The organism is Agathobacter sp. LCP21S3_B2 (assembly GCF_052118705.1).
Classification (GTDB): domain Bacteria; phylum Bacillota; class Clostridia; order Lachnospirales; family Lachnospiraceae; genus Roseburia.
Genome location: NZ_JBQKGQ010000001.1, coordinates 57672 through 115342, shown reverse-complemented (window position 1 = coordinate 115342; position 57671 = coordinate 57672). Strand labels below are relative to the sequence as shown.

The window sequence follows — 57671 nt, the reverse complement described above, 5'->3', positions numbered from 1 at the left end:
TCAAGCTGATTGTCTGCAAGCAGCTCTCTTAGTTTTTCCTCAAGACGCGCACGGTATTCGACAATAATCTGTGGCGAACGCTCCTCAATGAAATCAACATATGATACCATATTATCGAGCTTTTCGCAAAGGTCTTTTTTAAGATTTTCTCCCTCGCGCACGCGGCTTTCAACAAATGGCTCAAATGCACCGCGAAGAGCCTTCTCAAGACAGCTCCACAGCTCATCCTCATCTACAGGCTGCTCCTCCATCGCAAATACCTCTGGATATCTCGACAGCGTGCTCACTCTTATATCATTCTCCAGTCCGAATTCCTCCGCCATCTGATTCAGGTACTTAAGATATTCTCCCGCGAGAGCCTTATTATACTGCAATGAGAGATTATTTTCTGTAAAATCCTCATATGTGATATAAATATCAACCTTGCCACGCTCTATGTACTCCTTAAGCAGAGTCCTTATTGCACTCTCGAAGAAATTGAGCTTTTTAGGCATCTTGATATTGACATCCAGATATCTGTGATTTACAGATTTTACCTCAACTGTAATCTTACGGCTTGCATCTGCGTACTCGTATCTGCCAAAGCCGGTCATACTTTTAATCATAATTTTTCCTTTCGCATATGCATAGATGAGTTTATTATATAACTCCTTGAGATTTTCGTCAAATATATTATAATATAAATATTCATGATTATAAATATTCAGCAATTTAGAATATTTACAGGAAATAAGGAGGAACATCATGGCTTTAGACGGAATAGTCATTTCAAATATAGTTGCAGAGCTAAACAGCACGATACTAAACTCAAAAATCAGTAAAATCGCAGAACCTGAGGCAGATGAGCTGCTTCTTACCCTAAAGGGACCAAACGGCTCGTTCAGGCTTTCGATGTCTGCAAGTGCATCACTTCCATTCATCTACCTGACACCCAAAAATAAGGTAAGCCCTCTCACTGCCCCTACATTTTGCATGGTTTTAAGAAAGCATATAGCAAACGGACGCATCACAAAGATTTACCAGCCGGGCATGGAGCGTATCATAAACTTTGAAATCGAGCACTTAAACGAGATGGGCGATCTATGCCACAAGGTGCTTATTATCGAGCTGATGGGCAAATATTCAAACATCATCTTTACCGACTCCGATGGTACGATAATAGACAGTGCCAAGCGTATTCCCGCATCCGTAAGCTCTGTGCGTGAAGTGCTTCCGGGCAGAGCCTACACCATCCCCGCGACACAGGAGGATAAATATAATCCTCTGACTGTAGATTCGAAACAGTTTGTGGATATTATATCAGCAAAGCCGCTTACTGTTTCAAAGGCTATCTACTCATCCTTTTCCGGCATCAGCCCCCTTGTGGCAAATGAGCTGGCTCACCGGGCAGGCCTTGACGCGGACTCCCCTGTAGCTGCCTACTCACACGATGAGCTTTTGCACCTGGGAAGCAACTTCACATGGATGATGGAGGACATAAAAAATAATCGTTTTACGCCGAATATCGTGCGTGACGGCAATGAACCAAAGGAATTTTCTTCAATAGAGCTGACTCAGTATAGCGATTTAACGGTCACAAAATATGAATCTATATCAGAGGTTTTAGAGCTTTACTACTCTGAGAGAAACACCTATACACGTATACGCCAGAAGTCAGCCGACCTGAGAAAACACGTAAATACCCTCCTGGAACGAAACCAGAAGAAATATTCCCTGCAGATGAAGCAGCTTAAGGACTCCGAAAAACGCGAAAAGTACAAGGTGTACGGCGAGCTTATCAACGCATTCGGCTACGGACTTACACCGGACGACAAGTTTCTTGAAGCTGCAAACTATTATGATGACAACAAAATCATCAAAATCCCTATCGACAACACAAAAACTCCTGCCGAGAACGCGCAGAAATACTTTGACAAATACGGAAAGATGAAACGTACTGCCGAAGCATTGAACGAGCTGATTCTTGAAACAAAAGGTCAGATAGACCATCTCGAATCAATTCAGAATTCACTGGATATCGCTTTAAGCGCTGACGACCTCGTCCAGATAAAGGATGAGCTGATAGAATACGGTTTTATCAAAAAAGGAAAGGGTTCAAAGAAACAGAAGGTAAAGAGCAAACCCTTCCACTATATCTCATCAGACGGCTTTGATATGTACGTTGGCAAAAACAACTACCAGAACGATGAGCTCACCTTCAAGCTGGCAACCGGAAACGACTGGTGGTTCCATGCCAAGGGCATGCCCGGCTCACATGTCATCGTAAAAGCCGAAAACAAAGAGCTGCCGGACAGCACCTTTGAGGAGGCCGGTAAGCTCGCAGGCTACTACTCAAAGGGCAAAAATGCCGACAAGGTAGAGATAGACTATCTGCAAAAGAAAAATGTCAAAAAGCCAAACGGTGCCGCAGCCGGCTTTGTCGTGTATTACACAAACTACTCTCTCACGATTCACCCGGATATATCCGATATCAGGCAGATTGAGTAAGCAGATTATACTTATTTCATAACCATTCCAAAACGCTTAAAGTAAAAAGCTGATATACACATGCATAGTCATGCATGCTATATCAGCTTTTATTTTAGCCATTTAAGCTCATCACAGATTCATCCTCTTTAACTGTTCTTTTGCAAATTCGTCCATTTTCTTTTTCAGTATTCTGTTTTCCGCTGTACAAAGCGCCGGGTCTGCTTCAAGCACCTCATCCACCATCTCAGATGCTTCCTTTAGCACATCGCTGTCCTGATACACATCCGCAAGTGCAAACGCAAGGTCTCCACTCTGCCTGATTCCAAAGAAATCCCCGGGACCTCTGAGCTTTAAATCCTCACTTGCTATATAAAAGCCATCATTTGATTTATTTAGTATCTCCAGACGTTTTTTTGATTTCTTTGAATTTGACGAATTGATGAAAATGCAATACGACTGTGCATCCCCCCTGCCTACACGGCCTCTTAGCTGATGAAGCTGTGCAAGTCCAAACCTGTCTGCATTTTCTATCATCATGACAGTTGCATTGGGCACATTTACACCAACCTCCACGACTGTTGTGGACACAAGCACCTGCGACTCATTATTTGCAAAGCGCTGCATCACCTCATCCTTTGCCTTGCTCTTCATCCTGCCGTTAAGCACATCTACCGTGATATCCTTTGGTAATGCCGCTTTAAGCACATTTGCATAGTCTGTGACATTTTCCCCTTCCAAGTTTTCGGTTTCCTCCACAAGAGGGCATATAACATACGCCTGATGACCGGCTCTCACCTGCTCAGCAATAAAGCTGTAGGCCTTTGGCCTGAATGCAGTGCCAACCACACAGTTCTTGACTGGAAGCCTCTTTGCCGGCACCTCATTTATGACAGAGATATCCATATCACCGTATATGATTATTGCTAACGTACGCGGTATCGGAGTGGCACTCATCACAAGTATATGTGGCTTTCTACCCTTATCTGATAAGCTCTCTCTCTGCTTCACGCCAAATCTGTGCTGCTCATCTGTGATAACAAGCGACAGATTGGAAAAATCCGCTTTCTCCTGTATGAGCGCATGAGTGCCTATAATAAGCGCATTTTTCTCGTTTTCAAGGCGCACATAGGCTTCTCTTTTCTGCTTTGCCGTCATGGAGCCGGTAAGAAGCACAACAGGACTGTCAAGTCCAAACTGACCAACCAGTGAGCAAAACGTCTCATAATGCTGGTTTGCAAGCACCTCCGTCGGAGCCATTATGGCAGACTGATAGCCACATTTTGACGCCCACGCCATAAGAAGAAAAGCAACAATCGTCTTTCCTGAGCCCACATCACCCTGAATAAGCCTTTGCATCACATAAGGACTTTTAATATCCTGCTTTATCTCATCTATTGTCTTCTTCTGCGCGCCTGTCAGCTCATACGGAAGCTTATCAATCAGTCCGTCTATAAAAGCATCATCCGTAAACTCAAACTCATTTTTGTCCTTCTGCTGCTTTTTATTCTGATACCGCATGCCCATGATAAATAGAAAAAACTCATCAAAAACAAGCCGTCTTCTTGCCTCCACAAGAGCGTCAAAGTCATCAGGGAAATGTATCTGCTTCATGGCATAATTATACTCGCAAAAGCCGTACCTGTGCCTTATATCCTTAGGCAGGTAATCTGACAGCAATGTATCATGTGACAGAGTCTCCTTTATCGTCTTCACTATCAGATTGTTTGTCACACCGCTTGTCACGGAATACACAGGCTGCAGTGTATCGCGTATAGCCTCATACTTTTGCACCTCATACACCACAGGCTGCTCCATGACATATCTGCCACCCTTTGGCTTAATATGTCCGTAAAATATAAGATGTCTCCCCTGCACAAGCTGTGCCTTAAGGTATGGCATACGATACCATACCAGCTGTATCATATGCCCGGGCGAGCCGATATCCTGCAATGTAATCTGCATTCTCGCTGTATTTTTCACTACAGATGCCTTTTTAATCACAGCATGAATGGCATAGGTGCTGCTTACGTTTACATTATTCAGTTCATCAATATCCGTTATTTCCGGAAACTTTACATAATCCCGGGGAAAATGAAGGAGTATATCACCAACGGTGTATACTCCCATTTTAGCAAATGCTTTTTGTGTTTTTTCCCCGATTCCCTTAACCGAGGTAATCGGTGAAGCTATATCCATATTTGCTCCTAAATATAATAAATATCTTTTATATTCTTTAAAAGGCTTTACTCTACAGAAATAACATAATAGTAGATTGGCTGTCCGCCCTCGTTGACCTCAACCTCTACATCAGGATATTTCTCTTCGATTGTTGCCGCAAGCTCATTAGCTGAGTCCTCATCAGAATCACTTCCGAAATAGATGCTGACAATCGCTGAATCCTCATCTACCATGGCATCTACCATCTCAAGTGTGGTAGCCATTAAGTCTGTTCCAACAGAAAGGATGCTCTTGTCTCCGATTCCCATAAAGTCGTTCTGCTTGATGGTTTTTCCGTCAATCTCAGTATCGCGGACTGCATATGTCACCTGTCCTGTCTTGACATTTTCTATCTCAGCCATCATCTGCTCTTTATTCTCCTCGACACTGTGGTCAGGTATATAATTTACAAGCGCTGTGATACCCTGTGGGATAGTCTTTGTAGGGATAACAATAATCTGTTTATCCTCAACAAGGTCTACTGCCTGGTTTGCAGCCATGATGATATTCTTGTTGTTTGGCAGGATAAATACTGTCTTTGCATTTACATGCTCGATAGCGTTGAGCATATCCTCTGTGCTAGGGTTCATGGTCTGACCACCCTCTATGAGATAGTCCACTCCAAGGCCTCTAAACACCTCATTCATGCCTTCTCCGATTGAAACAGATACAAAGCCCATTTCCTTTGCAGGCATGTTATTTGTCTTTTCATCAGCCTGAGCAGCTTCATAAGCCTCTTCCTCAGCCTTCTGCTGTGCTGCAAGCTTCTGTGAATCCTTGATGAGCTTTTCCTGATGTTCCTCACGCATATTGTCGATCTTTATCTTGCTGAGCGAGCCGAAGGTAAGCGCCTTCTGCAGTGCAAGTCCAGGGTCGTTTGTATGTACGTGAGTCTTTACGATCTCATCGTCAGCTACAACGACTATAGAGTCACCGATTGACTCGAGGAATGCCTTGTATGCGTGCTCCTCATTGTCTGACATTGGCGCATTGAGTACAATAATAAACTCTGTGCAATAACCAAACTTAATCTCTGCCTCTGTCTCAGCCGAAATCTTTGCAGGAGCTGCTCCTGTTGGTGCGCCCTCTATTGTATAATCAATCTCCTTGCCGATAAGGGCATCATATGCTCCCTTTAATACCTGAACAAGTCCCTGTCCGCCCGAATCCACAACACCTGCCTGCTTTAATACAGGAAGCATCTCCGGTGTCTGGTCAAGCACATACTCAGCCTGCTTTATAACCTCTTCAACAAATGTGACAACATCCTCTGTTTCGTCTGACAGCTCCAGAGCCTTTTCTGCTGCGCCCTTTGCCACTGTAAGGATAGTTCCCTCCTTTGGCTTCATAACTGCCTTGTAAGCTGTCTCAACCGCCTTCTGGCATGCCTCACAAAGAATAGTGACATCTATCTCATCGTATTCCTTTATAACCTTGCAGAAGCCTCTGAAAAGCTGTGATAAGATAACACCCGAGTTTCCTCTGGCGCCTCTTAAAGAGCCTGATGAAATAGCCTTTGCAAGCTCGGCCATGGTAGGCTCTGTGAGCGAGCTGACCTCCTTGGCCGCAGACATGATTGTCATTGTCATATTTGTTCCGGTATCACCATCCGGTACCGGGAATACATTCAGCTCATTTATCCAGTCTTTCTTTGAATCAAGATTCTTGGCTCCCGCAAGAAACATCCTTGCAAGGAGCTTTGAATTAATGCTTGTGATCTCCACTTTTTGTAGTCCTCCTTAATCAATTACCCTTACGCCCTCAACGTAAATATTGATCTTTGCAATTTTCATTCCTGTAAATGACTCAACCTTGTACTTAACCGTCTCGATAAGATTGTCCGAAACAGTGCCGATTGAAATACCATACGCTACTATTACATGAAAATCAATGGTAATTTCGTTGTTCTCATCTACCTTTACATTTATTCCATGGTTCAGGTAATCTCTCTTTAAAAGCTTTACAAGACCATCCTTCATGTTGACCGCTGCCATGCCCACTATTCCAAAGCACTCTACAGCTACAGAGCCTGCATAGGTTGCAATAACATCTGTATCAATTAAAATCTGTCCATATTGGGTATCCATCTGTCCCTTCATAATATATACCTCCATCATATTGTGACGTAGCTAATGTTATTATACCTTTTTTTTCACAAAAAGCAAATATTTTTATATTTTATCCTTGCATTCTTTATTTTAATCTGATAGAATACATTTGTTGTGAGCTTAAGAGTATGGTAAGCTTAGTGAAATGCAAGGAGGTGCAATATCATGGCAAAATGTGCAATTTGTGAAAAAGGTGTTCATTATGGAAATAATGTCAGCCATTCTCATAGAAGATCAAATCATGTTTGGAAGTCAAACATTAAGAAGGTTTCTTGCAAGGTCAATGGAGTTCCACAGAAGTTATATGTATGTACTTCATGTTTAAGATCTGGCAAAGTTGAGAGAGCTTAGTCTTTATTTTTGAATCTTTTGAATTTTAAAGGACATCCGTTTGGATGTCCTTTTTATTTGCTCACATATATGAAATTAATCCTGCTTGTCGTCCTCTGCCTCGTCTACCTTTACATCGTCGAGATTAAGGTCATCATTTTTCCCCTTTGAGAAGCGGCTTACAATGTCCGGCACCATATCAAGTATCTTTATCATGCCGTCCTGATTCTTTACATTGACAAGCTTCGTCTGTCCATTCTGGATAACGAGCACTGCACTTGGCTGAATCTTTCCGCCCATACCGCCGGCTCCGTTATTTTTCTTTTCTGCCGAAAATGCTCCTGCTGCCACTCCAAACGACACATCCACAAGCGGAAGTATGATTGTATCCCCTATATGAATCGCATCACCGACTACAGTCTTTGTAGTGATAAAGCTGTCCATCCCCTTAAAAAGTGACTCCACTGTGTTATTGAAACTATTATCTGCCATAATATCTTCCTCCTATCTGCTTATCCTATTATATAATCTGCGGCAGTTTTTATCAAATAAAATTCTAAGTGTTGCCGCTAAAATACTTATTACTATCACATGCCCCTTTATATCAAAACTGCCCTTTGCATATGGATTTTCACTCTCGAAATCAGGTGTAATCCGCCATCTGTTTGTATAGCCGACAGGAAAACATGCTAAAATACCTAATGAAATGCCTGTTGTATCCGGCGAGCCGGTTGAATAAACCATTGTAAGCTTAAGCCTCCTTGGGCATATTCTTTTAAGAATGATAAAAAGCTCTTTTTTCAGATGTAAAAAAGCAGCTTTATTTCTCTCATCACTGTATTCTCTTTTTAGCTTATCGATACCGGTTTTTATTTTTTCTGACTTATCTTTAAATTGCTTTTTATGTGACTTTTTGGGTGGCTTTTTGTTTCGCTTTTTATACGTTTTTTGATGAGTGAGCTTAGTTTGTTGTTTTATATGCTGATTCTCATCATTTACTGTCCTTTGCCCGTTATGAGTCTGTGCTGTGCTTTCATTCTCTGTCTGTTCATCTGCGACATGTTCTGACTCTTCTGCCGGTATTTTAGACTCATCTGCGGTGTTTTCACTGACTTTATCTTCTGTTTCAGTTTTAGCTGCCTCATCCATATCGTCATCATCCAAAGCCTCATAATTATCAAACAGCTTCTTCTTCACAAAAGCAAGCCTTATATATCCGTCAGTCTCCTGTGCATACTCTATATGCAATGCAAACAAATGAAAAAGCCATGACACATGTGCTTTTGCTCTTATGTCTGTATTGTCAAAGCTTCCGACAGCTCTGTACTTGACCGGCACAAACAGTACGCAAAGCAGCGCTGTAAGTATAAGAGCAAGCACTACAAGGAGTATGATGCCTATGACCTTTAAAATCGTAAATATCATCTATCTATTTCCTCCGTTTGCTCTTTAAATAGCTCTTCACATCTGTTTTACCTGTATTTTCGTATGTCTCCTTAACAATATCACAGGCCAGCAAAAGTGCCTCATCATAATTGTCCGCTACTGCGATTATGTGCAGATTCTTCTTAGGATATCCCTTTTGCAGCAATTCTCTTGTCGGAATGATATCCAAAAGATTTTCCTCATTTGACGGAAACGTGATGATGTATGTGTGAAGCATGTCGGCATTATGCTCTATCTTCCACTTGATTTTCTTTATCTTTCCGGTAACAGACTCTCCTACAAATAAATCCTCATACCATTTCATTCCAAAACCTCAAAAAGCAGTTTTTAAAACTGCTTTTTAATAATACTAATAATACTTGTGTGTCCCCCATAAGTTGCTTTTCTTTAAATCCAGGTACTCATTGTAAGCCTTCTCAAGTATCTGCTTCTCATTTGCAAACTTGAGCAGATGATATGCCTCGTGATACTTGTAAAACCCTGAATCCATGAAATACTCTTCTCTTTGCGGTTTACTATAATAACTTTCGCCCATCATAAGATACCAGTGTACATCCTTTTCCACTGTATCATGTGGCACGGTAAAAGAATAGTGGCTCTTACCCACGTATTGGATTATCGTTGCACTGGCACCAGTCTCCTCTTTCACTTCACGGATTGCAGTGTCCTTGTACTCTTCATCAGACTCCACAGTTCCCTTGGGCAGTACCCACCCTTCGTACCTGTTCCTGTAGTTCTTGTATAAGAGTAATATTTTGCCACGAAAGATTACCACACCGCCACAGCTCGTTGCTTCTATCATTACCATTCCTCCAAGTGTGGTTTAAACGCTATCTGTCAGTTCAAGCGAAATCTGAACGATAACGTCTGTCATTACACTTAAGTATAACCTACTTCTAAAAAAAGTGCAACAAGCCTATTCATTGAAATATTTATCAAATACTTTTTTTGCCACCGGCACCGCATATGTGCTTCCGGCACCCGAATCCTCCACAATTACTGCTATTGCCAGATCATTGTAGCCATCCTTTTTTCCATAGCCCACAAACCATGCATTGGTCTGGTCTGTAGAATCTGATACCTGGGCAGTTCCGGTCTTTCCAAAGGCCTCATAGCTCTGATTGCTTAGCTTTGCGCCTGTTCCATCAGATACCACTGCTGCCATAAGATTCTGAAGAAAAGTTGCCTGATCCTTTGACATAATCTGCTTGTATGAAGCCGGTTTATTCTGCTCCACAAGCGCCCCGCTAGCATTTTCCGTATGGTCTACCAGATATGGCCTCATCAGATTTCCATCATTGCAGATTGCACCGGCAATCATGCACATGTGAAGCGGTGAAACAAGCGTGTTTCCCTGACCTATCGTGGTCTGCATGGTCAGAGCTGACGAAGCATTGTTATCCAGTGCAAACCTGCTCTTTTTAGAATCAAAGGCTATAGGCAGATTCTTGTTGAAAAGCATATCGTCACACAAGGTATTAAGCTTATTGTTGTCCACCAAAAGACCTATATTGGAAAAGGACGAGTTGCATGACTTTGCAAACGACTTTGTTAAGTCCTCCTGTCCGTGTGATTTATTGCCGGCGCAGTGGATTGTAAAGCCATCCTTTGTAATACTGCCGTCACAATCAAAGCTATAGTCGTTGTATGTAGACGGATTTTCGTTATAATACTCAAGTGCTGTAAAAATCTTAAACACTGAGCCTGGAGCATACTGTCCCTGTGTTGCCCTGTTGTAAAGAGAAGTGCTGCCCTCACCGTTTACGCTCTCCCAGTCACTTACGATGGTATTTGGGTCATAATCAGGCTTTGACACCATAACTGCAATCTTTCCTGTTTTCGGCTCAATTGCAATGACAGCACCTTCATAGTCGTCAAGTGCATTATATGCAGCCGCCTGTGCTTCGTAATCCAGTGTGGTTATTACATTATCACCGGTATTTTTCTTACCGCTTATATCATTTACTATCTGGTCAAGGAAAAACTCATGTGAGCGAAGCAATGAGAAATTCTCCTGCTTTTCAAGTCCTGCCTTACCATTTACGGCAAAGCCCGCCACATGCGCAAACACCCTGCCGTCAGGGTATTCCCTTGTCTCAGACGCATCCGAGCTGACCTTTGTCCGTGCTATGACATGTCCATCCTTAGTCTGTATCTCGCCCCTCACTACGTTCTTAGAGAAAAGATCCTGCAGCGAATTGTATGGACTGTTGATGAATTCGTCGCTTTTTACAAACTGGAAATATAAGAAATAACCTATCAATCCAACAAAAACTATAAGGAAAAAATATGTAACAACCGCATACTCTCTATTTCTGTGTCTTCGTGCTGTTTTTGCCGCCTGCTGCCGGTTTTCTCCTTCTCTGTTGACTGCCCTGCGCCCCTGGCTCTTTAGCTGTCTGCTTTTGTCTGTTTTTTGTCTCATGGTCCTTTCGTCTCTTGTCATCTATATTTCTCCTTTTTTCAGGGGCTGCCTGCATAATATACATGCCCTGTATCATTCCAAAAATAATCATCGTAGATAGAAGCGAGCTGCCACCGTAGCTCACAAGCGGCAGCGTCACACCGGTCATCGGTATAAACTTGGTTGAGCCGCCGACAGTTAAAAGCACCTGAAGCGCATACACACTGCCAAGCCCAAGCGCTACATACTTGTAAAACGCATCCTTCATCTGCATGGAAAGATTAAATATCATAAGAAAGCAGCTGACACAAACCATGATGAGGCAGATGGCAAATATACCGCCCATCTCCTCTGAGATAGCCGCTATGATAAAGTCCTTTGACACAATAGGTATCTTATTCGGCAGTCCCTGTCCCAGTCCAAAGCCAAACAGTCCGCCTGTACCTATGGCAAAGAGCGACTGACACACCTGATAGCCGGCCTTGTCTATGACAGAAAGAGGGTCAAGCCATGCAACAATTCTGTTTTTCACATGTGAAAACAGATGATAGCCTGCGTACATTCCAAGCCCAACAAATGCAAGACCTCCAGCAAAAATATAAAACCTTTTTGTCGCAACATAAATCATGACCAGATATGTAAAGAAATACAAAAGTGCTCCACCGAGGTCGTTTGATGCAACAAGTATCAGTACAAACACTGCCGATATGCCACTTGTTATGGCAAGCTGCTTTAAATCAGTTGATTTATACAGCATGGATGCTATAAAAAACACAAAAAGTATCTTTACAAACTCCGATGGCTGAATTGAAACAGGACCAAATGTCAAAGAAAGCTTTGCTCCTCTGCTCGCCACTCCTACCACAAGCACTGACAAAAGACCAACTATTCCTACTCCTGCATATGTCCATGTCAGTTTTCGAAACATCGTGCCCTTTTGCATGATAAGCGGTATAAAAAACGCAAATATCGTTCCGGCAAGTACAAAAACAAACTGCCTTAATGCCTTGTCGAACGAAATTCTTGTTAAAATAATCATGCTTATGCAAAGCATCATCACCATGTTGTTTAGCACAAGCTCTGAGGCATTCTTATAAAACTTATGATAAATCAGGTAAATTGATTCAAAAAGCACAAGCTGTGCTATATAAAAGCCTATTATCTTTGTATCCATTGTCGTGACAAAGAGCACCAAAAAACCATCTAAATGAATCAGAAACATATAAAATCTTTGCAGATTATATATATGCTTCTGCTTTTTCGGCTTGTCGGGATACTTGAATAAATGAAAGCATAAAAAAGTATATATGAGAAAAAGTATTATCATAATATACTTGGAAAGCTGTACTATCAGATGTACCATATTATTCTACTCCTCTTTTGTAATGTCCGTTTGTATATTCGGCTACCTTATCATCCATAACCGCCTTAATCTGCTTTGGAGTCTCGATTGTAAAGCTGTATCTAAAACTTCTGATACCTGCCTCCTTAAGCTTAATTATGTTCTTTGTGAGCATGGTAGGCAGTGAATTATATATTGTATTATAGCACTCCTTACAGTTGTTACAAACTGCAAAGGATTTATTGTATCTGTCCTTTAAATATATAAGCTTTTGCTTTTTATCACAGCCCTTTGTGTTTTTGTGCACACAGTTGGCGGTGGTCATAAGCGGATAATATCCATAGACTATCATCTGCGAGCCTATATTGTTTCTATGCATAATCTCCTTTGAATTGAGCTCAAGCGGCACTGTGTCACCACTTACTCCGTGCTCAAAAAAAGCACTCTTTGAAACATCATTAAAGGTATACATATTGTGGTCTAAAATAACTTTTTTCTCTGTAAACAGATTTTCTGTCAGATAAAGCTCCTCGTAATTTTTCACAACAAAGCCCTCGAAGCTTACCTTATCAAGCTCTTTTGCAATAGATACAAAATAATCCGATGAATCCGCCCTGAATATCGTAGGCAGCATGAGATACACTTTTTTATTTCGCTTTGTAAGGCTTTTCACATCATCTGCAAACTGCTGTATCAGAGTCTTCCTGTCATACATGTCAAAATCCAGATAAAATACATCAAAGCATTCATAGCCAATAAGTGTATCAAGCTGCGCGCGTGTCATACACGAGCATATGGTGGTGTAATCCTTTGCATTTACAGCTCCATCTTCATGTGCTGCATCACTTTTTACGACATGCTCAGGAAGTGCTGTAAGTCCTGACATATCAGTGTATCGTGCATCATTCCTGTAATACTTTTTCAACAGCTTATCACAAAGCCCTGAAATTGCATCACGGCGCAGCTTGTTTAGTGCTCCGTTTGGCACAAAGACGTTTTCTCCGATTTGAGCTTTAATATGTGAAAACGCAAAGCCTGTATCACCGGTTTTGTTTATCCTGTCGATAGCGGCTTTTTTATCAAGCGGTGCCTTAAGTGCGGCGCTGACAGGTTCTATTGAGGCTTTGTATGTCACATCACCTCTTTTTACAGTGAGGCTTCCTGGCTCTCCCTCTCTTAAAACAAGCTCTCCCTCTATCGAAAGCTTTCTTTTTTCAGGCGAAGGCTCTGCAGCATTTGAAACAAAATTAGACTTCACATAAGTCACCATATCAGAGCCATTGTGGTCGAAATAATACCTGTCTGTAAAGCCACAGCGGTTTCCAAGTGCCTTTATCCTGTCATAATCTGCATCGGTAACAGGCTTCATACTGTCGATATAGCTTCTGTAGTATTTTACCACTCCGCATGCATACTCAAGCTGCTTCATACGGCCCTCAATCTTGAGCGAATAAACACCTGCATCATGCAGCTTGTCAAGAGCCTTTATACCACACATATCCTTAAGGCTTAAAATGTATTCATCCTTTTTGCCCTCCACGGTATACGGAAGTCTGCACGGCTGTGCACAGCGGCCTCTGTTTCCGCTTCTGCCACCTAAAATACTGCTGAAAAGGCACTGCCCTGAATACGAATAGCACAATGCACCGTGCACAAAGGCTTCAAGCTCCATGCCGGTTTCCTCATGTATGCGCTTCATCTCGGCAAGAGAAACCTCCCTTGCCATGACCACACGCGTCACTCCAAACTGTGAAAGAAAACGCACTCCGTCTGCTCCAGTCACCGTCATCTGTGTACTCGTATGTATCTCCATTGACGGAAAATACTCATGGATAGCCTTCACCACTCCAATATCCTGCACTATCACTGCATCAAGCCCTCTTTTGTAGTACACAAGCAGGTAGTCGTAGAGCTTTGAAAACTCACTGTTTTTAATCAGCGTATTGACCGTCAGATACACCTTTACTCCTCGTAAATGCGCAAAATCAATTGCCTCTAAAAGCTCCTCTTCTGTGAAATTATTGGCATATGCCCTGGCTCCAAACATGCTTCCGCCCACATACACAGCATCGGCGCCGCTTTCTATCACGCCCTTAAATATCTCAAGGTTACCTGCCGGTGCAAGAAGTTCAAAATCTTTATTTCTCATATATTTCCTCATATAGATGCTCATTTGATATCATATAAACCTGCAATAAAATAGGGAACAGTGTACGATAACTGTTCCCCTTTTATTGCTATTTATCGCTACTGTCATTTGCCCCTTTAGAAGCATGTGCAGATTTTTTAACAGGCTTTTTTCCATCAAGAAGTGACTCCTCAAGCGTTGCCTCAAGTCTCGCCTTGTTGAGTAAAAGCTCTTTGTTTTGTGCCTCAAGCTCCTTCATGCTCGCCTCGGCATTCTCGGTCTTTACCTGATTGGAAATTAAATCATGCTTTAAATCGTATATTTCCTTATCCTTATTCTCTATATCACCCTCGAGCTTTTCGACAAGTGCCTTTGCCTTGAAATAATCATCCGCAATATTGAGCTCGATAAGTGTGCTCTTCATATTGCCCGGAAGATACTTATACTCATCCATATCATCAAACTCTGCAATCTTGTTGTTGATGTATGCCGCAACCTTCTGTAAGTATTCCTCATTCTCATATCCTGACAGTGTGTAAACCTTTCCGTCTATTACCACCTCGGCATTTGTTTTTGCAGACATTTAATCATCCTCCGTTTTCACATTTATTCAAACCAGCTATATTAATATCAATTTCAATATCAAATACTTAATTATTATATGCCTTATAGATATAAATTGCAACTTTAAGCCCTTTTTCTCTCAAAATGCTCAAAGGCAAGGTCTGTCGCCACACGTCCCTTTGGTGTGCGGTTTATAAAGCCGTTCTTCACAAGATACGGCTCGTAAACATCCTCAATGGTTCCGGCATCCTCACCTATTGCCGCTGCAAGCGTATCAAGACCTACCGGTCCTCCCGCAAACTTGTCAATGATGGTGAGAAGTATATTTCTGTCGTTTAAATCAAGTCCGTACTTGTCCACTTCCAAAAGATCCAGTGCAAAGCTTGCCACATCATAGGTGATTTTGCCGTCATACTTAACCTGCGCAAAATCCCTGACACGCTTTAGCAATCTGTTTGCAAGTCTTGGGGTACCCCTTGAACGACGCGCCATCTCATAGGCTCCCTTGTCATCTATCTCTACTCCAAGCACCTTTGCGGAATTGACGATAATATGCTTTAGCTCATCGACAGTGTAAAACTCCATGTGATTTACCACACCAAACCTGTCGCGTAAAGGTGCCGAGAGCATACCCGCCCTCGTTGTTGCACCTACAAGTGTGAATTTTGGCAGGTTAAATCTGATTGACTTTGCAGACTCGCCCTTACCAATCATGATATCAATGGCGTAATCCTCCATAGCAGGATAGAGTACCTCCTCCACCTGACGGTTTAGTCTGTGAATCTCATCGACAAACAGTATATCTCCCTCAGAAAGTCCGTTGAGTATGGCAGCCATCTCTCCCGGCTTACCTATTGCAGGACCGGAGGTCACCTTTATCTTTGTACCCATCTCATTTGCAATGATTCCTGCAAGTGTTGTCTTTCCAAGCCCCGGAGGTCCGTAAAACAGCACATGATCGAGCGCCTCGCCCCTTGATTTTGCAGCTTCAATATATATTTTTAAATTGTCCTTTATCTTCTGCTGACCGATATAGTCATCAAAATACATAGGACGCAGGGATTTTTCTATTTTTATGTCCTCTTCCTGCAATTGTGTGGAAATTACTCTTTTCACGTTTTGTTCCCCGTTTCTGTTTTAAGCTTACAGCTTTTCCAATCAGCCCATATTTTTGAGCGCAAGCTTCAGCACATCCTCTACATCCATATCCTCTGTGATATCAACCTTGGACACTGCCTTAAGACTCTCAGTAGACGAATATCCAAGCGCATTGAGCGCCATGACAGCATCATTTTTCACAGTGCTGTTCATTGATACAGCAGCACCGGAAGTCTGATTCTCAAGCTTCTTTTCAAATGCATCCTCAAGCGACAGCTTGTCCTTTAAATCAAGTATCACTCTCTGAGCCGTCTTTGCACCTATTCCCGGTGCCTTTGATATAGCCTTTGAGTCGCCCGATAGAATCGCAAAACGCAAATCATCGGCAGGCAGAGTTGACAAAATGGCAAGACCGCCCTTTGGTCCGATTCCGCTGACTGTAATCAGCAGCTTAAAGATTTCAAGATCATCCTTGCTCAAAAAGCCATAAAGTATCATGGCATCCTCCCTGACACACAGGTAGGTGTAAATTTTTACATTCTCTCCCTCGTCAGGCAGCATATCAAAATACTGCGTCGGTATGTAAATGAGATAGCCTACACCTGCTGCCTCCACTACAATGCTGTCTATATTTTTTTCTGCAAGCTCTCCTTTTATATATGCATACATTGAATCCATTTGTTACTGTTTCGACTGCAGCCTGACACACAGGCATAAAACAGCAGCATCTCCTTTATTATTAAATATACGTAGATTACAGCCCATTAAAACTATACATGAAAGCTGTCAGAAATCCTCAAAAGCACCTGTGAAGCTGCTATTCCAATCACAAGTCCCGTGATGCATCCTGCCACAAGAAGCACCGGAATATAGTACACCACGCTGTAGGTTGACAAAACTATAGCCGCAACTATTATCTGTCCTATATTGTGACACACTCCACCGACCAGGCTTATTGAAACCGAACTGAATTTATCTGATTTCTTAAGCAGGTACATAACGATAAAGCTTAGTATACAGCCTGCCAGTGAATATATGATGCTGAACGCATTTCCAAACATAAAGCCCGAAAGCACCGCGCGAAATACACATAGCAGAAACGTCTCCATGGGTGCTGCTATATAAAGCATGATTACAGTCACTATATTTGTAAGCCCTAGCTTTACTCCCGGTATGCCTACTGCAAACGGTATAAGTGACTCAACATAGCTTAGCACCAGTGCCAATGCCATAAGCATACCAAGATATGCAATCTTTCTGGTTTTCATTTATCTCATTCTTTCTATAAAAATGTTCGGGTATCACTTGGATATCGAATCTATATCGGATTTCGTGTCGCTTTTTACCGTCACAACAACCTTATTCGGCAGACAGATAATCGACTCTCCCTCCTTTGATATCGCCTTCTGCTTCACACACAGATGATCCGGACAGTCGGCAGAGGTCATATCCGCCACACCGCCCTTTATGACAAGAGTGTTAGTAACATCGCCATCGCCGTTTTTTATCTCAATTGTATCATCCTTTGAAAGCGGATATGTACCATAGGCCCTTCCATCGATAGTCACCTCGACACATGCATCGCTATCCGTATCCTGCCCCTTTAAATATACAAGCTTCCATATAAGAAGCAGAGCGACAGAGATAATTACAACAACCGATATCAGGATTATATCATTTCTGCCAAAACGCTTACGCATCCTCTTTTATATCTCCCATATAGTAGAAGCCTCTGCACTCATTGAGCCTCACATTGTAGATATTTCCAATCATATCCTCGGTACCCGGAAAATGTACGATTGAATTATTGTCCATACGTCCGGTCACATAGCCGTCCTTCTGGTCATCCATTTCCTCTGCAAGCACCGGCACCACTTTGCCCTCATAGCATTTTGCCTTTTCTGATGAGATAGTCTGAACCTCCTTTAAGAGCCTGTCAAATCTGTCCTTGACCACATCATCAGGCACCTGATTCTCCATGGTAGCTGCGCGTGTGCCTGTTCTCTTTGAGTAAATAAATGTAAAAGCACTGTCATATCTGACCTGCTTAACAACATCCATTGTCTCAAGGAAATCCTCCTCAGTCTCTCCCGGGAAGCCCACAATGATATCAGTTGTGATTGCAATATCAGGAATCTGCTCACGAAGTCTCTTTACCTCGTCGAGATATTTTTCCTTGTCATAGTGCCTGTTCATCTCCTTAAGCACCCTTGAGCTACCTGACTGAAGCGGCAGATGCATATGCTTGCACACCTTGTCGCACTCCTTTATCGCCATAATCAGGTCATCGGATAAATCCTTTGGATGAGATGTCATAAAACGAATCCTCTTAAGTCCCTCAATCTTATTGACCTCGCGAAGAAGCTCTGCAAAGGTTATAGGATTGTCAAGAGTTTTACCGTATGAGTTGACATTCTGTCCGAGAAGCATTATCTCGCACACTCCGTCTGCAACAAGCTTTTCTATCTCTCTTATGATATCCTTAGGCTCCCTGCTTCTCTCACGTCCTCTTACATATGGCACGATACAGTAGCTGCAGAAATTGTTGCAGCCAAACATGATATTGACACCTGATTTGAAAGAGAACTTTCTCTTCACCGGCAGATCTTCGACAATCTGATTGGTATCCTTCCATATGTCAATAACCTGTGAGACAGACTCGATATTGTTGCACAAAATCTCTGCAAACTTGAATATATTGTGGGTTCCAAATACGATATCTACAAACTTATAGTGCTTTTTGATATTTTCAACAACCTCCGGCTCCTGCATCATGCAGCCGCAGAGAGCAATCTTCATCAGAGGATTCTTTTTCTTGTAATTCTGCAGATATCCAAGTCTGCCGTACACCTTGTTGTTGGCATTCTCACGTACGGTACAGGTGTTGTATACAATGAAATCAGAGTGCTCATCAGTTCCTTCCACATAGCCAATCTGCTCTAGTATTCCGACAAGCTTTTCTGAGTCGCGCGCGTTCATCTGACACCCGAAGGTCTTGACAAAATAAGTCATAGGACGGCCGATTTCTTTAGATTTCTTTTCAACAAAATCCTTTGCCTTTGCCATGTAGTAATACTGCCTCTCAGGCTCATGTGCCGGTGGTGTCTTTGTTATATCTATATCGTAGCTCATGTTATATTATGTTTCCTCTCAAATTAAATCTGTTATACTTTAGCTGACTATTCCCTGATCTGACCACTGCCGTAAATAATATACTTATAGCTTGTCAGTGCTTCAAGCCCCATAGGTCCCCTTGCGTGAAGCTTCTGTGTACTGATTCCTATCTCAGCTCCAAAGCCGAATTCATTTCCATCAGAAAATCTGGTTGAGGCATTTACATAAACGCATGCGGCATCTATCTCATTTAAGAACTTCTGTGCGTTGTCATAATCATTTGTGACGATTGCCTCTGAATGTGATGTGTTGTATCTGTTGATATGCTCTATTGCCTCATCAATACTGTCAACAATCTTTACCGACATGATGTAATCAAGATACTCCATACCCCAATCATCGGAAGCTGCCTCAGTCACATCGTCTCTTCCGGCAAGAATTGCCTGTGCTCTTTCATCACAACGCAACTGTACATGATGCTCTCTTAGCTTATCGTACAGCTTTGGCAGAAACTCCTCTGCTATGGCACTGTGTACTACAATTGACTCACATGCATTGCAGACACTGATTCTTTGTGTCTTTGCATTGTTAATAATATTAACAGCCATATCAAAGTCTGCATCCTTGTCCACATATACATGGCAGTTGCCTGTACCGGTCTGGATGACAGGGATTGTGGCATTTTTGACCACATTTTGGATAAGTCCTGCACCGCCTCTTGGTATGAGCACATCCACATACTGATCCATCTTCATAAATGCATTTGTTGTCTCTCTGTCTGTTGACTCAATAAGTGCAAGTGCAGCATCAGAAACCAAATTGTCCGTTAAAGCCTTTTTTAGTGCCTTAACTATTGCGATATTGGTATTTATCGCATCACTTCCACCCTTCAATATGACACAGTTGCCTGTCTTAAAGCACAGACCAAAGGCATCTGATGTGACATTTGGGCGAGCCTCAAAAATGATTCCCACAACACCGATTGCAACTCTTCTTTTTCCGATAATAAGGCCATTGGGACGCTTTGCCATAGACATTACTTCCCCTATAGGGTCTGCAAGCTTTGCTATCTGTCTGAGTCCGTCAGCCATGCCAAGGAGCCTGTCATGGTCAAGCGAGAGCCTGTCAATCATGCTCTTTGCCTTCATATTTTCCTCTGCTGTGGCCACATCCCTTTTGTTTGCCTCAAGAATTTCTTTTTCTGCCTTAAGCAGATTGTCCGCTGCATCGTTTAATACCTTATTCTTGATATCCGTATCCAGTGTTCCTATCTTTACTCTGGCCTCGTATGCATCCGCACAAATTTTTTCTAAATCAGTCATCAATAAACACCTCTCTCTTATCTGTTATCACCCCATCTAAGGGTACGTCATATTCATCTTCAAACGTCATGCTGCTAAGTAACTGGAAATCGTAGCCCACTCCAACTGCCATGACAGTATCTCTTTTTGTGAAAGACGATAAATATCTGTCATAAAAGCCCTTTCCGTAACCGATTCTGTAACCGGTATCCGAAAATGCAATCCCCGGCACTATCATAAGCGCCCTGCCATCCGCCTGCGTATACTCCTTCGTCATATCAGGCTCTTTAATATTAAATGAACCACAATTAAGCTCATCAAGGCTTCTTACCCTGTAAAATGACATTTTATCGCCCGAAACCCTCGGATAATATATCCTTTTTGCTTTGTTTATTAAATAGGTAAAATACTCATCAGTATTCACTTCATTTCTGATAGCTGAATACAAAAGTATGTTGTCATATTCCCTGTCGAGCTCTAAAGCTATGAGCCTTTTATAAATTTCATGGCTCATACTGTGGCACTCATCAGCACCCAGAAGGCTCCTTTGCTTTTTTAGCATGCTACGAATTTCTTTTTTTGTTTCCATATTTCTCGCCGAGGTTCTCAACCGAACCGTCATCGTTTACCATATCGATATTGTTGAGCTGGTTTCTTAAATTCTTCTTCACGTTTGCTATATACTCCTTGCGCAAAAGATCCTGCTCCTTTTTCTCTGCCTCAGAAAGTCCCTCTGCCTGTGACTTTCTGTAGAGCTCATTGATTCGCTGTATTTTTTCCTGTGTCATAGCACTCTCCTGATTTCAAATTTATAGCTGATTACTGGCCGCCTGTAGATGTAGGTGCCATCTCTCTTTGTATATAATCCGCAAGCACAAACTCTGCATCCTTTGCCCTGTGGAAAAGTGTTCCTGTATATCTGTCATTCATAATGTCATATAAAATCCCCATATTTCCGCCGTTTGCGATAATCATATCGGCACCGGAATATGTGGCAATCTTTGCCGCTGTAAGCTTTGTCGCCATGCCGCCAGTTCCGACATCGCTGCCGGTTGATGACTTTGCCATGCCAAGTATTTTCCTGTCAAGCGTATCAACCTCTCTGATAAGCTTTGCATCCGGATTGTCATGAGGATCGTCGGAATACAGTCCGTCTATATCAGAAAGCAGTATGAGCAGATCAGCCTTCGTGATTGATGTAACAATAGCAGACAGCGTATCATTGTCACCAAACTGCATCTCGTATGTACTTACCGTATCATTTTCATTGACAATAGGCACCACGTTGAGAGCAAAAAGCTCCTCAAATGTATTCATAACATTGCGTCTGGAAACAGGATTGACTATGGTATTTTTTGTCATGAGCACCTGTCCGGAATTCTGATTATACTCAGAAAAAAGCTTCTGATATGTCATCATAAGCCTGCCCTGTCCCACTGCGGCGCATGCCTGCTTTATTGAAATGTCGCTCGGGCGCTCCTTTATGCCTATCACATCACGCCCAACCGCGATAGCGCCGGAGCTTACGAGGCACACATCCATACCGCTGTTTCTGTAATCACATATCGAGCGCACCAGACGCTCCATCTTTGAAAAATTGAGGCTTCCCGTCTCTGCATGTGTCAGCGTCGATGAACCTATCTTTATTACCACTCTTTTATAATTGTCTAAAAAACTCATTTCTATCATCTTTCCTATTGTAAGTCTAAATGCATACATAATTACATTACGCATATATTTACTACTTTACCATATATTCATGCAAAATACAAAATCATTTTTACTACTGTCTCATTTTTTTATTCTGTGTTATTATATTTCTGTTGCTTTCGGCTTAAAATTACATAAAGTCCGGACGCAAAGTTATATTTATGCTTTTACTATTTAAGCTTAACTATAAATAATTTACAACCAGGAAATTAATAAAGGATGCACTATGAAAAATAAACTAAAACACCTTGTCCCTGTCCTTTTGGCGCTTGCCACAATAACAGGAAGTCTGTCTGCATGTGAATTAAAGCCTGAGGCTCAGCAAAAGGTTTCCAAACAGGGCTTCTACTTTGACACGATAATACAGATTACGCTTTATGGCACTACCGACGAGAAATACATAGACGACTGCTTTGATATGGCAAAGAAATATGAGGATATGCTGTCAAACACAGTTAGTTACTCAGAGGTGAGCAAAATAAATGACGCTGCCGACAAAGAATATGTCACAGTAAGCAATGATACGCTTGAGCTCATCAAAAAAGGCATCGAATACGGTGACACAAGTGACGGCAGGTTTGATATCACTATAGGAAAGCTGTCTGATTTGTGGAATTTTTCCGAAATAGCTGAAAATACCGACTCTAAAGATAATGAGGTGGATGCATCAGTCGTTCCGTCTGATGCGCAGATACAAAGCGAGCTGTCACATGTAAATTATCGCAATATACAGATTAACGGAAACGCTGTGATGCTAACCGATTCAAAAGCAAAGCTTGACCTTGGCGGAATCGCAAAGGGCTTTATCGCCGATAAGATGAAGGCTTATTTACAGTCCAAAAAAATCACCTCAGGCATCATAAACCTGGGTGGCAACGTCCTCACAATCGGGGAAAAATCAGACGGAAGTGATTATACTGTTGGCATCCAGAAGCCTTTTGACGAGAGCGGTGAGCCCATATGCACTGTCAAAATCAAGGACAAATCCGTCGTCACCTCCGGCATCTACGAGCGGTACTACAGAGTAGACGGTAAGCTATACCACCATATACTTGACACAACAACCGGCTATCCCGTCAAAAACAATCTGTACTCTGTCACCATCATAAGCGACTCCTCCTGCGACGGAGATGCCTTAAGCACCACATGCTTTGCTCTTGGCATTGATAAAGCAAAGGAGCTTATCAATTCCCTTTCCGGTGTTGAGGCAATATTTGTGACAGATGATTATAGTATTATCACGACATCAGATGAGTATAACGTAAGCAAAGAATAGCTGCAAGCTTATAAAAAAGCTGCCACATATCATAATGATATGTGACAGCTTTTATTCATTACAAAATAATCTTCTTTGGACACTTCTCTGCGCAGATTCCGCAGCCTGTACATTTTTCCTGATCAATATAAGCTACATTGTCTACTACATGGACAGCATCTGACGGACAGTTTTTCTCACACAGGTGACAGCCGATACATCCAACCGAGCATGCCTTCATGACATCCTTGCCCTTGTCCTTTGAGCTGCACTTTACAACGTGCTTTGTGTCATATGGAATAAGCTCGATGAGGTGCTTTGGACAAGCCTCTACGCACTTGCCGCAGGCCTTGCATGTAAGCGGATTAACGCATGCAACCCCGTCAACCACATGGATTGAATCAAAAGGACATGCCTTCACACAGCTTCCATAGCCGAGACAGCCATAATTACATGACTTAGGTCCGCCGCCCGGAACAAATGACATGGCAACACAATCCTCTACTCCTGTGTAGTCATAGTCTGTATTTGCTTTATCACAGGTGCCGGCGCACTTAACAAATGCAACCTTCTTTACTCCGGCCTCAACCTTTACACCCATAATCTCGCTGACCTTTGCCGCAACAGGGTCTCCACCAACAGGACACTGTCCTACCGGTGCCTCTCCCTTTGCGATGGCGGCAGCAAGTCCGGAGCATCCGGCATATCCACAGCCACCACAGTTGTTGCCAGGAAGCACCTCAAGTATTGCTTCCTCTCTCGGGTCAACCTCTACTTTGAATTTTTCTCCTGAAATACCGAGGAAAAATCCAAGAATTATACCGACAGCTCCAACAACTAAAGCTGCAATAATAATCGCAGTAACATTCATATCACTTTTCCTCCAATCCTATACAGAAACCATTCCTGAGAATCCCATAAAGGCGATAGCCATAAGACATGCTGTAAGAAGCACGATGGCTGTTCCCTGGAAAGGCTTTGGAATATCATTATACTCAATCTTCTCACGTACACCAGCCATAAGCACAATAGCGATAAAGAAACCAAAGGCTGTGGCAAAGCCGTAAACAACACTCTCTAAGATATTGTAGCCCTTTGTTACACTGTTAAGTGCTACACCGAGTACGGCACAGTTTGTTGTGATAAGAGGCAGATACACACCGAGTGCCTTGTAAAGAGGAGGCATCTGTTTCTTTAAGAACATCTCTACAAACTGAACAAGTGCTGCAATTACAAGAATGAACACGATAGTCTGTAAATATGACAAATTAAGCGGATACAGTATAAAATTGTAAATAAGCTGTGTAACAAATGTGGCGATTGTGATAACGAAAATTACCGCACCACCCATTCCTGCAGCAGTTTTTGTGTTCTTTGATACGCCGAGGAAAGGACAGATACCAAGGAACTGGCTAAGTACTACATTGTTAACTATTGCGTATGCTACTGCAATGAGCAGTAAATGACCTAATGTACCCATTATTTATCCCCTCCTTCTGTAGTGTTAGATGCAACAGCGGCCTGTGCTGCTTTTGCTGATGGACATGATGCTCCACAATGTGCACAATCTCCTGAAAGGCAGCCTGCCGGCTCAGCAAGAGGTGTACCCTTTGCTTCCATCTTTTTACGGATGATATTCATGCCTGCAACGAGGAAGCCAAGTACGAGGAAGGCTCCCGGTGCCATGATAAAGATTGTGATTGGTGTAAACCAGTCACCGAAAATCTTGATATTGAAGAATGTTCCTGCACCTAAGATTTCACGGATAAGTCCGATTATTGTAAGACCCATGGTAAATCCAAGTCCCATTCCCATTCCATCAAAGATAGACTCTACAGGCGGATTCTTTGAAGCATAGCTCTCGGCACGTCCAAGGATGATACAGTTAACCACGATAAGTGGGATGTATACACCAAGTGCTGCTGAAAGGCCAGGCAGATAAGCCTGCATTAAAAACTGTACTACTGTAACAAGAGATGCAACTATGACGATATACGCCGGCATACGCACTCCGTTAGGAATCACTTTTCTGAAAAGTGAAATCAAAAGGTTTGAACATATAAGTACCACCGTGGTGGAAAGTCCCATTCCAAGTCCGTTTACCGCACTGGATGTAACAGCCAGTGTAGGACACATACCAAGCATAAGTACAAAGGTAGGATTTTCCTTAATGATACCATTATATAAACGCTCTACATATTTGTTCATTAGTTGGCACCTCCCTGTAATTTATTCTGGAAGTAAGTAATAGCTGCGTTGCAGCCGTTGGCCATAGCCTTTGATGTGATGGTTGAGCCCGTGATGGCCTCAATCTCATCATCCTTTGAAGGTGTGGTCTTTACAACGTCGAACTTGTCTACTTTCTTGTTCTCAAACTGCTTGTAGAAATCAGCCTCCTCGGCCTTCATTCCAAGTCCCGGAGTCTCACTGATGCTTGTGATTGAGTAACCGTTTACAGTACCATCATTCTTGATACCTACAGAGAATGTGATACTTCCCTGGCTACCATCCTTGGCTGTAACTGTGATGACATAGCCCAATGTCTCTTTGTTTGAATCAAGGGCAGTCTCAATATCATCGATTGTATCCTTGTAGCCCGCATCAGATACAAGCTTATCAGCTTCATCAGCATCATATTCATATTTCTCAAATGATTTTGCATCCGAAAATACTGCCTGATATGCTTTCTGTGCTGCTGCTTTATTGGCCTTGTCGATAGGCTCTGCCGTGATTCCCTGAACCAGGGCAAGAATAAAACCAAGCACCAGAGTAAAGGCAGTTAAAATCAAAGCGTCATGTACAATACGTTTATTCATTCTTCTTTGCCTCCTTTACCATACCAAAGGCTCTTGGGATAGAAACCTTTTCAATAATAGGAACAAGGCAGTTGCTTAAGATGATAGCAAAGGAAACTCCCTCTGCATTGGCACCGAAGCAACGGAATACTCCTGTCAATATACCACAGCAGATACCGAATATTATCTTGCCCATCGGCGTAATCGGGCTTGTGACATAATCGGTTGCCATGAAAAATGCACCGAGCATCAGTCCTCCACCACAGAGCTCTGCAACAACATAGTTGATATCAAACTGCTGTGCTCCGAAAAGGAACATGAAAACAGCAAATGTAATAATGTAGGATGCAGGAATCTTTAAATCAATGACTCCAAGTAAAATCATGATGATAGCACCTATTAAAATAGCTATAACTGATGTCTCACCAATAGTTCCTGCAGTATTTCCTATAAGCATATCCCTTACATTGACACTTGAAAGCCCCTCATTTTTGATGAGCGCAAGTGGTGTTGCTCCTGAGTATACATCCACACCGTTTCTTGTGACATTGAAATTAGTCATATCAGCCGCAAATGCGATGAGAAGGAAGCATCTTCCACCAAGTGCCGGGTTCATAAAGTTCTGTCCGAGTCCTCCGAACATACACTTGACAATGATGATTGCAAATACTCCACCGAGTACAGCCTCCCACCATGGAAGTGAAACCGGAAGGTTTAGTGCTAAAAGCAGTCCTGTAACAACCGCACTAAGGTCGGTAATTGTGCTCTTTTTCTTAACTATGTAGTCAAACACCCATTCTGATGCCACACACGATGCGATGGTAAGCAGAATGATAAAAAGTGCTCTAAATCCAAAATTGTAAATACCAAAGAGACTTGCAGGAAGTAATGCTATAATGACATAAAGCATTATTCTGTCAGTGGAATCCTTGGCACGTACATGTGGTGATGATGAAACATGATATAAATCACTCACTTTAATCCACCTCTTTCTTTATTTTTTGCTGGTCTGTTTTCTCTTTTCAGCGAGAACAAGCTTCTTCATTGTCTTAATAGGCTGAGCCACCTGTCTCCTTGACGGACATACAAATGAACAGCTTCCACACTCAATACACTCAAGTCCGTGCCACTTCTCAAACTCATCCATCTGTCCATGTAAACCAAACTTCGCAAGACGGCTTGGAATGAGCTGCTCAGGACATGCCTCCACACAACGACCGCAGTTAATGCAGGCCTGTGGCTCAAATGTAGCCACCTCATCATGTGTGAAGCACAGTATTGATGAAGATGTCTTTGTAGTAGGGATATCAAGACTAAACATGGCAAAGCCCATCATAGGACCGCCTGATATAATCTTCTCCGGCTGGCTCTTAAAGCCACCTGCAGCATCAACCAGTTCCTGATATGAGGTACCGATGCTGTATAATATATTGGAAGGATTCTTCACAGCATCTCCTGTAACTGTTGAAATACGCTTCAAGACAGGCTGTCCATTCTTTACAGCATTGTATACAGCAATAATTGTCTCTACATTATCAACGATACAGCCTGCATCAGCAGGGAGCATCTTAGAATTTATGGCTCTGCCGGTTGTAGCATAGATGAGCTGTCTCTCACCACCCTGTGGGTACTTTGTCATAAGCGGACAGACCTCAATACGTGGCTCATCCTTTGTGAGCTCTGTTAGCTTTTCGATACAGTCAGGCTTATTATCCTCTATACCAAGGATACCCTTTGCATTGTCAAAAAGCTGAAGTATGATCTTCATGCCGCCAATTAATTCCTCCGGATTCTCAAGCATACGTCTGTAGTCAGATGTGAGGTAAGGCTCACACTCTGCGCAGTTTGCGATAATATACTCAATCTTGTCCGGCTCCTTTGGAGAAAGCTTTACATGTGTAGGGAAACCGGCACCGCCCATGCCGACAACTCCCGCATTCTTGACCTTCTCGATGATTTCTTCCTTTGAAAGCGCAGTGACATCCTCGACGCTCTTATATGTTGTCTCAGTAAACATGCCATCATTTTCGATAACAATACTGTCAACCATATCTCCGACCGCCACACGTCGCTTCTCAATAGCCTTAACTTTTCCTGACACTGATGAATAGATAGGTGATGAAACAAAACCACCGGCCTCTGCTATCATCTGTCCCTTCAACACAGTGTCACCTACGGCAACAACAGGCTTAGCCGGTGCGCCGATATGCTGCGAAACCGGATATACCATGTCGCCCTTGGGCAAAACTTCTTTAATTGGTGAATCCTTAGACAGCTCTTTGCCATCATATGGATGAACACCGCCAATAAACGTTTTATGACCCATTTTTGTGCCCCTCTTTCTTTTAGATTAATAACGTGGAAATGCTATTGCACATTACTATTCCTATTATACCACTTATGATTTTTAGTTAAATAGTATATTATGTACTTTTTTTAATACTTTATGTTATAATGTTTATACAAATGATATTCAAGGCAGGAATCGAAAAATGAAAATATTTCACAACGAAGAAATTTACATAAAAACCGATAATTTTTCAGACAGCATATTTAAAGAAAACACTATGTTCTTTGATATTGAGACAACAGGCTTTTCACCAGTGAAGGCAATTGTCTACATGATAGGCTGTGCAAGGCGCATCAAAAACCGCATTGTAATAGACCAGTATTTTGCCGAAGTGCCTGATGACGAAGCAGATATTATCGCAGCCTTCGCCAGCGAACTCAAAAGCTGTGATACTCTAATTTCCTTTAACGGAGTCGGCTTTGACATACCTTTTTTGCGCAGTAAATATAAAAAATATAAACAAAACGATCCTTTTTCATCTGTGAAACTTATCGATATTTTCAAAGAATTAACACCATTAAAGCCTCTTTTAAACCTGGAAAACTACAAGCAGAAAAGTATCGAGCATTTTTTAGGCATCGAACGTGAGGACAAATATTCAGGCGGTGAGCTTATCAACATCTATTATGAATATCTCGCCGAAAAAGACGACAGTCTGCTTAAGCTTCTACAAATACATAATTACGAGGATGTACTTGGCATAACAAAGCTGCTTGCAATTCTTTCCTACAAGCAGGTCTTAAAAAACATCCCTGACATAGCCGATATTGCTGTAAAGCCTTATACTGCATATGATGGAAGAAAAATGAATGAGCTTATTATAAGCTTTATAAATAAATACCCTGTGCCAAAAGCAGTCTCCATACATGACAACGATAATTATCTGATGCTCGGGACAAAAAGCAGCTCTATACGTATTAAAATTTTTGAAGGAGAGCTGCGCCATTTTTACAATGATTATAAAAATTACTACTATCTTCCTCACGAAGACATGGCAATCCATAAAAGTGTAGCCACATATGTTGACAATGCCTATCGTGAAAAATGTAAAGCGGCAAACTGCTATGTACGCAAGCATGGCCGTTTTATCATGCAATATACTACCTTTATGCAGCCGGAATTCAGACATGAAATAAAAGATAAATACAGCTTCTTTCTTCTCACAGATGATTTTATAAATTCAAAACAGATGGTCATATCATATGTGAAACACATAATAGACCACCTGTTCAAATTCTAATACTCAGGGTTTCTGGAAATAAAAACTGCTGAGTCTCTCAAAGCCAAGCTCCCGGTATGTTGTTATCTGTTCAGTGCTTCCGATAAACAATATACCCTGTGGCTTGAGTGAATTATAGAAGTTTTTGTATATCATATCCTTTGCCTCATCAGTAAAATAAATTACCACATTTCTGCACAGAATCAAATCGTAATCCTTTGGATAAACATCCTTCAGCAGATTGTGTTCTTTAAATGTGACGCATCTCTTAATCTCATCTGCAATCTTATAGGAATCCCCCACCTGTGTAAAATACTTTCGTTTGAGGTCAGACGGTACATTTTCCACTGACTTAGCACTATATAAGCCTGTCTTTGCGCTCGAAATAACCTGGTCGTCAATATCTGTAGCAAGAATACGAATGTTTGAAAGCGGTACATGCTTTGAAAATGCCATTGCTAACGAATACGGCTCATCTCCGGTCGAACATGCCGCACTCCATATCTTTATCTGACCTTTATTACGCTTTAATATTTCAGGTATTACCTTCTGGTCCATAAATCTCCACTGGTCAGGATTCCTGTAAAACTCTGATACATTTATTGTAATAAAATTGACAAACTGCTTAAATTTCACCTTATCGGTAGAAATTAATTTCACATAAGCCTCATAAGAATCAGCACCATTCTTATGAGCCAGCGTGTCTATCCTTCTTCGCATCTGCTTTTCTTTATAATAGTTAAGATCTATCTGTGTAAGCTTATATACCTCTTTTTTAAACCACTCATAATTATCAAACATCCTTGCAAACCTCCTGTTTAATTTTTATTCCATAAGAAATCCTGAAACCATAAATCATAGCTGCCTCATTTATGCCTATAAAAATAAGCTGCCATATAACTAAATATATGACAGCTTTAAAATCAAAAACTACTCGTTATCAGAAGCAACCTCGTCGATATTTACATCTGCAACATCTGCTCCATCATCCTCTGAATCAAGGAGAGCCTTCATGCTTAAGCTGATTTTCTTATCGTCCTCATTGAACTCAACAACCTTAGCCTCAACCTCCTGACCAATCTTGAGAACATCTGATGGCTTCTCAACATGATCCTTTGAAATCTGTGAAACATGAAGAAGTGCGTCAACACCAGGAGCAAGCTCGATGAATGCACCAAAATCTGTCATTCTGGCTACTTTACCCTTTACGATATTGCCAGGAGCAAATTTCTCTGTTGCACCATTCCATGGATTCTCGTCATCAAACTTCATTGAAAGAGCAATCTTAGAACCATTGATGTTCTTAACAAATACTCTTACAGTCTGTCCGACTGTGAATACCTTCTTAGGGTTCTCTACTCTGCCCCAAGACATCTCTGAGATATGAAGTAATCCGTCTACTCCGCCAAGATCGATGAATGCACCGAAATCTGTAACGTTCTTAACTGTTCCTTCGATTACATCGCCAACATGAAGATTTGAAAGAAGTTCTTCCTGCTGTTTAGCCTTCTGCTCAACGAGTAATACCTTTCTGTTTCCGATAATACGTCTCTTTCTTGGATCGAACTCTGTGATGATAAACTCAATCTCCTGATCCTTGAACTTGTTGAGATCCTTCTCATAAGTATCTGATACAAGGCTTGCAGGGATGAATACTCTTGTCTCATCAACACTGACACATACACCACCGGCTAATACCTGTGTAACTTTTGCCTTTAATACTTCCTGGTTCTCAAAAGCCTCCTCAAGACGCTTGCTACCCTTCTCTGCCTGAAGGCGCTTGTAAGAAAGGATAACCTGACCATCGCCATCGTTAAGCTTAACTACCTTGGCTTCCATCTTGTCGCCAACCTTTACAACAGTAGTAAGATCTACGTTAGGCTCATTTGTGTACTCGTTTCTAGTAATAATTCCGTCTGATTTGTATCCAATATTTAAGAAAATCTCGTCAGGCTTAACATCAATAACGGTACCTTCTACCACTTCTCCATTTCTTATAGTTTTAAAAGATTCTTCCAGCATTTGTTCAAAGCTCATTTCTGACATTCTTTGAAACCTCCTCAATGATATTATTTGGGGTTGAAGCCCCTGCTGTAATACCTACGTTATTGTTGGACCTGATTTGTGTATAATCCATTTCGTCACTTGTCTGTATATAGTAAGTATTTTTGCATTCGTTTTTACATATTTCAAATAGCTTCTGTGTATTGGAGCTGTGCCTGTCGCCTATGACAATCATGACATCTGAGCACTGTGCTACCTTTCTTGCTTCGGTCTGTCTGACCTCTGTAGCATTACAGATTGTATTTAAAACAGTTATATCATAACCTTTTTTTGCAATAATTTCAACTATATCTTGAAATTTATTGTAGTTAAATGTCGTTTGTGACACTATGCATAGTTTTTTTGTACTATTTTTCGTGTATTTTTCGGCATCCTCAGGCGAATTTATTATGGTTACATTGCATTTTTCGTCTGCCCAACCCTTTATTCCACACACCTCAGGGTGCTTTGGACTGCCGACAATTATAATATCATAGCCCTTTGAGCTGTAATCCTCCACATATCTGTGAATTTTTGATACAAAAGGACAGGTTGCGTTAAGCACCTCAAAGCCACAATCCTTTATCTTGTCATACTCTTCCTTGCTTATACCATGCGAACGGATAATCATCACACCCTTTTCATGAGAAGAAAGCTCATCGAGATCGTTTATGACGGTTACGCCATTTTTTTCCATATCCTTTACGACCTCATCATTGTGAATAATCGGGCCATAGGTGTATATAGGCACATTTTCCTTTTCAATTGCCTCATAGACCATATTTACTGCTCTCGTCACTCCAAAACAAAAGCCGGCGCTCTTTGCGATAGTAAGCTCTCCCATACGCTATGCCTCTTTCACAAGCTGTTTCATTCTATCTACCACCTCATCGATTGTCATATCAGACGAATCAAGCAGCACAGCATCATCCGCCTGCTTCAAAGGTGATGTCTCTCTTGTCATATCCCTGTGGTCTCTCTCTATAATATCCTTCTCGATTGCATCAATATCGCATTTCTCACCCTTTGCGGTAAGCTCATCGAAGCGTCTCTTTGCACGTACTTTAGAGCTTGCTGTTAAGAATATCTTGACATTGGCATCAGGAAGCACAACAGTTCCTATATCTCTTCCGTCCATCACCACATTCTCTCTGGCCGCGAGCTGTCTTTGAAGCTCAACAAGCTTTTCTCTTACTACAGGATAGACACTGGTAGCTGATGCCATATTGCCGACAGTCTCCTGTCTTATAAAGCCTGTGATATTCTCACCATTTAAGATAACCTGCTGTTCACCGTTTTCATAGCTGATTGAAACCTCAACATCCTTACATAGCTTCGTGATGGTGTCAATATCATCCTTGTCCACACCCTTTTGGATAAAATAGTATGCCATGGCACGGTACATGGCACCTGTATCGACATAAATTGCGCCAAGTTCCTTTGCAAGTCTCTTTGCTATAGTGCTTTTTCCGGCTCCTGCCGGTCCGTCAATTGCTATATTGTATCTCATAATTTCTCCTTAAAATATTTTTGTTCATCATTTTAATTAAAATCCCAGCTGCTCAATTCACTATGCGCATAAATAACTGTTATTATAAGTGTCTCAAAATAGTTTTCCAAATCATCAAACCGCTGCACTTGTTCCTGCCAGATATCCTGTGGACCATGCTATCTGCAGATTGAAACCTCCCGTATATGCATCCAGATCCAGCACCTCGCCAGCAAAGTAAAGGCCATTCACAAGTTTCGACTCCATAGTGGATGGATTGATTTCCTTCACCTTTATGCCGCCCTTTGTGATAATAGCTTCATTATATCCTCTTAGGCCATTAAGAGTAACAGGCAGCTTCTTAAAAAGCATAAGAAGTCTGTTTCTTTCCTCTTTTGATATCTCATTGACCTTCTTATCAGGGTCGATACCTGAAAGCTCTATTATCACCGGAATCATTTTTGCAGGCAAAAGCTTGTTTATCGAATTCTTAAACTGCTTGTTTTTTGCCTCCTCAAACTCCCTGAGAATCCTCTTGTCCAAAGCCTCCTGTGTGAGAGCCGGCTTCAAATCAATATACATGTCAAGAGGCTGCTTAATAAGGCTTTGCTTAATTGATGCACTCGCAGACAAAATCATAGGGCCGCTGACCCCGAAATGCGTAAAAAGCATCTCTCCAAAATCCTCATACAGCTTCTTTTTGCCACTATATATGGAAATAGCCGTATTTTTAAGCGAAAGTCCCTGAAGACTCTTTACCCACTCTTCCTTTACATTAAAAGGAACGAGTGAAGGTGTGCACTCTGTCACAGTATGACCTGCGCTTTCTGCCATTTTGTAGCCGTCACCTGTAGAGCCTGTAGACGGATATGAAAGTCCTCCTGTGGCCACAATAACTGCATCAGCAGCCATTGTGGTGCCATCCTTTAATATGACACCTGTTATTTTTAATTCAGTTTTTTTATCAGAAGCTTCTTCATCTGCCTTTGTATCAGTGATTTTCTCATAGCACAGCTTCGATACCTCCGTATGAAGCAATACCTCCACTTTCTTTTCCTTCAAAGCTCTCTGTAAAGCAAAAATCACATCCGACGACTTATCAGATACCGGAAATACACGATTGCCACGCTCCACCTTTACGGGCATGCCATGCTTCTCAAAAAAAGCTATCACCTGACTGTTGTCAAAGCCATAAAATGCGCTGTACAAAAACTTGCTGTTGCTCTTTACATTTAAAAAAAGCTCCTCGACATCGCACGCATTGGTCAGGTTGCATCTGCCTTTTCCGGTTATATATATTTTCTTTCCAAGCTTTTCATTTTTTTCAAGAAGCGTAACCTTATTTCCTGCGTCTGCAGCAAAATATGCCGCAAGCATTCCGGCAGCTCCGCCTCCTACCACAATAATATTCTTACTCATCCTGTGAATCCCCCAGCTTTGCGTAATGTACCTTTATAGAATCATCAATGTAATCAATCTCATCATTCTCATACACCTGATACTCATTCCATATATCCTCAAGCTCTGTCAGTGTCTTTGCGACAATATTCTGCTTTTTCATGCAAAGAGCCACAATCAGGGCATTGATGACAGAAAGCGGTGCCACAAGCGAATCAACTATAGAAGCCATATCACTGTCGGCAATCAGATTGCATGATGAATACAGATTCATCGGTGAATGAACACTGTCAGTAACCGTAATTACCTTAGCACTCCTGTTGTTGGCAAATTCCAGTGCCTTAAGTGTACGCATAGAGTAACGTGGAAAGCTGATACCTATAATTACATCCTCCCTGCCAATACGCACCATCTGCTCAAAAAGCTCACTTGAGCTGTTTGTCGTAAGCAGACATACATCATCAAACATCAGATTCATATAAAATGCAAGAAAGCTTGCAAGAGGTGCACAGCTTCTGATTCCGACAATATAAATTTTCCTTGACTGTAAAATAGTATCTACCGCCAGGTCAAATACATCCGCATCAATTTTTTCCAAAGTGGTCTTAATCTTGTCACAATCAGACTGCAGCACAGTCTCAAGAATCTGTGACTGGCTGATACGCCCATATGTGACCTCCATTCGCTGAACCGAATTGAGCTTGTTCCTTACAAGCTCCTCAAGTGCCTTCTGAAAATCGGGATATCCCTTATATCCGAGCGATGTAGCGAACCTGACAACCGTAGACTCAGAAATTCCTACTGTCTCGCCCATCTTGGCAGCTGTCAGAAAGACAGCCTTATCATAATTATCAGTTATGTATGTAGCAAGCAGCTTGTGCCCCTTGCTCATCGTACTGTATTTAGCATTTATCCTGTTAAGTAAGTCGTTAGTATTTGACATCTTATACTCCTGAGCTTTCCCGTTTATGGCTGTGCTTCACACATTTGTGTAACCTGCAGCGATTTTTTCATACTTTAAAATATTATCACTTTTTCTCACTATATGAAAGAGCGAATTTATATTTTTTATTTTTGCCATAAAATAGACTCGTAAGTCCCGGGCGCCGGACAGACACGCACACTTTCCCGTGCGCTACGCTACGTCTCTAAGATACTGTACGAAATTATGCTTGTAGTTGTTCTACGCTTGACGAAACCGGCTTTTATGCGCCATCCGTGGCGCATAACACCTTGTCCTGCCGTCCATGGCAGGACATTTCTGTGTTTCATGGGCATAATTTCTACAGTATCTAAGAGGCTGCGCTATTCGCGCACATGAAAGTGTGCGTGCCTGTCCGGTGCCCGGAACTTACGAGTCACCCTATCCACACAATACAAAAAACAGGCCCGGCAAAGCCGGACCTGTTTAAAATTCAAAAGCATGAATTATATTTTTAAATACTATACAGGATAAGCCTTATTCTCAGTATCAGCGGCCTTTGCATCAACACCTGTCTGCTGTGCCTGTCTGTACTTGAAGAAATCAGTAGCAACCTGTGGGAAAAGAGCATAAGAAAGAACATCCTCATCCTGCTGTTTCCACTGCTTCATCTCAGCCTCAATCTTGTCAAGCTCTGGCTCAAGAAGATCTGCCGGACGACATGTGATGGCATTCTTCTTATCATCACCAAGAACCTTATCAACAACCTCCGGGTTGAAAGGCTTAACTGTCTGACCATACTTACCAAGAAGGATATCCTTAGTCTCCTTAGTAGCAACCTTGTATCTCTCGCCCATGAGTACGTTAAATACAGCCTGTGTACCAACGATCTGTGAAGAAGGAGTTACAAGTGGTGGCTCACCGAGGTCTTTACGCACACGAGGTACCTCTGCGAGAACCTCCTCGTACTTGTCCTCTTTGCCCTGCTCCTTGAGCTGTGAGATAAGGTTTGAAAGCATTCCTCCAGGCACCTGATAACGGAGAGTATTGATATTTACTCCGAGTACCTTTGGGTTCATGAGACCTGAAGCTAAAGCTTCCTCTCTTATTGGTCTGAAGTAATCAGCAATCTCACTTAAGAGATTAAGATCAAGACCTGTATCAAACTCTGTGCCCTTGAATGCCTCAACCATAACCTCTGTTGCAGGCTGGCTTGTTCCAAGAGCGAATGGAGACATAGCTGTGTCAATGATATCAACTCCGGCCTCAACAGCCTTCATGTATGTCATTGAAGCAACACCTGATGTGTAGTGTGTATGAAGCTCGACAGGAAGGCTTGTAGAATCCTTTAAAGCCTGAACAAGCTCTGTAGCCTTTGCAGGAACTAAAAGACCGGCCATATCCTTGATACAAAGTGAGTCAGCACCCATGTCCTCAACTCTCTTTGCCATATCCATCCAGTAATCAAGTGTGTAAGCATCTCCAAGTGTGTATGAAAGAGCTACCTGGGCATGTCCCTTTTCCTTGTTACATGCTGTAACTGCTGTCTGTAAGTTTCTGATATCATTTAAGCAGTCGAAAATACGGATGATATCGATTCCGTTTGCGATTGACTTCTGTACGAAATACTCAACAACATCATCTGCATATGGACGATATCCTAAGATATTCTGTCCACGGAAAAGCATCTGGAGCTTTGTATTTTTGAAGCCGTCTCTTAATTTTCTGAGACGATCCCATGGATCTTCCTTTAAGAATCTAAGGCAGGCATCAAATGTTGCACCACCCCAGCACTCTACTGCGTTGTATCCAACCTTGTCCATTTTGTCAACGATTGGAAGCATCTGCTCTGTTGTCATTCTGGTTGCAATCAGTGACTGATGTGCATCACGAAGAACAGTTTCTGTTATTTTTAATGGTTTCTTTACCACTTCTGACATGATTAATCCTCCTTAATTAAATCTAAATACCGAATATAGCCATGAAGCATCCGGCCGCTACGGCAGTTCCAATAACACCGGCTACGTTAGGTCCCATAGCATGCATAAGAAGGAAGTTTGTTGGATCCTCTTCTGCACCGACCTTCTGAGATACACGGGCAGCCATAGGAACAGCGGATACACCGGCTGAACCGATAAGTGGATTGATCTTGCCTTTTGTAAAGAAGCATAAAAGCTTTCCAAAAAGTACTCCGGCAGTAGTTCCCACCATGAATGCAATAAGACCAAGGATAACGATCTTGATTGTGCTCATATTAAGGAATGACTCTGCGCTTGTAGAAGCACCTACTGATGTACCAAGTAAGATAACTACAATGTACATAAGGGCGTTGCTTGCTGTCTCCTGAAGCTGACGTACTACACCAGACTCACGGAAAAGGTTTCCAAGCATGAGCATACCAACGAGTGGTGCTGTAGTTGGAAGCAGTGTACAAACAACGATAGTAACTACTACAGGGAAGAGAATTCTCTCAAGCTTGCTTACAGGACGAAGGTTCTGCATCTTGATTGCACGCTCTTTCTTTGTAGTAAATAATTTCATAATTGGCGGCTGGATGATAGGTACTAATGCCATGTACGAGTATGCTGCCACGGCGATAGGTCCCATCAGACCTGTCTGACCTAATTTTCCGGCAAGGAAAATAGATGTAGGTCCGTCAGCTCCACCGATGATAGATACGGCTGCTGCTGCCTTGTCATTGAATCCGAGAAGGATTGCAAGGAAATAAGCTCCGAAAATACCAAACTGTGCTGCAGCTCCGAGTAAGAAGCTGATAGGGTTTGCGATAAGCGGACCAAAGTCTGTCATAGCTCCGACACCGAGGAAAATCAGTGAAGGAAGAATTGACCACTCATCAAGTGTATAGAAATAATAAAGTAAACCACCTACTCCATTGCTTGAGTGCTCTGGACTTACAATAATATCAGGATAGATATTAACAAGGAGCATACCAAAAGCAATAGGTACTAAAAGTAAAGGCTCAAATCCTTTTTTAATAGCCAAAAACAGGAATACACATGCTACGGCAATCATAACATAGTTTCCGACTGACAGATTAAAAAAGGCAGTCTGATGTAGGAGGTTTGAAAGCGTTTCACCTACGTAACTCAAATTAGTTTACCTCCTGGAATTAGTTTAATGTTGCAAGTAATGCACCTGACTCTACTGAATCACCAACAGCAACATCAATGCTTGCTACTGTTCCATCCTGTGGTGCAACAACAGGTGTCTCCATCTTCATGATCTCAAGAATAAGAAGTGTATCACCCTTCTTTACTGCATCGCCAACCTTAGCCTCGAGCTTAAATACCTTTCCGGCAGCTCCGGCCTCAACCTTGATGCTTCCTGCTCCTGCAGGTGCAACAGCCTTTGGTGCAGCGGCAGCAGGTGCTGCAGCTCTTCTAGGTGTGCTGGCTGTGCTAGGTGTGCTTCCTGTCTCTTCTACTGTAACATCGTAAACATTTCCGTTAACGGTAATTGTATAGTTTTTCATCTCAAATGTCCTCCTAAATTATCTTCTATTGATTGAACGGACTACAAAACCCTCTGTTGTAGTACCCTCGCTTGCTGCTATAGCTGCTGAAATAACAGCTACAAGCTCTGTATCATCTGTAAGGTCTGTAGCAGGTGCTGCTGCAACAACAGCCTCTTTCTTTTCAGGCTCGCTCTTAGCTTCTGCCTTCTTTGGCTTATTGCCGATAAGAGCAATAAACTTGAAGCAGTAAATGATAAGAGAGATAAGAATAAGTACACAGAATACAATACTCATTGAAATTGCTGTGTTCTGTCCTGCCTTAGCAAGCTTCTGTCCCATTGTCTGAACAGGAGTAAGTGAGATACCTGTTACCTCCATGGTAACCGAATCATATACTAATTCGTATGTTACATCCTGCTTGCCAAATGTAAGTGTCATGTCGGTAGTGAGTGTACCACCTGACTTAGTTACTGTAAAATCCTTGCCATTAGTTGCATCCTTTACGTCTCCGTATTCGTCAACCAGATCAAGCCATGATGAAACGGCATCAAGCTCAACGTCGATATTTTTCATTGAAACGCTTGCTCCCGACTGTCCGAGTGTGCTGTAAACAACCTCACCCTCTGTCATGCCTGTCTTCTCCTCAAATTCCTTGACACTCTTCTCATAGCTGTCATAACCGCCACAACTATCTACGAGTGCAATGTAGCTCTGAATATTGCTAAGGCTGTCTGTTGCCTCAGTATGAAGCTCGTCTGTTGTGTATCCACCGTATGTCTTTTCGGCATTGTCAGAGCCACATGCTCCAAGCATACATACAATCATAAGAAGGCTAAGGATATATGTTATTTTTTTCTTCATAACAAAATGCGCCTTTCTATTATTTAGTTCCGTGTTTCTTCTCTGGTGCATCTACATATTTGGTGTAAAGCATCTCAAAAGCACCTACAAGATATTTTCTTGTGTCAGCCGGATCAATGATGAGGTCTACATATCCTCTGGCTGCTGCTGATGAAACAGAAGACTGAAGCTTCTCGTAATCAGCTGCCTTCTCATCGATTTCCTTTGCATCAGCGCCCGGATACATAATCTCAGCTGCAATCTTTGAATCCATCATACCAATCTTTGCATCAGGGTATGCATAAACCATATCAGCTCCGATTGACTTAGAGTTCATTGCAACATATGCGCTTCCGTAAGCCTCGCCTGTAATCAGGTTAACCTTTGGACATGTTGCACTTGAGAATGCGTATGTCATTCTGGCAAGAGCCTTTGCAAGCTTCTTCTCAGAGCACATGCAGTTCTTGAATCCTTTTACATTTGTAAGTGTAAGTACAGGAATTGAGAAAGCATCACAGAATGATACAAACTCAGCTGCCTTGTTACAGCCCTTTGCAGTAAGAGAGAGTGCAAACTCCTCTGCCTTCTTGCCCTCAGCATCATATACTGTGCTGCAGTTTGCAACTGCACCGACCGTCATGCCGTTTAATTTAACAAAGCCTGTCACCATATTCTTGGCAAAGTCTTTCTTTGTCTCAAAGAATACATGATCATCAGAAAGCTCTGATAAGAGGAATCTTGGATCAGCCTTCATATCAGCCATGCTGTTACATGCTCTGTTGAGATCATCCTCACATGAGTCTGTGTATACATCTCCCTCGTTGTTGAGCGGAAGCATGCTGACAAGAGCTCTGATATCAGCGATAATATCATCCTCTGAACCGATTCCGTCTACGCATCCATTGTTCTCACTCTGGAATGAAGCTGCTGCTGTATCGCATTTCTCAACGCGGTTACCCTCTATTGCATCAGGAGTATTAACAAACATTCTGCCCTTAGACTCTTCGATATAAGCGAAATCACAAAGAGCCGGTACTACAGATAGTCCGCCACCGCAGTTACCGAATACACCACAAATCTGTGGAATAACGCCACTTGCTGCAACTTCCTTGGCGTAGATAAGACCAAATCCGTCTAAAGCATCAACTGACTCCTGAAGTCTGATACCACCGCAATCGATAAATCCGATAACAGGTGCGCCCATTTTCATGGCCATATCATATACAGAAGCAATTTTCTTTGCATGCATCTCGCCGATTGTTCCGTTAAGAACTGTTGCATCCTGGCTGTAGATAAATACAAGATTTCCATCAATCAGACCGTGTCCGATAATAACACCATCTGAAGGAGCTTTTGCTGCAGTAAGGTTGAAATCTGTACTGCGAGCTGTCACAAGAGAACCAATTTCCATGAAACTGTTCTCGTCGACTAACTTAGCAATACGCTGCATTGCCAAGCTTTGATTGTTACTACTCATTTTATATCCTCCATCTATAAAAAAATAAAATTTTTCGCTAGTATGATAATAGACTATTTCCCAATTTTTTTCAACTAATTTGTTAAATTTTTAACCTTAATTTTTGTTTAGAAAAAATTTCCTATATTAATTGTAAAATTCTTGAGAAAATTCTTGTAAATTTTCTTATTCTTCTTGTTGTTTTCTATATATTTTAAGTTAATTTTGTTTCCATTCTCTTTTTTTGCCACCTGCTTATCAGTTGTCTGTCTATCACCGGTCTGTTGTATTGTTGCAGAAACAGAAGTTTCATTACTATCAGAATCTGTTTCTGACCTTGAAGCTGCATACGCCACCAATGCTTTTGCATCAGCCCACTTATAGTTTTTATTGTTTGGCCACCCGCAGCCCAAAAGAGAAAGACACATTTTCCTTCCATCCTTTTCGACTGCTGCCACATAGCAGTATCCTGCCTTTGTTGTAAAGCCGGTCTTTCCCGATATGCAGTAGTCTGTTTCCGTAAGTAGCCTGTTGTGATTGCTAAAAACCATCTGACCTTCCTCTGTCTCAAATGTGTACTGCATAGTCTGTGTTATCTCAAGAAACTGTGCTGATTTTGGTGATTTCCACGCACAATAAGACATTATAACACACAAATCTCCCGCCGTGGAGTGGTGAAAGCTCACATCATTCTCAGCATCCAGCCCATTTGGTGTGATAAAATACGTGCCAAGACACCCTATCTCATTCGCTTTTTCATTCATAAGCTTCGCAAAGCCCTCCGTAGAGCCGCCCACATGCTCTGCAATCGCATAGGCACAGTCGTTGAACGACTCTAGCATCATGCCATAAAGTAAATCCTTCATCCTGTAGCTTTTCCCCGGCACCAATCCAAGCTTAACCTCCGGCTGTAATGCGGCATTTTGTGAAACTGTGACCATATCATTTATATCGGCTTTCTCAAGAGCCACAATGCACGTAAGAAGCTTTGTGGTGCTTGCATTTGCCATGCTATCTCTCATGTTTTTACCATATATAAACGTCTCGTCATCAGCATCATATAATGCTGCCGAAACAGCATGAAGCCCGGGCTCATTTACGACTTTGTCAGTATTCTTAGCAACAGTATTTTCGGCCGCCATTTCACTGCCCATTTCCGCTGCCATAAACACACTTTTCTTTTCCAAGCCTGGCACTTTTTGCTTTTCTGTTATCTCAAAATCAGGCAAACCGCCGAGCGTACAAATTAACACGCAAATGAACACTGTTAAAGCTTTTTTCGACATATATTTTTTCCAAAAAATAATCATATAATTACCTCCATCGGTAATATATATGATTATTAGCATGTCCTTATTATATGAAATGGCAGGTTACGCAATGCACAAGCACTACACATCAAGCTTCACATGCATCTCCTCCTCTGCCTCCTGCTTAAACTCCTCCACCTGCACAGGACTTAGCACCGGCAGCTCGTCAATAGACTGAACGCCAAAGCTTCTTAGAAATTCCTCTGTGGTACCAAACAAAAGCGGCCTTCCCGGAGCATCAAGTCTTCCAAGCTCCTGCACCAGATTGTACTCGACGAGCTTGCTTACGGCATGCTCGCTTGACACGCCTCTGATTTTTTCTATTTCAGCCTTTGTGACAGGCTGCTTATACGCTATGATTGAAAGAGTCTCCAAAAGCACATCCGTGAGCACCCTCTTCTTAGGCTGCTTCGCAATGCGGATGAGATACTCATACATCTGTGGCTTTGTACACATCTGATAGGCTCCATCGAGCTCTATGATATTCATACCTATATTTGCAGAGTCTGCATACTCCTTCTTAAGCTCCTCAATCAGCTTTTTTGTTTCATTTTCACTTAATTGTATTGCATCGGCTATCCTTCCAAGCTCCACGGACTCTCCCATGGTAAATAAAATAGCCTCTATTGCAGCTTTATAATTCATATATCCTCAAACCCTCTTTATGCAGCAATCCTTGACTCAATCCGGATATCATCAAAAATATGCTCCTGAACGATAGTTAATTTGCCTGTTTTCATAAGCTCAAGTATGGCAAGAAATGTGACTATAACCTCTACCTTGCTTGATGATGCAGTAAGCATCCCTCTGAAGCTGAAGTGCTTATGTGAAGCAGCATAATCTGTCAGATAATCCATCTTTTCCTCTAAGGAGACCTCCTCCTTTTCAATCTTTCCAAACTTCGAGCGGACCTTATCTATCTTTTCTTCCTGTCTCTTCATTATACTTTGAAAGATTCTGTTTAAATCAGAAAGACGGATATCTCCGACAAGCTCCTCAAGATTAACAGGCTCCTCATATGCCAAAACCTCATCCGGTATGTCCTTTTTCTTATACCACACCTTGCCGGCATCCAGCTGGCGGTCCTTAAGCTCATCAGCCATGCATTTGTACATCTTGTACTCAAGCAGCTGCTGCACAAGCTCTGCTCTTGGATCTTCCTGCTCCTCCTCTTCCTCCTCTTTTCTTGGAAGAAGCATCTTTGACTTTATGTCGAGGAGTGTAGCTGCCATAACGAGAAACTCGCTGAGCGTGTCCAGGTTATCCTTTTTCATCTGATCCACATACTCCATGTACTGCGCTGTAATCTCGACAATCGGGATATCATAAATATTTACTTTATTCTTTTCTATCAAATACAATAACAGGTCAAGGGGTCCCTCAAATACCTGCAGTTTAAAAGTTATATCCATCTATCGTAATCTCCATATTAGGCTATTGTAACAATTTATACTTCTTTTTTCAAGTGATTTTAACCCCGTAAAAATATCACTGTTCAAAAGTCGTTTACAATAATTTAAGCTTACAGAAGCGGTGCAAACAGCTGCAGTATGCTCTGCATCAGCCTGCCGGCAAGTGAAATATCAGCCGTACTTTCCTCATCTATCTCCTCAGAGACCGCAAACGTCTCTATCGCATCCTCTTTTATTTTTCCGATGCAATGAGTCCTGTACATGTATACAAAATCCTCAAAATTCCAGTACATGCTCCTGAAATCCAGATTACACGTGCCAACTATCGCAGTATCATCATCTGCCACTATACACTTAGAGTGTATAAAGCCGGGTGTGTAAAGATATATTCTCACCCCTGCCTCGATAAGAGGCCTGAAATTAGCCTTTGTCTGCAGATAAATCAGCTTTTTATCGGGAATCTCAGGTACAACAATACGCACATCAACACCTGATCTGGCTGCCGATATCATAGCATGCGACAGCTCCGTACCAAGTATCAGATACGGTGTAAAAATATAAACATATTTTTTAGCTCTTGAGATGATACTCACATAAAGATTCTCTCCTACATCATCATGCTCAAGTGGAGAATCGCAAAACGGCTGGACAAAACCGCTTTCCTCTGACTGACTGAAGGTATTGTGTGGATTCAGATATTCATCATGTACTGCATTGTCCTTATTGATATAATTCCACATCTCAAGGAACATCGTCGTGAAACTGTTTACACACTCTCCCTCCACACGGATACCGGCATCCTTCCAGTATCCAAACCTGATTTTTTTGTTGATATACTCATCTGCTATATTGTATCCACCGGTATGCGCCACACGTCCGTCTACTACCAGTATCTTCCTATGGTCCCTGTCATTCATAATTACTGAAAGCATGGGCTTATATGGATTGAATCGTCTGGTCTGTATTCCGATGCTCTCCATCTCTTTTATAAAGTGTGGCGGAATGGCATTTATGCTGCCAAAATCATCATATATGATTCTTACAACAACTCCATGCTTTACCTTTTCTTTGAGTATATCAAGTATCTGATCAAGCATAACTCCACTTCCGATTATGAAATACTCCATAAAGATAAACTTTTCAGCCGACCTTAAATCTTTTAAAATGCTTCCAAAAGCCTCCTCACCTGATTTAAAGTACTCTGTGCAGTCCTCCGCATACAGTGGATATTTCTGATTTTGAGTGATAAGCCTGCTTTGTCTGTATGCATCCATATCTGTCTGTCTGAGTGTCTCATTTAGCAGCTCGTTCTCAGGCCGAAGCGTCGCATATGCTTCCACAATTCTTGCCATTCTTTTCTGTGTCTTTGACGTAAGCTCCGGTCTTCCGAAAAAGAAATAGCACGGAATACCAACGATTGGAACACTCAGTATCAAAAATATCCATGACATTTTTATATACATTTTCATCCGCCTGTTGACAATATAAAGCGAGAGCAATATGGCTGCCACATACAGTAGATTCTGAAACACCCTGCTGGCAACAGATGCCGTATAAAATAAAAAGAACCACCATATCATCTGTATGATTATTATTGTCGAAACGATAAATAGCTTTGAAAGCAGTTTTTGTAATATTTTCCTCATCTATGCCCTACCATGAAATTACAATCTTTAAACAAGATATTCCTATATTTTCTATAATAAATCTCTAATACATATTATATTATTCCAAGCAATTTATCAACATTTATAATCCCCCACGAGCCTTTGCGGCTGTCTCCTGCCCTGTCACATGTATTATACAGGGCAAGCTTAACCTCCTCTGGTCTCATATTTGGATTTTTTTCCAGCAGAAGTGCTATTGCACCTGATACAATCGGTGTAGCCATTGAAGTACCTGTCTTTCTTACATATGTGCCATCCCTCGTTCCAAGGCTTATGATATCATGCCCGGGAGCCAGAATCTCAGGCTTTACAATACAGCAATCGGTCGGACCTTTGCCGCTTCTTATATCATCGAAGCTTCCGACTGTAATTATCTTTCTTGAAATTCCCGGCACAGTTACTGAAAAAGGTGCAGGTCCATAATTACCCGCTGCCGCAACAACTACCACTCCCATATCCCACAATTCATCTATCAGCTTCAATATCTTAACGCGCTCTGCTGCATCAGAATATGGCAGATATCCTACAGAGAAGTTGAGTATTTTTATATTAAGTCTGACGCAGTTTTCTTTTATATACTTAAGTGCACGAATCGAATCCGATGTCTGCCCCATGCCAAGATAGTCAAGCACCTTAAACACGTAAAGTCCTGCCCCCGGAGCCATACCTATATCTGCAGCCGATAATATACCGCACACATGCGTACCATGCCCATTATCGTCATAACATGTCTCCTTACCACCCACAAGATCCATAAAGTGCTTTATGCACCCATAAAGCTGTTTATGTTTAAACACTCCAGTATCAAGCACTGCTATATTGACATTTTTACCACTATAACCATTTTTATATACCAGATTTGCATTTATACTATATTTCGCATTTTTCATTATTATTTTATTTTTTAATTTAATATATGATTTGTTTTCACAATATGACACAGCTTCGCTCATAGTATGATTACATTCCACAGATGCACCTGTTTTGCCTTACATCATATCACCTTACTATTATAAAAGGACTGCACCTGCGTGCAGCCCTTTATTGGGTATTATTGTTATACTTTAACGTATATTAATTAATCCTCTTTTACATCCTTCATAGAGAAGCTGATTCTTCCCATCTTGTCCTTGCCAAGGCAAACAACCTTTACCTTGTCTCCAAGTGTGAGTACATCCTCTACTCTGTTGATTCTCTCTTTTGCAATCTTAGAAATGTGAACCATTCCCTCTTTGCCAGGAGCAAATTCGATGAAAGCACCGAACTCCTTGATGCTTACAACTGTGCCCTCAAAGATCTGTCCCTGCTCAAAATCAGTTGTGATAATCTTAATCATTTCGATTGCCTTTGCAATCATCTCTTTATCTGTTCCGCAAACTGAAACAGCGCCATCATCTGTGATATCGATCTTGACACCGGTTCTGTCGATAATCTCGTTGATTGTCTTGCCCTTCTGTCCGACAACATCACCAATCTTTGATGGATCAATTGTAATCTGCTCAATCTTTGGAGCCCACTCATTGACTTCTTTTCTAGGCTCAGCGATTGCCTTGCTCATGACCTCATCCATGATGTAGAGACGTGCCTCACGTGTTCTCGCAATTGCCTCCTCAACGATAGGCCTTGTAAGTCCGTGAATCTTGATATCCATCTGGATAGCTGTGATACCCTTATGTGTACCTGTTACCTTGAAATCCATATCTCCGAAGAAATCCTCAAGACCCTGGATATCTGTAAGCACAAGGAAATCATCATCTGTATCGCCCGTTACAAGTCCGCATGAGATTCCGGCAACCATAGCCTTGATTGGAACACCTGCAGCCATAAGTGACATACATGATGCACATGTTGAAGCCATTGATGTAGAGCCGTTTGACTCAAATGTCTCAGATACGGCACGGATAGTATATGGGAACTCCTCAATGCTTGGAAGTACAGGAACAAGTGCCTTCTCAGCAAGTGCTCCGTGTCCAATCTCACGACGTCCCGGTCCACGTGATACCTTTGTCTCTCCTACAGAGTATGCAGGGAAGTTATAGTGATGCATATATCTCTTTGTTGTGATATTTGCATCAAGTCCGTCGATTTTCTGAATCTCTGATAAAGGAGCAAGTGTTACAACATCACAAATCTGTGTCTGTCCACGGGTAAACATTGCAGAGCCGTGAACTCTAGGAATCAAATCAACCTCTGCTGCGAGTGGTCTGATCTGGTTGATTGCACGGCCGTCAGGACGCTTGTGATCCTTTAAAATCATCTTTCTGACTGTCTTCTTCTGATACTGGTAAATAGCCTCACCAAGTACCGCAAGGTACTCCTCATTGTCAGCGAAGGCTTCTTCTAACTGCTCTGTGATAGCTCTTATATTTTCCTCACGCTTCTGCTTCTCATCTGTGAATACTGCCTCCTCCATCTGCTCAGGAGTAACAATTTTCTTGATATCCTCGAACATCTGCTCAGGAATAGCACAGCTCTCATACTCATGCTTTGGCTTGCCAATCTCATCACGGATCTGATCCATGAATGCGATAACTGTCTGGTTGATATCGTGGCACTTGTAGATTGCCTCAATCATCTGATCCTCAGGAATCTCATTGGCTCCTGCTTCAATCATGATAACCTTTTCCTTGGTAGAAGCAACCGTGAGCTGTAAATCGCCCTCATCCCACTGCTTCTGTGAAGGGTTTACGATAAACTCTCCATCAACAAGTCCCATCTGTGTCATTGCACATGGTCCGTCAAACGGAATATCTGATATATGAACAGCAAGAGCTGTACCGATCATTGCAACTATCTCAGGACGGCACTCAGGATCCACTGACATGACAAGGTTGTTTAATGTAACATCATTTCTGTAATCCTTTGGGAAAAGAGGTCTCATAGGACGATCAATTACACGATCTGTAAGGATGGCGTTCTCTGATGCTTTTCCCTCACGCTTGTTAAATCCGCCCGGAATTTTTCCTACAGAGTACATCTTCTCCTCGAACTCAACGCTGAGTGGGAAGAAATCCACACCGTCACGTGGCTTGTCAGATGCTGTAGCTGTTGAAAGGACTGTTGTATCACCATATTTGATAAAAACAGCTCCATTAGCCTGAGCTGCTACTCTTCCGATATCTACAGTAAGAGTCCTGCCGGCAAGTTCCATTGAATAACTTTTGTACATATTAATTCTCCTTAAAATTCTTTTGCAGAAGTGTATTCCTCTTCCGAAACTACTAAACAATACATGTACGCTCATGCACTCTTTAGTGGTCTCGGCTTACTTCTGCTTTTCAAAAAACAATAATAAAAACAATAATAGAGCGGAATAATAATTACTCCGCTCTAAAGAAAATACTATTTTCTGAGTCCTAAACGCTCGATAAGTGAACGATATCTCTCGATATCAATCTCCTTAAGGTATGCAAGTAATCTACGTCTCTGACCGATCATCTTTAACATTCCTCTTCTTGAGTGATGATCCTTTGGGTTCTGCTTGAAATGCTCAGTTAACTCTGCGATTCTTGCTGAAAGAATTGCAATCTGAACCTCTGGTGAACCTGTGTCATTTGGTGTTCTACCGTACTCTGCGATAATAGCCTGTTTCTTTTCCTTTGCGATCATTGTTGATCCTCCTTATATTATAATGCGCCCTGATACATGTATGATGCTCAGCAATAGGTCGGAGTGTCCAACTACCGAACATGGGCAAAACCATACCTATGTAGTATAGCATAGTAAGCATTTGTTGTAAACAACTTTTTTATTAATCCGGCAAATATCTTGCAACACAAATCGGACTTCTGTAAAATGCATTTGAAACCTTGATTCCGTCTCGCTTGTTGCTGGCATGGACAATCTGTCCGTTTCCGATATAAATTGCAACATGTGAGATGCTGCTTCCACTTCCGTAGAAGAATAAATCTCCCGGCTTTGCATCAGATGCGCTGATTTTTGTGCCATATGAAGGCTGTGCTTTTGATGAATGTGGTAACGAAACTCCATACTTTCCAAGTATTCTCATTGTAAAACCTGAGCAGTCAACACCATTCTCAAGGCTTGTACCTCCCCACACATATCTGTTTCCGACAAACTGTAATGCATATGATACAACCGATGCCCTTACATCTGATACACCGTCACCATACTTCACCTGCTCAATTGTCTTTGCCGTAGGAAGTGCCTGTGCCAATGTCACATAATCCTGTGATATATATCCGACAGAATCATCCACACTTATCTCAACCCAGCCGTCAGCAACAGAATTGACTGTGAATGCCTCTGAATTTCCAACCTGTGAAAGCACCGCAGCCTCTGTTGACTTCTCTGCACGTACATTCAGTGTTTCAGTATTTACAGTGGCAACAGTTTTCATATCCTGTTCTGCAATAGACTCTGCCTCATCTCCTGTCACAAGATACCGCTTGCTTACATATCCTGTCACTTTGCCTGATGTAACCTTATACCAGTCTCCGACATCCTCAAGAAGTTCACAGGCATTGTGATTGGTAAGGATACCTACCACTTCACTGTCTGTCGAAGCCTCCTGTCTGATATTTAAGTTTCCGCTGCTGATAACTGACATACCAAGATTTGTGTAACCACAGGTCTGTGCAGCTGTCGGTGTCTGGGATGCCTCATTTGCCTGTTCTGTCTCCTGTGCAGTATCGCCAACCTGTGCACCCTGAGCAGATGCAGTAACAACATTGCTGTCGTTTTGCGCTACCGATACGTCAGCTCCATAATAAGTAAGAGCCGATGTAACCCCTGCTGTGAGAAGCTCTGTGGCATCTGCCGCCTCTGTCAGATTAAGTGCAACACCCGCATTCACTGATCTGTTTTTATTTGCCTCTGCATTTGTTGTCCTGGCATCCACCGTGCTGCTTGAGCTCATAGATACCGCTCCTATAATAATAGCAAACGCTACAACGCCTGCTGCCTGTCCTAATTTTAACTTGTTTTTCATATAGCCTCCGATTCATGCTATCTATAATCCCACGGTTAGGAGTATATCATAAATTGTTAAAATGTCAATATTTCTTTGTAATAATTCTGTAATATTTATCATTTTTTCGTTATTTTGGGCTATTTAGCAAAAAAACAGTCACACTAAAATGTGTGACTGCCTGCATAATTGATTGTAAAATTGATATCTGCGCTCATCTGGCTCTTTAACGCTTCTATTGAATCAAACTTCATCTCAGGTCTTACAAACTTATGAAGCTCTACCATAATATCCTGCCCATAAACATCCTGCCCAAAATCTATGATATATGTCTCTGCACCAATTGGATTTTTTCCCTCTATAGTAGGCTTACAGCCTATATTGGTCACACCAAGGTACCAGTTGTCCCTGACAAGAACCCTCGACATATACACTCCCTTTGGCGGAAGCAGCTTATCGTGCGGCACTGAAAGATTGACTGTCGGAATGCCAATAGTCCTGCCTAACGCTCTGCCATGCACTACCCTTCCTTTTATAAAAAACGGATAACCCAGCAGTTCATTCGACTTTTTAATATGTCCTGCCGCAATCTCCTCACGGATATACGTACTGCTTATATCCCTGTCTCCATCCTTTATTTTGTCCACCACAATAAGCTCGTATCCAAGCTCTCCTGCCATCGCAGAAAGCAGCCTGTGGTCTCCTGCCCTGTTGTGCCCGAAACGGAAATCATCTCCGACAATGATACACTTGACATTAAGACTTTTAACTATCCATCTGACAAACGCATCCGCCTCCATTGTCATCACCTGTTGCACAAACGGACACTCTATCAGATAGTCAATACCTGATTTTTCAAACACATACTGTTTTTCATCGTTTGTGATTATAACCTTTGACTCAATGCCAAGCACCTCCGATTTGGGAGGAATGTCAAACGTAAATATGATTCGCTTGTAGCCATGCAGATTGCTCTGTTCAATTTGCTTTTCCATCAGAAATTCATGTCCTCTGTGAAGCCCGTCAAACTTTCCAAACGAGATGACGGAAGGCTCCTCGACATGAAAATCCAGAGTTTTGCTTATATATTCCATAATATCTGTATACTATTCTATTCCATAAAAATCTTTACCGGCTTAAATTCACCGGTCTCATCAAGATACGAATACACACCGACAAATATGCCCTCATGATTGTATACTCTGTATCTTATATCAGAGTCAGCACCGTGTTTTAAATAATCCGTAAGTACTGCCGGAAGCTTATTTCCATTTCTGACAAGCTTATCAGCATCTGCCACAGTATGCACTGCCGGCAGATTTTCAAACACTCCATCAACAGGCAGTACCATATCAAGGCAGCCTTCATCCACCTTCGACTGAATCTGCGAAAGTGTAAGTGCATGCTCTAAATCAAAGCCTGCCACCCTTACTCTAAGCAGTGACTTCATGCAGCCATGGCAGCCCAGTCTCTCTCCGATGTCATTGCACAGCGTCCTGATATATGTGCCCTTTGAACAGTGCACCGTCATCGTAACCTCCGGCAAATCAATGCTTTCAACATTGATGCCAAACACCTCAATATCCCTGGCTTTTCTCTCTATTACCTTGCCCTCTCTTGCCAGCTCATAGAGCTTTTTCCCATTGACCTTTAAAGCCGAGTACATAGGCGGCACCTGCTTTTGCCTGCCAACAAACTGTGATATTGCATCATACACCGCCTGCTCAGTCACATTGACCTTAGCCTGATTTAAGACCTGCCCTGTAATATCCTGTGTATCTGTCTCCTGTCCCAAAAGCAGCACAGCTTTATAGACCTTGTCCTTGTCGGTCAAAAGGTCACACACTCTGGTTGCCTTTCCTAGGCATACAGGAAGAACGCCCTGTGCATCCGGATCAAGTGTACCTGTATGACCAATCTTTTTCTGGTGGAATATGCCTCTAAGCTTTGCCACAACGTCAAAGCTTGTATAGCCCTTTTCCTTGTATACATTGATTATTCCGTTAACCATCTGCCCAAGAATATCTCCCTAAATATTGTCCTTAATTGCCGTAAGTATGCGCTCTGTTGCCACCTCAAGCGGTCCGTCAATCGTAAATCCAGCGGCCTTTATATGTCCTCCACCGCCAAATACCGACGCAACCTTTGCCACATCATAATCACCGTTTACGCGCAGACTGCCCTTGTAGGTGCCATCCTCATTTTCGTAGAGAAATACAGCAACCTTTATATCCTTTGTCACACGAAGCTGGTTTACAATACCGTCGAGATGCTTTGGAAGTACGTTGTACTTCTCCATCTCAGCACGCGATACTGCAGACAATATAACATCACCATTCAGATACAAAGCAGCATTCAAAAGTGCCTGCCCCATAATCTTGTTCTGGGCAAATGTCTTTGTATAAAATGTATCATCGATTATCCTTGAATAATCAATGCCCATCTCCATAAGGGAGCCTGCTATATCCATAGTCTTTTTTGAAGTGCATGAATACTGGAACACACCTGTATCATGCACCATGCCTGTGTAAATACACTCTGCTATCTGTATTGTGATGCGCTCCTTCGGCAGAAGTTCAAACACAAGCTCACAGGTTGAGCTCGCATCCGGAAAGATGTAATTTGCGTCTGCAAAAGCTCCGTTAGTGACGTGATGATCTATGCAAAGTGTCCTTCTTGCAGACTCAAAATACTTAGCTGCACTTCCCAGTCTGCCTATGTCACTACAATCACATGCTATGAACAGATCGTATACGGTATCATCTGCATAGCTGCTGTCAATCTCATCTGCTCTTTGCATAAACTTAAAGATGTTCGGGCTTGGCTCTAAATAAAGTCTTGCCTTTATATCAGGATAATAATCCTTTATGTAGTTGTATACCGCAAGTGTTGAACCGACACAGTCACCGTCCGGTCTTACATGACCGGAAACGGCAACTGACTGTGCATCCTTTAAAATAGAATCAATCTCTGTCATAATCAATCCTCTTTATTAATCCTCTTTGAGATTTTTTGTTACTTCATCAATCTTTTTAGACATCTCAACACCATACTCTATAGACTGGTCTATGATAAATGTAATGGCAGGTGTATTTCTTAAATTGATGTTCTTTGCGAGAGTTCTGCGTATATATCCCTCCGCTGACTTAAGTCCTGCAAGTGTATCAGCCTGTGATTTCTTGTCACCAAGCACACTGATATAAGCCTTTGCTGTCTTTAAATCAGGTGCCACCTCGACAGCAACAACACTTGTCATGGGATTGATACGCGGATCCTTTATCTCACCGCGTATGATATTTGACAGTTCACGCATCACCTCTTCGTTGATACGAATATTTTTTATGCTGTTCTTTCTCATATAATCCCGCTTTCTTTTTATATTAAACCGTAACTATCCGAATAGTTACATTAATTCATGATAACAAATATATGATTATCTTGGAACCTCTACCATCTTGTAGGCTTCTACAATATCTAATTCCTGAATATCATTAAATCCGTCAAATACAAGACCACACTCGTAGCCTGTCTTGACTTCCTTGACATCATCCTTGAATCTCTTGAGTGAAGCAAGGTCGCCCTCGAATATCTGCTCACCCTCTCTGCTAATTCTGACACGGCAGCCTCTCTCCATAAATCCGTCAAGCACATATGAACCTGCAATGTTTCCAACGCCTGAAGCCTTGAAAATCTGTCTGATTTCCGCGTGTCCGATAACCTTCTCCTCAAATACAGGATCAAGCATACCCTTCATGGCAGCAGATACATCCTCGATTGCATTGTAGATGACCTTGTAAAGTCTGATATCTACGCCTTCACGGTCTGCTGTAGTCTTGGCAACAGGATCCGGTCTGACGTTAAAGCCAATGATGATTGCATTTGATGCTGATGCAAGGATAACATCTGACTCGTTGATGGCTCCAACGCCGCCATGGATGACCTTGACCACAACCTCCTCATTTGAAAGCTTGACAAGACTCTGCTTAACAGCTTCAACTGAACCCTGTACATCTGCCTTTACGATAATATCAAGCTCCTTCATATTGCCGGACTGAATCTGTGAGAACAGATCATCAAGTGACATCTTTGCCTTTGTATCCTCAATAAGCTTATTCTTTTCCTCTGAAATATATGTGTCAGAGAATGCCTTTGCCTCCTTCTCTGAATCACATGCCACAAATGTCTCACCTGCTGATGGCACACTGTTAAGTCCAAGTATCTCTACAGGTGTAGAAGGCTTAGCCTCCTTTACTCTGCGGCCCTTGTCATCAATCATGGCTCTTACCTTACCATAGCTGCTTCCGCATGCGATAGGATCTCCGACATGGAGTGTTCCTTTTTGTACAAGCACTGTGGCAACCGCACCACGACCCTTGTCAAGCTGTGCCTCGATTACGAGACCTCTTGCATTTCTGTCCGGATTAGCCTTGAGCTCAAGCACCTCTGCTGTGAGAAGAATCATCTCAAGGAGATTGTCGATACCCTCCTTAGTATGTGCAGATACAGGACAGAATATTGTGCTTCCACCCCAATCCTCCGGGATAAGCTCATACTCTGAGAGTTCCTGCTTAACCTTGTCGATATTGGCACTTGGCTTATCTATCTTGTTGACAGCAACGATAATCTCTACACCGGCTGCCTTTGCATGGTTGATAGCCTCAACAGTCTGTGGCATTACACCATCATCTGCAGCAACAACAAGGATTGCGATATCAGTAGAGTTTGCACCACGCATACGCATTGCTGTAAATGCCTCATGTCCCGGTGTATCAAGGAATGTGATGTTCTGGTCATTAATTGATACAACAGATGCACCAATGTGCTGTGTGATACCACCTGCCTCACGGTCTGTAACACGTGTCTGTCTGATGGCATCAAGCAGTGATGTCTTACCATGATCTACGTGACCCATTACACAGACTACAGGTGGACGAGGAACCATCTTGCTCTCATCCTCTTCATCCTCCTTGAGAAGCTCTGCAATCACATCGACCTTCTCCTCTTCCTCACAGATGAAATTAAACTCTAACGCAATCTCCTCTGCGGCTGCAAAATCAACTTCAGAGTTAACTGTTACCATCTCGCCCTTCATGAAAAGCTTCTTTACTATGGCAGAAGGCTGAACCTTCATCTTGTCAGCTAAATCTCTGATTGTAATCTTCTCCGGAAGAGAAATTGTCTTAATCTCGTTCTCATCCTCTTTTGGCTGTGCCTTAGGCTGCTGTGGCTTTTTCTTGCCGCCGTGCTTCTCGAGATTGATGTAATTCTCCTGCTTCTTTCCGAGTTTATCCTGCTTCTGGCTCTGATTGTGATTGTGCTTATTCTTTCTGTCGTTGCCTCTGTCTCTGCTCTCCTTGCCTCTTACATCATCAGGAGCTGCAACCGCAACTGTTTCTTTTCTGAAACGGTTTCTGTCATCACCTCTGCCGCCTGTTCTATCGTTATTTCTGTCAAAGCTTCTGCCACCCTCAGCAGGACGTCTGGAGTCATTTCTGAAACCTCTGTTGTTATCGAGGTTATTGTCGCGATTGTTTGGTCTTCTATCGCTGTTTCTGTCCGTATTTCTGCTTCTGTCGGTATTTCTGTCAGTATTTCTGTTGTTGATTCTGTCACCATTATCCTGACGTCTGTCGCCTCTTCTGTCTGCGTCAGCCTGACGTGCCGGACGTGAATTGGCAGGCTTCATATCGGCATACGGATCTGCTGTACGCTCACTTATAGGGCGCATAGCTCTCTCTCCGACCGGTCTTGGCTTAATAATGCTGTGCTGCTCTGGACGTGATGACTGATTATCGCGTCTGCCATTGCCATTTCTGCGCTCTGCCCCACCATTTGCACCCTTTCCATTGCCGTTTCCGCCATTTGTTTTCCTGCCCTGTTTGCTATACTGAGCATTGAAAACAGTAGTGATGCTGGCCTTCTTCTTTGGTCTGTCTGCCGCCTTTGCATCATCCTTTTTAGGCTCTTCCTTCTTATCTGTCTCTTTCTTTTCTTCTGCCTTTGTGTACTTCTTTCGCACAATTTTCTGTGCCTCGTCCTCAAGACCGCTCTGCACATTCTTGACAGCAAACTGTGTGCCGTTTAATGTATCTATGACGTCCTGTGACTTTATATTTAATTCTTTTGCAAGTTCATGAACTCTCATTTTTGCCATATATCTATTTTCCTCCACTATTCAGTTTTATTCGACTGCAGCTTTTTTATCACTGCATTTGCAAGGTTTTCATCCGTAACTGCAAGGGAAGCGCGAAACTCTTTGCCTATCGCATTCCCTAACCCCACCTTGTCACTATAAAAATAAATCGGAACCTCATAGAAAGCAGTCATATCCGAAAAATGCTTCTTTGTGTTGTCCGATGAATCATCTGCAACTATCACTAAAAATGCCTTTCCTGTCTTTACAGCTTTCTCTGTAGAAAACTCTCCGCTAACCACATTGCCTGACTTTGCTGCTAATCCCAGCATAGAAAGTACTCTATCTGTCAATTTGGTTCATCTCCTTTTCAAGCTCCTCATATATCTGTTCTGTTACACTAACACCAAGGGAACGCTCAAGTGCCTTTGTCTTTTTAGCCTTTTTAAAGCACTCAATGCTCTTGCATATATAAGCACCCCTGCCGTTTTTCTTGCCTGTGTCATCAAGAATGATGTCTCCCTCCGCAGTCTTTACCACGCGGATAAGTGACTTCTTTTCCTTCATCTCCTGACACCCTACGCATTTGCGCATTGGAATCTTTTTATTTGCCATTACTGCTCATCACCACTATCTGCCACATCATCTGTCTCATCGATATCAGAAGCATCTGCTTCTAAAGCTACCGCATCATTTTCTGTACCTGCTGCTTCGTTCTCGTCAGCCCCTGTATAAAAAGCCTCTGC

59 protein-coding genes (2 of these 59 cut by a window edge) are annotated in these 57671 nt (G+C 42.2%); 5 read left to right on the top strand and 54 right to left on the bottom strand.

Annotation, left to right across the window (positions count from 1 at the left end; genetic code table 11):
- Window positions 1–605, bottom strand: the 5' portion of a protein-coding gene (locus ACTQ1L_RS00560; RefSeq protein ID WP_441365069.1) for a YicC/YloC family endoribonuclease. The gene continues 274 nt to the left of window position 1, outside the view; only the first 605 of its 879 coding nucleotides appear in the window; its start codon is at window positions 603–605; the stop codon falls past the left edge of the window.
- Between the two features lie 139 nt (window positions 606–744).
- Here ACTQ1L_RS00560 and ACTQ1L_RS00555 point away from each other — a divergent pair, with 139 nt between their 5' ends.
- Window positions 745–2487 (top strand): Rqc2 family fibronectin-binding protein, encoded by a 1743-nt coding sequence (locus ACTQ1L_RS00555; protein ID WP_441365068.1) that lies wholly within the window; start codon window positions 745–747, stop codon window positions 2485–2487.
- A 111-nt stretch (window positions 2488–2598) separates the two neighbouring features.
- Here ACTQ1L_RS00555 and recG read toward each other — a convergent pair whose 3' ends face one another.
- From recG to ACTQ1L_RS00540, 3 genes are read right to left on the bottom strand one after another with little or no spacing between them, the layout of a single operon-like run.
- A complete protein-coding gene (gene recG, locus ACTQ1L_RS00550; protein ID WP_441365067.1) occupies window positions 2599–4665 on the bottom strand; it encodes an ATP-dependent DNA helicase RecG in 2067 nt (688 codons plus the stop codon).
- Between the two features lie 47 nt (window positions 4666–4712).
- Window positions 4713–6410, bottom strand: coding sequence for a DAK2 domain-containing protein (locus tag ACTQ1L_RS00545; RefSeq protein ID WP_441365066.1), 1698 nt, complete (start codon window positions 6408–6410; stop codon window positions 4713–4715).
- 15 nt (window positions 6411–6425) lie between these two features.
- A complete protein-coding gene (locus ACTQ1L_RS00540; RefSeq protein ID WP_015516323.1) occupies window positions 6426–6785 on the bottom strand; it encodes an Asp23/Gls24 family envelope stress response protein in 360 nt (119 codons plus the stop codon).
- 174 nt (window positions 6786–6959) lie between these two features.
- Here ACTQ1L_RS00540 and rpmB point away from each other — a divergent pair, with 174 nt between their 5' ends.
- Window positions 6960–7145: a 50S ribosomal protein L28 gene (gene rpmB / locus ACTQ1L_RS00535; protein ID WP_015516322.1), complete on the top strand. Its 186-nt coding sequence runs from the start codon at window positions 6960–6962 to the stop codon at window positions 7143–7145.
- A 75-nt stretch (window positions 7146–7220) separates the two neighbouring features.
- Here the strand turns inward: rpmB and ACTQ1L_RS00530 are convergent, their stop codons facing one another.
- The 17 genes from ACTQ1L_RS00530 to proB all read right to left on the bottom strand — a co-directional run bounded on the left by ACTQ1L_RS00530 (window position 7221) and on the right by proB (window position 22255).
- A complete protein-coding gene (locus ACTQ1L_RS00530) occupies window positions 7221–7616 on the bottom strand; it encodes a GerW family sporulation protein (protein WP_441365065.1) in 396 nt (131 codons plus the stop codon).
- Window positions 7617–7628: 12 nt separating this feature from the next.
- Window positions 7629–8549, bottom strand: coding sequence for a hypothetical protein (locus ACTQ1L_RS00525; RefSeq protein WP_441365064.1), 921 nt, complete (start codon window positions 8547–8549; stop codon window positions 7629–7631).
- Between the two features lie 4 nt (window positions 8550–8553).
- Window positions 8554–8874: a hypothetical protein gene (locus ACTQ1L_RS00520; RefSeq protein ID WP_441365063.1), complete on the bottom strand. Its 321-nt coding sequence runs from the start codon at window positions 8872–8874 to the stop codon at window positions 8554–8556.
- 45 nt (window positions 8875–8919) lie between these two features.
- On the bottom strand, window positions 8920–9372 hold the full coding sequence (locus tag ACTQ1L_RS00515; RefSeq protein WP_015516318.1) for an NUDIX hydrolase: 453 nt from the start codon (window positions 9370–9372) through the stop codon (window positions 8920–8922).
- 114 nt (window positions 9373–9486) lie between these two features.
- Window positions 9487–10995: a peptidoglycan D,D-transpeptidase FtsI family protein gene (locus ACTQ1L_RS00510; protein ID WP_441365184.1), complete on the bottom strand. Its 1509-nt coding sequence runs from the start codon at window positions 10993–10995 to the stop codon at window positions 9487–9489.
- Window positions 10880–12337: an FtsW/RodA/SpoVE family cell cycle protein gene (locus ACTQ1L_RS00505; protein WP_441365062.1), complete on the bottom strand. Its 1458-nt coding sequence runs from the start codon at window positions 12335–12337 to the stop codon at window positions 10880–10882. The genes ACTQ1L_RS00510 and ACTQ1L_RS00505 overlap by 116 nt, the downstream gene beginning before the upstream one ends.
- A gap of 1 nt (window position 12338) precedes the next feature.
- On the bottom strand, window positions 12339–14465 hold the full coding sequence (locus ACTQ1L_RS00500; protein ID WP_441365061.1) for a peptidase U32 family protein: 2127 nt from the start codon (window positions 14463–14465) through the stop codon (window positions 12339–12341).
- A gap of 88 nt (window positions 14466–14553) precedes the next feature.
- On the bottom strand, window positions 14554–15027 hold the full coding sequence (locus ACTQ1L_RS00495) for a cell division protein ZapA (protein WP_321111687.1): 474 nt from the start codon (window positions 15025–15027) through the stop codon (window positions 14554–14556).
- A gap of 104 nt (window positions 15028–15131) precedes the next feature.
- Window positions 15132–16124: a Holliday junction branch migration DNA helicase RuvB gene (ruvB, locus tag ACTQ1L_RS00490; RefSeq protein WP_055061600.1), complete on the bottom strand. Its 993-nt coding sequence runs from the start codon at window positions 16122–16124 to the stop codon at window positions 15132–15134.
- A gap of 42 nt (window positions 16125–16166) precedes the next feature.
- The gene (gene ruvA, locus ACTQ1L_RS00485) at window positions 16167–16775 is read right to left on the bottom strand and encodes a Holliday junction branch migration protein RuvA (protein WP_441365183.1); all 609 of its coding nucleotides are present in this window, start codon (window positions 16773–16775) and stop codon (window positions 16167–16169) included.
- Between the two features lie 101 nt (window positions 16776–16876).
- Complete coding sequence (locus tag ACTQ1L_RS00480; protein WP_441365060.1) at window positions 16877–17374, bottom strand: Gx transporter family protein; 498 nt, start codon at window positions 17372–17374, stop codon at window positions 16877–16879.
- A 33-nt stretch (window positions 17375–17407) separates the two neighbouring features.
- Window positions 17408–17806 (bottom strand): NusG domain II-containing protein, encoded by a 399-nt coding sequence (locus tag ACTQ1L_RS00475; RefSeq protein ID WP_321111683.1) that lies wholly within the window; start codon window positions 17804–17806, stop codon window positions 17408–17410.
- Window positions 17799–19238, bottom strand: coding sequence for a tRNA (N6-isopentenyl adenosine(37)-C2)-methylthiotransferase MiaB (gene miaB, locus ACTQ1L_RS00470; protein ID WP_441365059.1), 1440 nt, complete (start codon window positions 19236–19238; stop codon window positions 17799–17801). The genes ACTQ1L_RS00475 and miaB overlap by 8 nt, the downstream gene beginning before the upstream one ends.
- Window positions 19239–19285: 47 nt before the next feature.
- Window positions 19286–20542: a glutamate-5-semialdehyde dehydrogenase gene (locus ACTQ1L_RS00465; RefSeq protein WP_321111681.1), complete on the bottom strand. Its 1257-nt coding sequence runs from the start codon at window positions 20540–20542 to the stop codon at window positions 19286–19288.
- Entirely contained in the window at window positions 20535–21083 is a 549-nt protein-coding gene (locus tag ACTQ1L_RS00460) for a 5-formyltetrahydrofolate cyclo-ligase (protein WP_441365058.1), read from the bottom strand. The genes ACTQ1L_RS00465 and ACTQ1L_RS00460 overlap by 8 nt, the downstream gene beginning before the upstream one ends.
- A gap of 1 nt (window position 21084) precedes the next feature.
- A complete protein-coding gene (locus ACTQ1L_RS00455) occupies window positions 21085–21309 on the bottom strand; it encodes a DUF896 domain-containing protein (protein WP_012742491.1) in 225 nt (74 codons plus the stop codon).
- A gap of 31 nt (window positions 21310–21340) precedes the next feature.
- Window positions 21341–22255: a glutamate 5-kinase gene (proB, locus tag ACTQ1L_RS00450; protein ID WP_015569253.1), complete on the bottom strand. Its 915-nt coding sequence runs from the start codon at window positions 22253–22255 to the stop codon at window positions 21341–21343.
- Here proB and ACTQ1L_RS00445 point away from each other — a divergent pair.
- A complete protein-coding gene (locus ACTQ1L_RS00445; RefSeq protein ID WP_441365181.1) occupies window positions 22235–22369 on the top strand; it encodes a Ycf66 family protein in 135 nt (44 codons plus the stop codon). The two genes, proB and ACTQ1L_RS00445, sit on opposite strands and share 21 nt — an antisense overlap.
- A gap of 88 nt (window positions 22370–22457) precedes the next feature.
- Complete coding sequence (locus ACTQ1L_RS00440; protein WP_441365057.1) at window positions 22458–23507, top strand: FAD:protein FMN transferase; 1050 nt, start codon at window positions 22458–22460, stop codon at window positions 23505–23507.
- Window positions 23508–23565: 58 nt separating this feature from the next.
- Here ACTQ1L_RS00440 and ACTQ1L_RS00435 read toward each other — a convergent pair whose 3' ends face one another.
- Genes ACTQ1L_RS00435 through rsxC form a run of 6 tightly spaced genes read right to left on the bottom strand, consistent with a single transcriptional unit; the run spans window position 23566 to window position 28607 of the window.
- Entirely contained in the window at window positions 23566–24357 is a 792-nt protein-coding gene (locus ACTQ1L_RS00435; RefSeq protein WP_012742488.1) for an RnfABCDGE type electron transport complex subunit B, read from the bottom strand.
- 18 nt (window positions 24358–24375) lie between these two features.
- Window positions 24376–24966, bottom strand: coding sequence for an electron transport complex subunit RsxA (gene rsxA, locus ACTQ1L_RS00430; protein WP_012742487.1), 591 nt, complete (start codon window positions 24964–24966; stop codon window positions 24376–24378).
- Window positions 24966–25694, bottom strand: a complete 729-nt coding sequence (rsxE, locus tag ACTQ1L_RS00425; RefSeq protein WP_441365056.1) for an electron transport complex subunit RsxE — start codon at window positions 25692–25694, stop codon at window positions 24966–24968. The genes rsxA and rsxE overlap by 1 nt, the downstream gene beginning before the upstream one ends.
- Window positions 25694–26302: an RnfABCDGE type electron transport complex subunit G gene (locus tag ACTQ1L_RS00420; protein WP_441365055.1), complete on the bottom strand. Its 609-nt coding sequence runs from the start codon at window positions 26300–26302 to the stop codon at window positions 25694–25696. The genes rsxE and ACTQ1L_RS00420 overlap by 1 nt, the downstream gene beginning before the upstream one ends.
- Complete coding sequence (locus tag ACTQ1L_RS00415; protein ID WP_041254024.1) at window positions 26295–27257, bottom strand: RnfABCDGE type electron transport complex subunit D; 963 nt, start codon at window positions 27255–27257, stop codon at window positions 26295–26297. The genes ACTQ1L_RS00420 and ACTQ1L_RS00415 overlap by 8 nt, the downstream gene beginning before the upstream one ends.
- 18 nt (window positions 27258–27275) lie before the next feature.
- Window positions 27276–28607, bottom strand: coding sequence for an electron transport complex subunit RsxC (rsxC, locus tag ACTQ1L_RS00410; protein ID WP_441365054.1), 1332 nt, complete (start codon window positions 28605–28607; stop codon window positions 27276–27278).
- Window positions 28608–28773: 166 nt separating this feature from the next.
- Between rsxC and ACTQ1L_RS00405 the strand changes: the two genes are divergently transcribed.
- Window positions 28774–29871 (top strand): ribonuclease H-like domain-containing protein, encoded by a 1098-nt coding sequence (locus ACTQ1L_RS00405; RefSeq protein WP_321111674.1) that lies wholly within the window; start codon window positions 28774–28776, stop codon window positions 29869–29871.
- Window positions 29872–29874: 3 nt separating this feature from the next.
- On the opposite strand, the gene ACTQ1L_RS00400 is transcribed toward ACTQ1L_RS00405, so the two are convergent.
- From ACTQ1L_RS00400 to nusA, 27 genes are all read right to left on the bottom strand, one after another.
- The gene (locus tag ACTQ1L_RS00400; protein WP_441365053.1) at window positions 29875–30651 is read right to left on the bottom strand and encodes a CheR family methyltransferase; all 777 of its coding nucleotides are present in this window, start codon (window positions 30649–30651) and stop codon (window positions 29875–29877) included.
- Between the two features lie 129 nt (window positions 30652–30780).
- Window positions 30781–31896: a 30S ribosomal protein S1 gene (rpsA, locus tag ACTQ1L_RS00395; RefSeq protein ID WP_441365052.1), complete on the bottom strand. Its 1116-nt coding sequence runs from the start codon at window positions 31894–31896 to the stop codon at window positions 30781–30783.
- Window positions 31877–32737 (bottom strand): 4-hydroxy-3-methylbut-2-enyl diphosphate reductase, encoded by an 861-nt coding sequence (gene ispH / locus ACTQ1L_RS00390; RefSeq protein WP_441365051.1) that lies wholly within the window; start codon window positions 32735–32737, stop codon window positions 31877–31879. The genes rpsA and ispH overlap by 20 nt, the downstream gene beginning before the upstream one ends.
- Window positions 32738–32740: 3 nt before the next feature.
- Window positions 32741–33403 carry a (d)CMP kinase gene (cmk, locus tag ACTQ1L_RS00385; protein WP_055165420.1) on the bottom strand — a complete coding sequence of 221 codons (663 nt, stop codon included), beginning with the start codon at window positions 33401–33403 and terminating at the stop codon, window positions 32741–32743.
- A gap of 114 nt (window positions 33404–33517) precedes the next feature.
- Entirely contained in the window at window positions 33518–34801 is a 1284-nt protein-coding gene (locus tag ACTQ1L_RS00380; protein WP_441365050.1) for an NAD(P)/FAD-dependent oxidoreductase, read from the bottom strand.
- Window positions 34794–35723 (bottom strand): MurR/RpiR family transcriptional regulator, encoded by a 930-nt coding sequence (locus ACTQ1L_RS00375; protein WP_321111667.1) that lies wholly within the window; start codon window positions 35721–35723, stop codon window positions 34794–34796. The genes ACTQ1L_RS00380 and ACTQ1L_RS00375 overlap by 8 nt, the downstream gene beginning before the upstream one ends.
- A gap of 500 nt (window positions 35724–36223) precedes the next feature.
- The gene (locus ACTQ1L_RS00370; protein ID WP_321111666.1) at window positions 36224–37642 is read right to left on the bottom strand and encodes an oxaloacetate decarboxylase subunit alpha; all 1419 of its coding nucleotides are present in this window, start codon (window positions 37640–37642) and stop codon (window positions 36224–36226) included.
- Window positions 37643–37664: 22 nt separating this feature from the next.
- Window positions 37665–38813: a sodium ion-translocating decarboxylase subunit beta gene (locus tag ACTQ1L_RS00365; protein ID WP_441365049.1), complete on the bottom strand. Its 1149-nt coding sequence runs from the start codon at window positions 38811–38813 to the stop codon at window positions 37665–37667.
- Between the two features lie 19 nt (window positions 38814–38832).
- On the bottom strand, window positions 38833–39195 hold the full coding sequence (locus ACTQ1L_RS00360; protein ID WP_441365048.1) for a biotin/lipoyl-containing protein: 363 nt from the start codon (window positions 39193–39195) through the stop codon (window positions 38833–38835).
- Between the two features lie 18 nt (window positions 39196–39213).
- Complete coding sequence (locus ACTQ1L_RS00355) at window positions 39214–40038, bottom strand: OadG family protein (protein ID WP_321111664.1); 825 nt, start codon at window positions 40036–40038, stop codon at window positions 39214–39216.
- A 19-nt stretch (window positions 40039–40057) separates the two neighbouring features.
- Entirely contained in the window at window positions 40058–41494 is a 1437-nt protein-coding gene (locus ACTQ1L_RS00350; protein WP_441365047.1) for an acyl-CoA carboxylase subunit beta, read from the bottom strand.
- A gap of 107 nt (window positions 41495–41601) precedes the next feature.
- Window positions 41602–42783: a D-alanyl-D-alanine carboxypeptidase family protein gene (locus ACTQ1L_RS00345; protein WP_441365046.1), complete on the bottom strand. Its 1182-nt coding sequence runs from the start codon at window positions 42781–42783 to the stop codon at window positions 41602–41604.
- Window positions 42784–42864: 81 nt separating this feature from the next.
- Window positions 42865–43428 (bottom strand): SMC-Scp complex subunit ScpB, encoded by a 564-nt coding sequence (gene scpB, locus ACTQ1L_RS00340; protein WP_441365045.1) that lies wholly within the window; start codon window positions 43426–43428, stop codon window positions 42865–42867.
- A gap of 17 nt (window positions 43429–43445) precedes the next feature.
- Entirely contained in the window at window positions 43446–44195 is a 750-nt protein-coding gene (locus ACTQ1L_RS00335; protein ID WP_321111659.1) for a segregation and condensation protein A, read from the bottom strand.
- Between the two features lie 110 nt (window positions 44196–44305).
- Window positions 44306–45841, bottom strand: coding sequence for a cardiolipin synthase (gene cls / locus ACTQ1L_RS00330; protein ID WP_441365044.1), 1536 nt, complete (start codon window positions 45839–45841; stop codon window positions 44306–44308).
- A 74-nt stretch (window positions 45842–45915) separates the two neighbouring features.
- Complete coding sequence (locus tag ACTQ1L_RS00325; protein ID WP_321111657.1) at window positions 45916–46752, bottom strand: S8 family peptidase; 837 nt, start codon at window positions 46750–46752, stop codon at window positions 45916–45918.
- A gap of 188 nt (window positions 46753–46940) precedes the next feature.
- A complete protein-coding gene (locus ACTQ1L_RS00320) occupies window positions 46941–49031 on the bottom strand; it encodes a polyribonucleotide nucleotidyltransferase (RefSeq protein ID WP_321111656.1) in 2091 nt (696 codons plus the stop codon).
- Between the two features lie 173 nt (window positions 49032–49204).
- Window positions 49205–49471 carry a 30S ribosomal protein S15 gene (rpsO, locus tag ACTQ1L_RS00315; RefSeq protein ID WP_321111655.1) on the bottom strand — a complete coding sequence of 89 codons (267 nt, stop codon included), beginning with the start codon at window positions 49469–49471 and terminating at the stop codon, window positions 49205–49207.
- Window positions 49472–49613: 142 nt separating this feature from the next.
- Window positions 49614–50813 (bottom strand): C40 family peptidase, encoded by a 1200-nt coding sequence (locus tag ACTQ1L_RS00310; protein ID WP_441365043.1) that lies wholly within the window; start codon window positions 50811–50813, stop codon window positions 49614–49616.
- Window positions 50814–50956: 143 nt separating this feature from the next.
- The gene (locus ACTQ1L_RS00305; RefSeq protein WP_441365042.1) at window positions 50957–51886 is read right to left on the bottom strand and encodes a bifunctional riboflavin kinase/FAD synthetase; all 930 of its coding nucleotides are present in this window, start codon (window positions 51884–51886) and stop codon (window positions 50957–50959) included.
- Between the two features lie 17 nt (window positions 51887–51903).
- Window positions 51904–52803 (bottom strand): tRNA pseudouridine(55) synthase TruB, encoded by a 900-nt coding sequence (truB, locus tag ACTQ1L_RS00300; RefSeq protein ID WP_441365040.1) that lies wholly within the window; start codon window positions 52801–52803, stop codon window positions 51904–51906.
- An 18-nt stretch (window positions 52804–52821) separates the two neighbouring features.
- Window positions 52822–53769: a DHH family phosphoesterase gene (locus ACTQ1L_RS00295; RefSeq protein ID WP_441365039.1), complete on the bottom strand. Its 948-nt coding sequence runs from the start codon at window positions 53767–53769 to the stop codon at window positions 52822–52824.
- 15 nt (window positions 53770–53784) lie between these two features.
- The gene (gene rbfA / locus ACTQ1L_RS00290) at window positions 53785–54150 is read right to left on the bottom strand and encodes a 30S ribosome-binding factor RbfA (RefSeq protein WP_012742782.1); all 366 of its coding nucleotides are present in this window, start codon (window positions 54148–54150) and stop codon (window positions 53785–53787) included.
- 75 nt (window positions 54151–54225) lie between these two features.
- The gene (gene infB / locus ACTQ1L_RS00285; protein WP_441365038.1) at window positions 54226–56946 is read right to left on the bottom strand and encodes a translation initiation factor IF-2; all 2721 of its coding nucleotides are present in this window, start codon (window positions 56944–56946) and stop codon (window positions 54226–54228) included.
- Between the two features lie 17 nt (window positions 56947–56963).
- Window positions 56964–57257 carry a L7Ae/L30e/S12e/Gadd45 family ribosomal protein gene (locus tag ACTQ1L_RS00280; RefSeq protein WP_012742784.1) on the bottom strand — a complete coding sequence of 98 codons (294 nt, stop codon included), beginning with the start codon at window positions 57255–57257 and terminating at the stop codon, window positions 56964–56966.
- Window positions 57258–57267: 10 nt separating this feature from the next.
- Complete coding sequence (gene rnpM, locus ACTQ1L_RS00275) at window positions 57268–57540, bottom strand: RNase P modulator RnpM (RefSeq protein WP_441365037.1); 273 nt, start codon at window positions 57538–57540, stop codon at window positions 57268–57270.
- A protein-coding gene (gene nusA / locus ACTQ1L_RS00270; protein WP_441365036.1) for a transcription termination factor NusA crosses the window boundary here: on the bottom strand, window positions 57540–57671 show its 3' portion. Its footprint extends 1161 nt past the window's final position; the window shows 132 of its 1293 coding nt (coding positions 1162–1293); its start codon lies off the right edge, out of view — the gene reads right to left on this strand; its stop codon occupies window positions 57540–57542. Before nusA ends, rnpM begins: the two co-directional genes overlap by 1 nt.

What these genes read in the sequence shown, in the direction of transcription:
- ACTQ1L_RS00555 (WP_441365068.1), top strand. Translation starts at nt 745, where the DNA reads ATGGCTTTAGACGGAATAGTCATTTCAAATATAGTTGCAGAGCTAAAC.
- recG (WP_441365067.1), bottom strand. Translation starts at nt 4,665, where the DNA reads ATGGATATAGCTTCACCGATTACCTCGGTTAAGGGAATCGGGGAAAAA.
- ACTQ1L_RS00540 (WP_015516323.1), bottom strand. Translation starts at nt 6,785, where the DNA reads ATGAAGGGACAGATGGATACCCAATATGGACAGATTTTAATTGATACA.
- rpmB (WP_015516322.1), top strand. Translation starts at nt 6,960, where the DNA reads ATGGCAAAATGTGCAATTTGTGAAAAAGGTGTTCATTATGGAAATAAT.
- ACTQ1L_RS00530 (WP_441365065.1), bottom strand. Translation starts at nt 7,616, where the DNA reads ATGGCAGATAATAGTTTCAATAACACAGTGGAGTCACTTTTTAAGGGG.
- ACTQ1L_RS00525 (WP_441365064.1), bottom strand. Translation starts at nt 8,549, where the DNA reads ATGATATTTACGATTTTAAAGGTCATAGGCATCATACTCCTTGTAGTG.
- ACTQ1L_RS00520 (WP_441365063.1), bottom strand. Translation starts at nt 8,874, where the DNA reads ATGAAATGGTATGAGGATTTATTTGTAGGAGAGTCTGTTACCGGAAAG.
- ACTQ1L_RS00515 (WP_015516318.1), bottom strand. Translation starts at nt 9,372, where the DNA reads ATGATAGAAGCAACGAGCTGTGGCGGTGTGGTAATCTTTCGTGGCAAA.
- ACTQ1L_RS00510 (WP_441365184.1), bottom strand. Translation starts at nt 10,995, where the DNA reads ATGAGACAAAAAACAGACAAAAGCAGACAGCTAAAGAGCCAGGGGCGC.
- ACTQ1L_RS00505 (WP_441365062.1), bottom strand. Translation starts at nt 12,337, where the DNA reads ATGGTACATCTGATAGTACAGCTTTCCAAGTATATTATGATAATACTT.
- ACTQ1L_RS00500 (WP_441365061.1), bottom strand. Translation starts at nt 14,465, where the DNA reads ATGAGAAATAAAGATTTTGAACTTCTTGCACCGGCAGGTAACCTTGAG.
- ACTQ1L_RS00495 (WP_321111687.1), bottom strand. Translation starts at nt 15,027, where the DNA reads ATGTCTGCAAAAACAAATGCCGAGGTGGTAATAGACGGAAAGGTTTAC.
- ruvA (WP_441365183.1), bottom strand. Translation starts at nt 16,775, where the DNA reads ATGTATGCATATATAAAAGGAGAGCTTGCAGAAAAAAATATAGACAGC.
- ACTQ1L_RS00480 (WP_441365060.1), bottom strand. Translation starts at nt 17,374, where the DNA reads ATGAAAACCAGAAAGATTGCATATCTTGGTATGCTTATGGCATTGGCA.
- ACTQ1L_RS00475 (WP_321111683.1), bottom strand. Translation starts at nt 17,806, where the DNA reads ATGCGTAAGCGTTTTGGCAGAAATGATATAATCCTGATATCGGTTGTT.
- miaB (WP_441365059.1), bottom strand. Translation starts at nt 19,238, where the DNA reads ATGAGCTACGATATAGATATAACAAAGACACCACCGGCACATGAGCCT.
- ACTQ1L_RS00465 (WP_321111681.1), bottom strand. Translation starts at nt 20,542, where the DNA reads ATGACTGATTTAGAAAAAATTTGTGCGGATGCATACGAGGCCAGAGTA.
- ACTQ1L_RS00460 (WP_441365058.1), bottom strand. Translation starts at nt 21,083, where the DNA reads ATGCTAAAAAAGCAAAGGAGCCTTCTGGGTGCTGATGAGTGCCACAGT.
- ACTQ1L_RS00455 (WP_012742491.1), bottom strand. Translation starts at nt 21,309, where the DNA reads ATGACACAGGAAAAAATACAGCGAATCAATGAGCTCTACAGAAAGTCA.
- proB (WP_015569253.1), bottom strand. Translation starts at nt 22,255, where the DNA reads ATGCGTAATGTAATTATGTATGCATTTAGACTTACAATAGGAAAGATG.
- ACTQ1L_RS00440 (WP_441365057.1), top strand. Translation starts at nt 22,458, where the DNA reads ATGAAAAATAAACTAAAACACCTTGTCCCTGTCCTTTTGGCGCTTGCC.
- ACTQ1L_RS00435 (WP_012742488.1), bottom strand. Translation starts at nt 24,357, where the DNA reads ATGAATGTTACTGCGATTATTATTGCAGCTTTAGTTGTTGGAGCTGTC.
- rsxA (WP_012742487.1), bottom strand. Translation starts at nt 24,966, where the DNA reads ATGGGTACATTAGGTCATTTACTGCTCATTGCAGTAGCATACGCAATA.
- rsxE (WP_441365056.1), bottom strand. Translation starts at nt 25,694, where the DNA reads ATGAACAAATATGTAGAGCGTTTATATAATGGTATCATTAAGGAAAAT.
- ACTQ1L_RS00420 (WP_441365055.1), bottom strand. Translation starts at nt 26,302, where the DNA reads ATGAATAAACGTATTGTACATGACGCTTTGATTTTAACTGCCTTTACT.
- rsxC (WP_441365054.1), bottom strand. Translation starts at nt 28,607, where the DNA reads ATGGGTCATAAAACGTTTATTGGCGGTGTTCATCCATATGATGGCAAA.
- ACTQ1L_RS00405 (WP_321111674.1), top strand. Translation starts at nt 28,774, where the DNA reads ATGAAAATATTTCACAACGAAGAAATTTACATAAAAACCGATAATTTT.
- ACTQ1L_RS00400 (WP_441365053.1), bottom strand. Translation starts at nt 30,651, where the DNA reads ATGTTTGATAATTATGAGTGGTTTAAAAAAGAGGTATATAAGCTTACA.
- rpsA (WP_441365052.1), bottom strand. Translation starts at nt 31,896, where the DNA reads ATGTCAGAAATGAGCTTTGAACAAATGCTGGAAGAATCTTTTAAAACT.
- ispH (WP_441365051.1), bottom strand. Translation starts at nt 32,737, where the DNA reads ATGGGAGAGCTTACTATCGCAAAGAGCGCCGGCTTTTGTTTTGGAGTG.
- cmk (WP_055165420.1), bottom strand. Translation starts at nt 33,403, where the DNA reads ATGAGATACAATATAGCAATTGACGGACCGGCAGGAGCCGGAAAAAGC.
- ACTQ1L_RS00380 (WP_441365050.1), bottom strand. Translation starts at nt 34,801, where the DNA reads ATGAGTAAGAATATTATTGTGGTAGGAGGCGGAGCTGCCGGAATGCTT.
- ACTQ1L_RS00375 (WP_321111667.1), bottom strand. Translation starts at nt 35,723, where the DNA reads ATGTCAAATACTAACGACTTACTTAACAGGATAAATGCTAAATACAGT.
- ACTQ1L_RS00370 (WP_321111666.1), bottom strand. Translation starts at nt 37,642, where the DNA reads ATGTCAGAAGTGGTAAAGAAACCATTAAAAATAACAGAAACTGTTCTT.
- ACTQ1L_RS00360 (WP_441365048.1), bottom strand. Translation starts at nt 39,195, where the DNA reads ATGAAAAACTATACAATTACCGTTAACGGAAATGTTTACGATGTTACA.
- ACTQ1L_RS00355 (WP_321111664.1), bottom strand. Translation starts at nt 40,038, where the DNA reads ATGAAGAAAAAAATAACATATATCCTTAGCCTTCTTATGATTGTATGT.
- ACTQ1L_RS00350 (WP_441365047.1), bottom strand. Translation starts at nt 41,494, where the DNA reads ATGAGTAGTAACAATCAAAGCTTGGCAATGCAGCGTATTGCTAAGTTA.
- ACTQ1L_RS00345 (WP_441365046.1), bottom strand. Translation starts at nt 42,783, where the DNA reads ATGATTATTTTTTGGAAAAAATATATGTCGAAAAAAGCTTTAACAGTG.
- scpB (WP_441365045.1), bottom strand. Translation starts at nt 43,428, where the DNA reads ATGAATTATAAAGCTGCAATAGAGGCTATTTTATTTACCATGGGAGAG.
- ACTQ1L_RS00335 (WP_321111659.1), bottom strand. Translation starts at nt 44,195, where the DNA reads ATGGATATAACTTTTAAACTGCAGGTATTTGAGGGACCCCTTGACCTG.
- cls (WP_441365044.1), bottom strand. Translation starts at nt 45,841, where the DNA reads ATGAGGAAAATATTACAAAAACTGCTTTCAAAGCTATTTATCGTTTCG.
- ACTQ1L_RS00325 (WP_321111657.1), bottom strand. Translation starts at nt 46,752, where the DNA reads ATGAAAAATGCGAAATATAGTATAAATGCAAATCTGGTATATAAAAAT.
- ACTQ1L_RS00320 (WP_321111656.1), bottom strand. Translation starts at nt 49,031, where the DNA reads ATGTACAAAAGTTATTCAATGGAACTTGCCGGCAGGACTCTTACTGTA.
- rpsO (WP_321111655.1), bottom strand. Translation starts at nt 49,471, where the DNA reads ATGATCGCAAAGGAAAAGAAACAGGCTATTATCGCAGAGTACGGTAGA.
- ACTQ1L_RS00310 (WP_441365043.1), bottom strand. Translation starts at nt 50,813, where the DNA reads ATGAAAAACAAGTTAAAATTAGGACAGGCAGCAGGCGTTGTAGCGTTT.
- ACTQ1L_RS00305 (WP_441365042.1), bottom strand. Translation starts at nt 51,886, where the DNA reads ATGGAATATATAAGCAAAACTCTGGATTTTCATGTCGAGGAGCCTTCC.
- truB (WP_441365040.1), bottom strand. Translation starts at nt 52,803, where the DNA reads ATGGTTAACGGAATAATCAATGTATACAAGGAAAAGGGCTATACAAGC.
- ACTQ1L_RS00295 (WP_441365039.1), bottom strand. Translation starts at nt 53,769, where the DNA reads ATGACAGAGATTGATTCTATTTTAAAGGATGCACAGTCAGTTGCCGTT.
- rbfA (WP_012742782.1), bottom strand. Translation starts at nt 54,150, where the DNA reads ATGAGAAAGAACAGCATAAAAAATATTCGTATCAACGAAGAGGTGATG.
- infB (WP_441365038.1), bottom strand. Translation starts at nt 56,946, where the DNA reads ATGGCAAAAATGAGAGTTCATGAACTTGCAAAAGAATTAAATATAAAG.
- ACTQ1L_RS00280 (WP_012742784.1), bottom strand. Translation starts at nt 57,257, where the DNA reads ATGCTGGGATTAGCAGCAAAGTCAGGCAATGTGGTTAGCGGAGAGTTT.
- rnpM (WP_441365037.1), bottom strand. Translation starts at nt 57,540, where the DNA reads ATGGCAAATAAAAAGATTCCAATGCGCAAATGCGTAGGGTGTCAGGAG.